General features: G+C 65.0%; 55 protein-coding genes and 1 other RNA gene (1 of these 56 only partly in view). 18 read left to right on the top strand and 38 right to left on the bottom strand.

The window, feature by feature from the left end; translation table 11 throughout:
* Positions 1 to 28: 28 nt before the first annotated feature.
* Both LOC59_RS04575 and LOC59_RS04570 read right to left on the bottom strand, forming a co-directional pair.
* Complete coding sequence (locus LOC59_RS04575) at positions 29 to 868, bottom strand: sulfurtransferase (RefSeq protein WP_229970732.1); 840 nt, start codon at positions 866 to 868, stop codon at positions 29 to 31.
* A complete protein-coding gene (locus LOC59_RS04570; RefSeq protein WP_227894613.1) occupies positions 865 to 1,524 on the bottom strand; it encodes an MBL fold metallo-hydrolase in 660 nt (219 codons plus the stop codon). Before LOC59_RS04570 ends, LOC59_RS04575 begins: the two co-directional genes overlap by 4 nt.
* Before the next feature lie 104 nt (positions 1,525 to 1,628).
* Between LOC59_RS04570 and LOC59_RS04565 the strand changes: the two genes are divergently transcribed.
* The gene (locus tag LOC59_RS04565; RefSeq protein WP_227894612.1) at positions 1,629 to 2,048 is read left to right on the top strand and encodes a Fur family transcriptional regulator; all 420 of its coding nucleotides are present in this window, start codon (positions 1,629 to 1,631) and stop codon (positions 2,046 to 2,048) included.
* A gap of 18 nt (positions 2,049 to 2,066) precedes the next feature.
* On the opposite strand, the gene LOC59_RS04560 is transcribed toward LOC59_RS04565, so the two are convergent.
* The 5 genes from LOC59_RS04560 to LOC59_RS04540 all read right to left on the bottom strand — a co-directional run bounded on the left by LOC59_RS04560 (position 2,067) and on the right by LOC59_RS04540 (position 7,256).
* Entirely contained in the window at positions 2,067 to 2,939 is an 873-nt protein-coding gene (locus LOC59_RS04560; protein ID WP_227894611.1) for a metal ABC transporter permease, read from the bottom strand.
* Complete coding sequence (locus LOC59_RS04555) at positions 2,926 to 3,705, bottom strand: metal ABC transporter ATP-binding protein (protein ID WP_227894672.1); 780 nt, start codon at positions 3,703 to 3,705, stop codon at positions 2,926 to 2,928. Before LOC59_RS04555 ends, LOC59_RS04560 begins: the two co-directional genes overlap by 14 nt.
* 32 nt (positions 3,706 to 3,737) lie before the next feature.
* Complete coding sequence (locus LOC59_RS04550; protein WP_229970730.1) at positions 3,738 to 4,718, bottom strand: metal ABC transporter solute-binding protein, Zn/Mn family; 981 nt, start codon at positions 4,716 to 4,718, stop codon at positions 3,738 to 3,740.
* Positions 4,719 to 4,818: 100 nt separating this feature from the next.
* Positions 4,819 to 5,889 carry a hemolysin family protein gene (locus LOC59_RS04545; protein WP_227894609.1) on the bottom strand — a complete coding sequence of 357 codons (1,071 nt, stop codon included), beginning with the start codon at positions 5,887 to 5,889 and terminating at the stop codon, positions 4,819 to 4,821.
* Positions 5,886 to 7,256 carry a hemolysin family protein gene (locus LOC59_RS04540; protein WP_227894608.1) on the bottom strand — a complete coding sequence of 457 codons (1,371 nt, stop codon included), beginning with the start codon at positions 7,254 to 7,256 and terminating at the stop codon, positions 5,886 to 5,888. The genes LOC59_RS04545 and LOC59_RS04540 overlap by 4 nt, the downstream gene beginning before the upstream one ends.
* A gap of 504 nt (positions 7,257 to 7,760) precedes the next feature.
* Here LOC59_RS04540 and LOC59_RS04535 point away from each other — a divergent pair.
* Positions 7,761 to 11,567, top strand: coding sequence for a multifunctional oxoglutarate decarboxylase/oxoglutarate dehydrogenase thiamine pyrophosphate-binding subunit/dihydrolipoyllysine-residue succinyltransferase subunit (locus LOC59_RS04535; protein WP_227894607.1), 3,807 nt, complete (start codon positions 7,761 to 7,763; stop codon positions 11,565 to 11,567).
* A gap of 93 nt (positions 11,568 to 11,660) precedes the next feature.
* Positions 11,661 to 12,260: a GDSL-type esterase/lipase family protein gene (locus LOC59_RS04530; RefSeq protein ID WP_227894606.1), complete on the top strand. Its 600-nt coding sequence runs from the start codon at positions 11,661 to 11,663 to the stop codon at positions 12,258 to 12,260.
* Between the two features lie 93 nt (positions 12,261 to 12,353).
* Here the strand turns inward: LOC59_RS04530 and LOC59_RS04525 are convergent, their stop codons facing one another.
* Entirely contained in the window at positions 12,354 to 13,319 is a 966-nt protein-coding gene (locus LOC59_RS04525; RefSeq protein ID WP_229970728.1) for a zinc-binding dehydrogenase, read from the bottom strand.
* A 151-nt stretch (positions 13,320 to 13,470) separates the two neighbouring features.
* Between LOC59_RS04525 and LOC59_RS16850 the strand changes: the two genes are divergently transcribed.
* Positions 13,471 to 13,545, top strand: a complete 75-nt coding sequence (locus LOC59_RS16850) for a 50S ribosomal protein bL37 (RefSeq protein ID WP_369299106.1) — start codon at positions 13,471 to 13,473, stop codon at positions 13,543 to 13,545.
* 82 nt (positions 13,546 to 13,627) lie between these two features.
* Here LOC59_RS16850 and rsrA read toward each other — a convergent pair whose 3' ends face one another.
* Both rsrA and LOC59_RS04515 read right to left on the bottom strand, forming a co-directional pair.
* A complete protein-coding gene (gene rsrA / locus LOC59_RS04520; RefSeq protein WP_227894604.1) occupies positions 13,628 to 13,888 on the bottom strand; it encodes a mycothiol system anti-sigma-R factor in 261 nt (86 codons plus the stop codon).
* Entirely contained in the window at positions 13,885 to 14,649 is a 765-nt protein-coding gene (locus tag LOC59_RS04515; RefSeq protein WP_442860563.1) for a sigma-70 family RNA polymerase sigma factor, read from the bottom strand. Before LOC59_RS04515 ends, rsrA begins: the two co-directional genes overlap by 4 nt.
* 255 nt (positions 14,650 to 14,904) lie before the next feature.
* Between LOC59_RS04515 and LOC59_RS04510 the strand changes: the two genes are divergently transcribed.
* The 7 genes from LOC59_RS04510 (at position 14,905) to LOC59_RS04480 (ending at position 22,098) form a co-directional block, all read left to right on the top strand.
* On the top strand, positions 14,905 to 15,486 hold the full coding sequence (locus LOC59_RS04510) for a DoxX family membrane protein (RefSeq protein WP_227894602.1): 582 nt from the start codon (positions 14,905 to 14,907) through the stop codon (positions 15,484 to 15,486).
* Between the two features lie 5 nt (positions 15,487 to 15,491).
* Positions 15,492 to 16,838 (top strand): 3-phosphoshikimate 1-carboxyvinyltransferase, encoded by a 1,347-nt coding sequence (gene aroA / locus LOC59_RS04505; RefSeq protein ID WP_229970724.1) that lies wholly within the window; start codon positions 15,492 to 15,494, stop codon positions 16,836 to 16,838.
* A gap of 2 nt (positions 16,839 to 16,840) precedes the next feature.
* On the top strand, positions 16,841 to 17,956 hold the full coding sequence (gene rsgA, locus LOC59_RS04500) for a ribosome small subunit-dependent GTPase A (RefSeq protein ID WP_229970721.1): 1,116 nt from the start codon (positions 16,841 to 16,843) through the stop codon (positions 17,954 to 17,956).
* Positions 17,957 to 18,034: 78 nt separating this feature from the next.
* The gene (gene hisN, locus LOC59_RS04495) at positions 18,035 to 18,844 is read left to right on the top strand and encodes a histidinol-phosphatase (RefSeq protein ID WP_229970719.1); all 810 of its coding nucleotides are present in this window, start codon (positions 18,035 to 18,037) and stop codon (positions 18,842 to 18,844) included.
* Between the two features lie 10 nt (positions 18,845 to 18,854).
* Positions 18,855 to 19,637 carry a class I SAM-dependent methyltransferase gene (locus LOC59_RS04490; protein WP_227894598.1) on the top strand — a complete coding sequence of 261 codons (783 nt, stop codon included), beginning with the start codon at positions 18,855 to 18,857 and terminating at the stop codon, positions 19,635 to 19,637.
* Between the two features lie 153 nt (positions 19,638 to 19,790).
* Positions 19,791 to 20,864 carry a carboxylate-amine ligase gene (locus tag LOC59_RS04485; RefSeq protein WP_229970717.1) on the top strand — a complete coding sequence of 358 codons (1,074 nt, stop codon included), beginning with the start codon at positions 19,791 to 19,793 and terminating at the stop codon, positions 20,862 to 20,864.
* Between the two features lie 121 nt (positions 20,865 to 20,985).
* Positions 20,986 to 22,098, top strand: a complete 1,113-nt coding sequence (locus tag LOC59_RS04480) for a carboxylate-amine ligase (protein WP_227894596.1) — start codon at positions 20,986 to 20,988, stop codon at positions 22,096 to 22,098.
* Here LOC59_RS04480 and LOC59_RS04475 read toward each other — a convergent pair.
* Positions 22,082 to 23,785, bottom strand: a complete 1,704-nt coding sequence (locus LOC59_RS04475) for an alpha-glucosidase (RefSeq protein WP_227894595.1) — start codon at positions 23,783 to 23,785, stop codon at positions 22,082 to 22,084. The two genes, LOC59_RS04480 and LOC59_RS04475, sit on opposite strands and share 17 nt — an antisense overlap.
* 244 nt (positions 23,786 to 24,029) lie before the next feature.
* Between LOC59_RS04475 and LOC59_RS04470 the strand changes: the two genes are divergently transcribed.
* Together LOC59_RS04470 and LOC59_RS04465 are read left to right on the top strand one after the other, a co-directional pair.
* Positions 24,030 to 24,527, top strand: a complete 498-nt coding sequence (locus tag LOC59_RS04470; protein WP_227894594.1) for a DUF1269 domain-containing protein — start codon at positions 24,030 to 24,032, stop codon at positions 24,525 to 24,527.
* A 71-nt stretch (positions 24,528 to 24,598) separates the two neighbouring features.
* A complete protein-coding gene (locus LOC59_RS04465; protein ID WP_229970715.1) occupies positions 24,599 to 24,973 on the top strand; it encodes a hypothetical protein in 375 nt (124 codons plus the stop codon).
* A 13-nt stretch (positions 24,974 to 24,986) separates the two neighbouring features.
* On the opposite strand, the gene LOC59_RS04460 is transcribed toward LOC59_RS04465, so the two are convergent.
* From LOC59_RS04460 to LOC59_RS04385, 16 genes are all read right to left on the bottom strand, one after another.
* Complete coding sequence (locus tag LOC59_RS04460; protein ID WP_227915386.1) at positions 24,987 to 25,670, bottom strand: uracil-DNA glycosylase; 684 nt, start codon at positions 25,668 to 25,670, stop codon at positions 24,987 to 24,989.
* A 673-nt stretch (positions 25,671 to 26,343) separates the two neighbouring features.
* Positions 26,344 to 26,713, bottom strand: a transfer-messenger RNA (tmRNA) gene (gene ssrA / locus LOC59_RS04455).
* Between the two features lie 67 nt (positions 26,714 to 26,780).
* Positions 26,781 to 27,149 (bottom strand): hypothetical protein, encoded by a 369-nt coding sequence (locus LOC59_RS04450; RefSeq protein WP_227915387.1) that lies wholly within the window; start codon positions 27,147 to 27,149, stop codon positions 26,781 to 26,783.
* On the bottom strand, positions 27,149 to 27,622 hold the full coding sequence (gene smpB / locus LOC59_RS04445) for an SsrA-binding protein SmpB (RefSeq protein WP_227894542.1): 474 nt from the start codon (positions 27,620 to 27,622) through the stop codon (positions 27,149 to 27,151). The genes LOC59_RS04450 and smpB overlap by 1 nt, the downstream gene beginning before the upstream one ends.
* Before the next feature lie 42 nt (positions 27,623 to 27,664).
* Positions 27,665 to 29,095, bottom strand: coding sequence for a M23 family metallopeptidase (locus LOC59_RS04440; protein ID WP_227894541.1), 1,431 nt, complete (start codon positions 29,093 to 29,095; stop codon positions 27,665 to 27,667).
* A gap of 52 nt (positions 29,096 to 29,147) precedes the next feature.
* A complete protein-coding gene (gene ftsX / locus LOC59_RS04435) occupies positions 29,148 to 30,059 on the bottom strand; it encodes a permease-like cell division protein FtsX (protein ID WP_227894540.1) in 912 nt (303 codons plus the stop codon).
* Positions 30,056 to 30,859 carry a cell division ATP-binding protein FtsE gene (ftsE, locus tag LOC59_RS04430; RefSeq protein WP_227915388.1) on the bottom strand — a complete coding sequence of 268 codons (804 nt, stop codon included), beginning with the start codon at positions 30,857 to 30,859 and terminating at the stop codon, positions 30,056 to 30,058. Before ftsE ends, ftsX begins: the two co-directional genes overlap by 4 nt.
* Positions 30,860 to 31,075: 216 nt before the next feature.
* On the bottom strand, positions 31,076 to 31,990 hold the full coding sequence (locus tag LOC59_RS04425) for an alpha/beta hydrolase (RefSeq protein WP_229970714.1): 915 nt from the start codon (positions 31,988 to 31,990) through the stop codon (positions 31,076 to 31,078).
* An 8-nt stretch (positions 31,991 to 31,998) separates the two neighbouring features.
* Positions 31,999 to 32,766, bottom strand: coding sequence for a 3-hydroxybutyrate dehydrogenase (locus tag LOC59_RS04420; protein WP_227894537.1), 768 nt, complete (start codon positions 32,764 to 32,766; stop codon positions 31,999 to 32,001).
* Complete coding sequence (locus LOC59_RS04415) at positions 32,763 to 33,401, bottom strand: TetR/AcrR family transcriptional regulator (protein ID WP_229970712.1); 639 nt, start codon at positions 33,399 to 33,401, stop codon at positions 32,763 to 32,765. The genes LOC59_RS04420 and LOC59_RS04415 overlap by 4 nt, the downstream gene beginning before the upstream one ends.
* Positions 33,398 to 34,990, bottom strand: a complete 1,593-nt coding sequence (locus LOC59_RS04410) for a class I adenylate-forming enzyme family protein (RefSeq protein ID WP_229970710.1) — start codon at positions 34,988 to 34,990, stop codon at positions 33,398 to 33,400. The genes LOC59_RS04415 and LOC59_RS04410 overlap by 4 nt, the downstream gene beginning before the upstream one ends.
* On the bottom strand, positions 34,987 to 36,117 hold the full coding sequence (locus tag LOC59_RS04405; RefSeq protein ID WP_227894534.1) for a branched-chain amino acid ABC transporter permease: 1,131 nt from the start codon (positions 36,115 to 36,117) through the stop codon (positions 34,987 to 34,989). Before LOC59_RS04405 ends, LOC59_RS04410 begins: the two co-directional genes overlap by 4 nt.
* Positions 36,114 to 36,992 carry a branched-chain amino acid ABC transporter permease gene (locus LOC59_RS04400; protein WP_227894533.1) on the bottom strand — a complete coding sequence of 293 codons (879 nt, stop codon included), beginning with the start codon at positions 36,990 to 36,992 and terminating at the stop codon, positions 36,114 to 36,116. Before LOC59_RS04400 ends, LOC59_RS04405 begins: the two co-directional genes overlap by 4 nt.
* Complete coding sequence (locus LOC59_RS04395; protein ID WP_227915393.1) at positions 36,989 to 37,798, bottom strand: ABC transporter ATP-binding protein; 810 nt, start codon at positions 37,796 to 37,798, stop codon at positions 36,989 to 36,991. Before LOC59_RS04395 ends, LOC59_RS04400 begins: the two co-directional genes overlap by 4 nt.
* Positions 37,798 to 38,556 (bottom strand): ABC transporter ATP-binding protein, encoded by a 759-nt coding sequence (locus LOC59_RS04390; protein ID WP_227894531.1) that lies wholly within the window; start codon positions 38,554 to 38,556, stop codon positions 37,798 to 37,800. Before LOC59_RS04390 ends, LOC59_RS04395 begins: the two co-directional genes overlap by 1 nt.
* A 10-nt stretch (positions 38,557 to 38,566) precedes the next feature.
* Positions 38,567 to 39,769: a substrate-binding domain-containing protein gene (locus LOC59_RS04385; protein WP_227894530.1), complete on the bottom strand. Its 1,203-nt coding sequence runs from the start codon at positions 39,767 to 39,769 to the stop codon at positions 38,567 to 38,569.
* A gap of 202 nt (positions 39,770 to 39,971) precedes the next feature.
* On the opposite strand from LOC59_RS04385, the gene LOC59_RS04380 reads away from it, so the two are divergent.
* Positions 39,972 to 42,065: an acyltransferase family protein gene (locus tag LOC59_RS04380; protein WP_231713622.1), complete on the top strand. Its 2,094-nt coding sequence runs from the start codon at positions 39,972 to 39,974 to the stop codon at positions 42,063 to 42,065.
* A gap of 21 nt (positions 42,066 to 42,086) precedes the next feature.
* Here the strand turns inward: LOC59_RS04380 and prfB are convergent, their stop codons facing one another.
* Positions 42,087 to 43,205 (bottom strand): peptide chain release factor 2, encoded by a 1,119-nt coding sequence (gene prfB / locus LOC59_RS04375; RefSeq protein WP_227894529.1) that lies wholly within the window; start codon positions 43,203 to 43,205, stop codon positions 42,087 to 42,089.
* A gap of 134 nt (positions 43,206 to 43,339) precedes the next feature.
* Between prfB and LOC59_RS04370 the strand changes: the two genes are divergently transcribed.
* Positions 43,340 to 43,675, top strand: a complete 336-nt coding sequence (locus LOC59_RS04370; RefSeq protein WP_229970708.1) for a hypothetical protein — start codon at positions 43,340 to 43,342, stop codon at positions 43,673 to 43,675.
* On the opposite strand, the gene LOC59_RS04365 is transcribed toward LOC59_RS04370, so the two are convergent.
* The 8 genes from LOC59_RS04365 to LOC59_RS04330 form a co-directional block, all read right to left on the bottom strand.
* Positions 43,670 to 45,178 carry a DUF2142 domain-containing protein gene (locus LOC59_RS04365; protein ID WP_227915396.1) on the bottom strand — a complete coding sequence of 503 codons (1,509 nt, stop codon included), beginning with the start codon at positions 45,176 to 45,178 and terminating at the stop codon, positions 43,670 to 43,672. The genes LOC59_RS04370 and LOC59_RS04365 overlap by 6 nt on opposite strands.
* A gap of 263 nt (positions 45,179 to 45,441) precedes the next feature.
* Complete coding sequence (locus LOC59_RS04360; protein WP_227915397.1) at positions 45,442 to 45,900, bottom strand: pilus assembly protein TadG-related protein; 459 nt, start codon at positions 45,898 to 45,900, stop codon at positions 45,442 to 45,444.
* Positions 45,897 to 46,358 carry a hypothetical protein gene (locus LOC59_RS04355; RefSeq protein WP_227894526.1) on the bottom strand — a complete coding sequence of 154 codons (462 nt, stop codon included), beginning with the start codon at positions 46,356 to 46,358 and terminating at the stop codon, positions 45,897 to 45,899. The genes LOC59_RS04360 and LOC59_RS04355 overlap by 4 nt, the downstream gene beginning before the upstream one ends.
* The gene (locus LOC59_RS04350) at positions 46,330 to 46,761 is read right to left on the bottom strand and encodes a TadE family protein (protein WP_269440039.1); all 432 of its coding nucleotides are present in this window, start codon (positions 46,759 to 46,761) and stop codon (positions 46,330 to 46,332) included. The genes LOC59_RS04355 and LOC59_RS04350 overlap by 29 nt, the downstream gene beginning before the upstream one ends.
* Positions 46,762 to 46,774: 13 nt before the next feature.
* Complete coding sequence (locus LOC59_RS04345; RefSeq protein ID WP_227894524.1) at positions 46,775 to 47,005, bottom strand: hypothetical protein; 231 nt, start codon at positions 47,003 to 47,005, stop codon at positions 46,775 to 46,777.
* A 77-nt stretch (positions 47,006 to 47,082) separates the two neighbouring features.
* Positions 47,083 to 48,018 (bottom strand): type II secretion system F family protein, encoded by a 936-nt coding sequence (locus LOC59_RS04340; RefSeq protein ID WP_227915399.1) that lies wholly within the window; start codon positions 48,016 to 48,018, stop codon positions 47,083 to 47,085.
* Complete coding sequence (locus tag LOC59_RS04335; protein WP_227915400.1) at positions 48,015 to 48,869, bottom strand: type II secretion system F family protein; 855 nt, start codon at positions 48,867 to 48,869, stop codon at positions 48,015 to 48,017. Before LOC59_RS04335 ends, LOC59_RS04340 begins: the two co-directional genes overlap by 4 nt.
* Positions 48,866 to 50,092 carry a CpaF family protein gene (locus tag LOC59_RS04330; protein ID WP_227915401.1) on the bottom strand — a complete coding sequence of 409 codons (1,227 nt, stop codon included), beginning with the start codon at positions 50,090 to 50,092 and terminating at the stop codon, positions 48,866 to 48,868. The genes LOC59_RS04335 and LOC59_RS04330 overlap by 4 nt, the downstream gene beginning before the upstream one ends.
* A 674-nt stretch (positions 50,093 to 50,766) precedes the next feature.
* Here LOC59_RS04330 and LOC59_RS04325 point away from each other — a divergent pair.
* Positions 50,767 to 53,304 (top strand): GH25 family lysozyme, encoded by a 2,538-nt coding sequence (locus tag LOC59_RS04325; RefSeq protein ID WP_229970706.1) that lies wholly within the window; start codon positions 50,767 to 50,769, stop codon positions 53,302 to 53,304.
* On the opposite strand, the gene LOC59_RS04320 is transcribed toward LOC59_RS04325, so the two are convergent.
* A complete protein-coding gene (locus tag LOC59_RS04320) occupies positions 53,301 to 53,780 on the bottom strand; it encodes a GtrA family protein (RefSeq protein ID WP_227915403.1) in 480 nt (159 codons plus the stop codon). The genes LOC59_RS04325 and LOC59_RS04320 overlap by 4 nt on opposite strands.
* A gap of 204 nt (positions 53,781 to 53,984) precedes the next feature.
* Here LOC59_RS04320 and LOC59_RS04315 point away from each other — a divergent pair, with 204 nt between their 5' ends.
* Positions 53,985 to 54,719 carry a glycosyltransferase family 2 protein gene (locus LOC59_RS04315; protein WP_227915404.1) on the top strand — a complete coding sequence of 245 codons (735 nt, stop codon included), beginning with the start codon at positions 53,985 to 53,987 and terminating at the stop codon, positions 54,717 to 54,719.
* A gap of 3 nt (positions 54,720 to 54,722) precedes the next feature.
* Positions 54,723 to 55,139 (top strand): DUF2304 domain-containing protein, encoded by a 417-nt coding sequence (locus LOC59_RS04310; RefSeq protein WP_227915405.1) that lies wholly within the window; start codon positions 54,723 to 54,725, stop codon positions 55,137 to 55,139.
* 63 nt (positions 55,140 to 55,202) lie between these two features.
* Here the strand turns inward: LOC59_RS04310 and rfbA are convergent, their stop codons facing one another.
* Positions 55,203 to 55,742, bottom strand: the 3' portion of a protein-coding gene (gene rfbA / locus LOC59_RS04305; protein ID WP_227915406.1) for a glucose-1-phosphate thymidylyltransferase RfbA. 333 nt of this gene lie beyond the right edge of the window; only the last 540 of its 873 coding nucleotides appear in the window; its start codon lies beyond the right edge, outside the window — the gene reads right to left on this strand; the stop codon is at positions 55,203 to 55,205.

Raw genomic sequence — 55,742 nt, 5'->3', positions numbered from 1 at the left:
GGGACGGCCGGTAAACATGGCTCTGACGCTACCCGTCCTCAGCCCCGGTCGCCACCGGCCGGCCGGGCGTGGACGACCATTCAGACCACGAGCCGGGATACAGGGCTGCCTCGAATCCTGCCACGGCAAGCGCGGCTACCTCTGCGGCAGCGAAGACCCCGGAGCCGCAGTAGGCTGCCACGGGTTTGGTGCCGTCCACCCCGGCAGCTTCAAAACGCCCGCGCAGGACGGAAGGATCCGCGAACCGGCCCCGCGGGTCCAGGTTGCCGGCCGCCGGGACGTTGACGGCACCGGGGATGTGCCCTGCCCGGGGATCGATCGGCTCGGTTTCGCCGCGGTAGCGTTCCGGGGCGCGGGCATCGATCAGCACCCCAACGGAGGCAAGTTCACCGGCCCGTTCCATGTCCGCTGTGGGCATGTGGTCCCAGGAAAGGGTAACGTTCCCCGGCTCCGGCGTCACGGGACCCTTCGCCAGCTCTCCCCCGGCATCCACCCAGGCCTGCAGGCCTCCGTTCAGCAGCCTTACCTGCGAATAGCCGGCATGGCGCAGCAGCCACCAGGCGCGGGCGGCCGAGCTGCCTCCGGAGGCGTCGTACGCCACCACGAGGTCGCCGTCGTTGATTCCCCACCACTTGGCCATCGCGGCAAAGACCGACGGCGAAGGCAGCGGGTGCCGGCCGCCGGGTCCGGGCGGCGAGGAGAGTTCAGTGTCCAGGTCAACGTAGACGGCACCGGGGAGATGTCCGGCCGCATAGCGCAGGTAGCCGTCCGTGCGGCCAAGCTCCCACCGCACGTCCAGGAGCCGAACCGGTGTGCCGCTTTCGACCTCATCCGACAGTTCTTCCGCACTGATCAGCACCCCCGTCATACCTCCACCGACTCTCCGGCGGCGAGGCTGACGTACTGCGTGCCGTACATGGGGCCGAAACGTTCCAGGTGCTTCTCCACAACGCCGCGTCCGTTCCCGTTCAGCAGCGCGTCATGGATGGGGTACGCGGTTTCCGCACCGCAGGCAATGACGAAGTCGATCACCTCGCCGACTTTGGACCAGGGGGCGTGGATCGGAACCAGCAGGGTGCGGGCCTTCAGCCCGTGCGGGACGGTAAAGGAATCCCCCGGATGGTAAATGCCGTCCTCAATCAGGTACGCCAGGTTCTCCACCACCGGAACCAGCGGATGGATCAGGGCATGCTGGAATCCGAACGAACGGACGGCTATCCCGCGGATGTCGAAGGCTGTGCCGGGCTCGACGTCGTGGATGCGGGTCCGGACGTCCTCAGCGACGTCGCCCCGCAGGGACCCGGCAAGCACCGGCGGCGCATAGAGGTGGAGGTTCGGGGCCGCAGCGAGGATAGGCAGCACCCGCTCCCGGTCGATGTGGTCCGCATGTTCATGCGTCACCAGGATGGCATCAGCACTCTCCAGGGCTTGATCCACCTCGGAAAAGTTGCCGGGATCCAGCACCAGCACGGCCCCTTCTTTTTCGAAACGGACACAGGAATGGGAGTACTTGGTCATTTTCATAGGGTCACGATACTCCGCCGGGTTCCGGGAGCGGCCGGAGCGAACCGGCAGCGGCGCTGATAATCTGGGGAAGGTCCGAATTACCCACCAGAGCAGGAGATCCCATGCCAGCGCAGCCCTCCCCGCCGCGGCGGACGGCCGAGCCCCGGGTTACCCGGCAGCGCCTTGCCGTGGGACGGACGCTGGACTCCCTGGACGACTTCGTCAGCACACAGGAACTGCACCGCCTCCTGCAGGACCGCGGCGAGCAGGTGTCACTGGCCACCACCTACCGGATCCTGCAGTCTCTGGCGGACGAAGAACAGGTTGATGTGCTCCGCGGTGCCGACGGAGAGGCCCTGTACCGGCGGTGCGAGGCGGCCCATCACCACCATCACCTGGTGTGCCGCAGGTGCGGGAAGGCAGTGGAAGTGGAGGCTCCGGCTGTGGAGAACTGGGCAGCACGCCTCGGCAAGGAACACGGCTTCACCGACGTTGCCCATACCGTTGAAGTTTTTGGGCTCTGTCCCGACTGCTCCCGCTAAGGGGAACAGGTTCCTCCGCTACGCGGCAGTGCCGGTTTGCAGGCGCCTGCTGCGGCCGCGGACCTGCATGATCACCCGGCAGACCAGGTAGATCGCGAAGGAAATCGTGGTGACGTAGGGGCTGATCGGAATCCGGCCACCGAGGGCCAGCAGGATCCCGCCCACCGCGGAGACCAGTGCAAAGATGACACTGAGTGCCACCACCAGGCGCGGCGACGACGTCACCAGCAGGGCTGCGGCGGCCGGGGTGATCAGCAGCGAGAGCACAAGCAGGGCGCCGACCACCTGGATCGACAGGGCCACGGACAGGCCCAGCAGGAACATAAACACGATCGAGAGCGCGCCCACCGGGACACCGCGGGCTTCTGCAAGTTCCGGATCGGCACTGGCGAACGTCAGCGGACGCCACACCACCAGGAGCCCAACAATGACGACGGCGGCGCAAATCGCCAGCAGGTTCAGCTGGACGCTGTCCACGGCGACGATCTGTCCGGTCAGCAGGCCGAACTTGTTGGCTGAACGGCCTTCGTACAGGGCCAGGAACAGGATGCCCAGGCCCAGCCCAAAGGGCATGATGACGCCCGTGATGGAGTTCCGGTCCCGGGCCCGCAGGCCCAGCAGCGCCAGCAGCAGGGCTGCGGCAATAGAGCCGACCAGTGATCCAAGGACAACGTTGACACCCAGCAGCAGTGCCAGCGCTGCACCGGCAAAGGACAGCTCGGCGATGCCGTGGACGGCGAACGCCAGGTCCCGCATCATCACGAAGACGCCGATCATCCCGCCGACCAGGCCCAGGATGGCGGCAGCCCACAGCGAGTTGGATACCAGCGGCAGCAGCTGCCCGTAGTCACGGAAGTCGAAAACGGTGGAGAAAAAGTCAGAAAGGTCCATGGTCGCCTTCGGGGTCGCCGTGGTGGTGCGTGGTGGCGTCAGGGACGCCCAGCACCACGATCCGGCCGTGGCTGCGCAGCACCTCCACATGGGAACCGTACATGTCCGAGAGCACGTCCGAGCGCAGGACTTCATCCGGCGTTCCGGTGCGGAAGGAACCGCCCGCCAGGTACAGGACCCGGTCCACGTAGTCGATGATCGGGTTGATTTCGTGCGTCACGAAGACGACGGCGGAGTCGTGGACGTGGCAGCGTGCATCGATGAGGGCGCTGATCGCCTGCTGGTGGTGGAGGTCAAGGGAGAGCAGCGGCTCGTCGCAGAGCAGCAGGTCGGGGTCCGTAGCCAGCGCCTGTGCCGCGCGCAGCCGCTGCAGTTCCCCGCCCGACAGCATGCCCACGGGCTGGTCGGCATAACCGGCGGCACCCACCTGGGCCAGGAGTTCATCCACCCGCCGGCGCACCGGGGCGCGGCGCAGGCGCACGCCCCACTTGTCGCCGTCGACCCCCATTCCCACCAGGTCCCGGCCGCGCAGCGGCGTGCCCGCGGCAAAGGATTTCTGCTGCGGGATGTAGCCGATGTCCTTGCTTCCCCGTTCGACCTTCCGGCCGTTGATCCTGACGGTTCCCGCACTGAGCGGCTGCAGCCCGAGGAGCACCTTCAGCAACGTGGTCTTGCCGGTGCCGTTGGGGCCAAGAACGGCCAGGAACTCTCCGGCGTTGATGTCCAGGTCCAGGCCCTCCCAGAGCGTGCGGCTGCCGAAGGCCATGGAGGCACCCCGCAGCTGCACGACGGCGCGGGTCACTTCAGGACGCCCTCAAGCGCATCGACGTTCGAGTTCATCCAGCCAAGGTAGTCCTGCCCCTCAGGCAGGGTCTCGGAGAAGTTGAGAACGGGCACACCGGCGTCTTCTGCTGCCGAGCGGACGGCTTCGGTCTGGGACGTGGACGTCTGGTCGTTGTAGGCCAGGAACGCGATGTCCCCGGAGGCCACGAGGTCCTGCATTTGTTTCAGGACTGCCGGGGGCAGATCCGAGCCTTCTTCCACGGCTTCGGTGAAATCCGCGGGTGTGACATTGTGCAGTCCGGCGTCTTCGAGCAGGTAGTCAGGAACCGGTTCGGTCATGGCAACGTCCCGGTCCCCGCCCGAGGCACGGAGCGCGTCCAGGCGTGTTTCCAGTTCCGCGATGCCGTCGCTGAACGCCGCTGCGTTGTCGCGGAAAGCCGCTTCGTTCGCCGGGTCGAGTTCGGCGAGCCGCTGGGCGGCCGCCTCTGCCAGCAGGGCCATTGCCGACGGGTCGTACCAGACATGCTCGTTGAATCCGCCGTGGGAGTGGCCGTCATGCGCGTCCGCTGACCCGGAGCCGGATTCGGCGTCCTCCGAGCCGTGTGTGTGATCTGATCCGTCTTCCAGGCCGGAAATCTCGACGGCGTTCAGGACGTCCTCGGACGGCTCGCCCTCGTCCTCGACGAGGACTTCCATGAAGCTGTCATATCCGCCGCCGTTCAGGACAACCAGACCTGCCCCCGAAACAGCGAGCTTGTCCCGCGCCGTCGCCTCATAGGAGTGGGGGTCCTGGGACGGGCGGTTGATGATCGATTCAACGCTGACGTAGTCCCCGCCCACAGACTCCAGGATGTTCCCGTAGACATTGGTGGACGCGACGACCCGGATAGTTCCTTCGTCGGCGTTCTGGTCCCCTCCATCACCGGATGAGCAGGCTGACAGCGCAAGGGCTGCGGCGATGAGGGTTCCGGCCACACGGAAGGGCAGGCGGCGCATAGTGTCAGTATCCCCGTTTCAGGTAATGGTGCAGCCTCCGGGAATACCGGAGGCTGCCAGCATAACGCAAACGCGAATCATTCGCATCTGAGCCTTCGGGTCAGCCGCTGAAGCTCTCACCTGTTCGGCGGGAGCCCTGCGCCTGCGTGGCGTCACGGATCTCCCCGACCAGCTGCTCGATGATGTCCTCCAGGAAGAGGACGCCCTTCGTCTGTCCGTCCGGCCCCAGGACCCGGGCCACGTGCGACCCGGTGCGCTGCATGACGGCAAGCGCATCCTCGATCCCGTCGTCCAGGCGGAGGTTCGCCAGGGTCCGCACTTTGTTCTCGGTGATCGGGTGGTCGTAGTCCTCCTCGGGGATGGCCATGACGTCCTTCAGGTGCATGTACCCCGTGAAGTTCCCGGCGTCGTCCATCAGCACGAACCGGGAGAAGCCGGTCCGCCCCACGGCCTTTTCAAACTCGGCCGGAGTGCAGTCCGTGCGCAGGGTGACCAGTCCGTCCAGCGGAACCATCACTTCACCGGCGGTCTGGCCGGAGAATTCCAGGGCACCCGAGATCACGCCGGAATCATCGGCCACGAGCCCGTGGCGGGTGGATTCCTGCACGATCGACTGCACTTCCTGCAGCGTGAAGGATGACGTCACCTCGTCCTTGGGGGTGACGCCCACCAGGCGCAGCGCGTGGTTGGCAACCCAGTTCAGGCTGGCAGTCACCGGACGCACCACCCGCGAGACCATCACCAGCGGCGGAGCCAGCGCCAGTGCGGCGCGGTCTGCCACCGAGACTGAGATGTTCTTCGGAACCATCTCGCCAATAGTCACGTGCAGGAATGTCACGAACAGCAGCGCCACCAGGAAGCCGGCCAGGTCGGCCACTTCCACCGGAACTCCCACAGCCTCCAGCGGCGCCGCCATCAGGTGGTGGATTGCAGGTTCGGCGACATAGAGGATCAGCAGGGAGCAGACCGTGATGCCCAGCTGGGCGCATGCGAGCATCAGGGACACGTGCTCCATGGCCCACAGCGTGGTCTTGGCGCGCTTTGATCCGGCTTCGGCCAGCGGTTCAATCTGGCTGCGGCGGGCCGACATGACTGCAAACTCGGCACCGACGAAGAACGCGTTGCCCAGCAGCAGGATGACCAGCCAGAAAATGCCTGCGAGGTCGTTCATCGGGAACCTTCCCTGCGTGCCGAAACTGCCGTCGCGCCGTGGCCCGGGCGGCCCTCATGTTCCTCGTCTTCGTCCGGCGAAGGAATGAAGCAGACACGGTCGATGCGCCGCCCGTCCATCCTCTCCACTTCCAGGACCCCGCCCGGAACGGGAACGGTGTCGCCTGCTTCGGCAATCCGTCCCAGGCCGGCCATGATGTAGCCGCCGACCGTCTCGTACCCGGCCTCGTCAGGAACATCCAGCGAAGGAATGAGCTCGGAAACCTCATCAGGGCGCATCATTCCGGGGAAGTACCAGTAACCGGAGGCGCTCTGCAGCACGCCGGGCTTCAGCTTGTCATGTTCGTCGGAGACCTCTCCGACGATTTCCTCGACCAGGTCCTCCAGCGTCGCCACGCCCGCGGTTCCGCCGTATTCGTCAAGCACGACGGCGAGCTGCAGGTTGGCACTGCGCAGTTCGGAGAGCAGCGAATCCAGGTGCACCGTCTCGGGTACCCGCAGGACCTCGCTCATCAGGGCTGCGGCGGGGAGTTCCGAGCGCTTGTGTCTGGGAACTGCCACCGCTTTCTTCACGTGGACCACGCCCCGGATGTCATCAGGTGAATCCCCCAGAATGGGAAAGCGGGAGTATCCGGTGCGGCGCGCCGCTTCGATGACATCGGCAACAGGCTGCTCTGAATCGATGGTTTCCAGGCGGATGCGCGGAGTCATCACGTCGGCAGCTGTACGTTCGGAGAAGGACAGCGTGCGGGCCAGGAAGTTGGCCGTCCCCTGGTCCAGGGTTCCCATTTCAGCCGAACGCCGGACCATCGAGGAGAGCTCCGCTGGCGTCCGCGCCCCCGAGACCTCTTCCTTGGCTTCGAGTCCGAACAGGTTCAGGACCTTGTTGGAGAAGCCGTTGAGCACCAGGATTGCCGGCTTAAAGATAAAGGTAAAAGCAAGCTGCGGCCGTGCCAGCACCCGGCCCACCTTGAACGGAAGTGCAATGGACATGTTCTTGGGGATCAGTTCACCCAGCAGCATCGACAGCAGCGTGGCCAGCACCATTGCGGCAATCACCGAAACAGACAGTGCGGCCGCCGGCGGAAGGCCCAGTGCAGCCAGCGGCCCCTGGAGAAGCCGCCCCACGGACGGTTCCATTACGTAACCGGTGAGCAGCGTCGTCAGGGTGATGCCAAGCTGGCAGCTGGAGAGCTGGGTGGAAAGTGTCGTCAGGCAGCGCAGCAGCGGCTCCGCACGGGTGTCGCCGTCGGCCACGGCCCGCCTGACGGTGGGCTGGTCCAGGGCCACGAGGGAAAACTCGACGGCAACGAAAAAGCCGGTGCCGCAGATCAGCAGCAGGCCGGCAAGGAGGAACAACCACTCCATTTAGGAAGCCACCCCCGCTTTGCAGCTTGGGCCAAGGGCTTCCGCGGAGCACTGTGGCGGATAACCGCCGGACGGAGGATGGTCGGCTGATGCCGTACTGGAAGGCTCCGATGAGGCGGCCGGAGCTTGGGGTGATCGGGTGCGGTCGTTGCCGGCTCTGTGCGTCCGCGCTGCGGTAACCGCAGCTGTGGAAGCAGGCCGGCGCCTAGAGTTGCTGTCCATAGAATTTCCAGTTTACAGCTTTCGATCCCGGGCACCAGATGTCTTTTCCGCGGCACCGGGAGCCTCCGGGGCGTGCGGCACTTCGGCTGCACCACACCTGGATGTGTCGCATCACACATCCACACACTGCGGAGATTGGCCACTTCCGTCGATCTGTAACTAGACTTGCTACCAAGTCTCGGTCACTGCGCACCGGGCCGCACCAGCAAGTCTTGAGGCGGAAACGCTCAGATCATGGTGCCATCAGGGCAAACGGCAACTCATGGAAGAGGCGTATAACTAGTGCCAGACCAACCCAACCACCGCCTGCCGGAGGAATTCGGCGGGAACGAATGGCTTGTCGACGAATTGTACGAGCAGTTCCTCAAGGACAAGAACTCGGTCGACAAGAAGTGGTGGAGCATTTTCGACTCCTTCAAGGCGGAGGACGCGAAGCAGGCTGAGCGCGGATCTGCCTCAGGCAACGGCTCGACCCCGCCCAGCGAACTCGGTGCGAACCCGGCAACACGCCAGCTTCCCGTCGTCCAGACTGAGGCGCAGGCCCCCAAGGCCTCCGGCGAATCCCCGGCAGCCACGCAGCAGTCCGGCAAGCCGCCCGTAGCCAAGGAAGCCTCGGCTCCCCAGGACGAGCCCAAGTCTGCCGAAGCAGCCGCCAAGCCCGCTCCCATCCCGGCACAGCTCCCCAAGACGAAGCCCAGCACCCAGACCGAAGAGGACACTGTCACTGTCCTGCGCGGCCCGGCCAAGGCCATCGCCACGAACATGGACCTCAGCCTGAGCGTCCCCACAGCCACCACCGTGCGTGCAGTGCCGGCCAAGCTGCTGATAGACAACCGCATTGTCATCAACAGCCATCTGGAACGTGCCCGCGGCGGCAAGGTCTCCTTCACTCACCTGCTCGGTTACGCCATCATCCGTGCTGCGGCCCAGTTCCCGTCCCAGAATGTGTACTACGACGAGGTGGACGGCAAGCCCGTTGCTGTCCAGCCCGCGCACATCAACTTCGGCCTCGCCGTCGACATGCCCAAGCCGGACGGCAGCCGCCTGCTCGTGGTCCCGAACATCAAGAAGGCCGAGACCATGAACTTCTCGGAGTTCTGGCACGCCTACGAAGACCTGGTCAAGCGCACCCGCGCCGGCAAGCTCACTGCCGACGATTACAAGGGCACGACCATCTCCCTGACGAACCCGGGCGGCATCGGAACGGTTCATTCTGTTCCCCGCCTCTCCAAGGGACAGGCCTGCATCATCGGTGCCGGTGCCCTTGAGTACCCGGCGGAGTTCCAGGGCTCCAATGAGAAGATCCTTGCCCGCAACGCCATTTCGAAGGTCATCACGCTGACCTCCACCTATGACCACCGCGTCATCCAGGGTGCCGGCAGCGGCGAGTTCCTGCGCATTGTCCACCAGCTGCTGCTGGGTGAGCAGAACTTCTACGACGACGTCTTCGAGTCCCTGCGCATTCCGTACGAGCCGGTCCGCTGGAGCCCCGACATCCAGGTCAACCCGGATGAGCAGGTCAACAAGGTTGCCCGCATCCAGCAGCTGATCCACTCCTACCGGGTGCGCGGCCACCTGATGGCGGACACCAACCCGCTCGAGTACGTCCAGCGCCGCCACGCGGACCTGGACATCCTCAACCACGGCCTGACCCTCTGGGACCTGGACCGCGAATGGCCCACCGGCGGATTCGGCGGCAAGCCGATGCTGAAGCTGCGCAAGATCCTCGGCGTCCTCCGGGATGCCTACTGCCGCACAGCGGGCATCGAATACATGCACATCCAGGATCCGGAAGAGCGCAACTGGTTCCAGGACCGTCTCGAGGCTCCCTACAGCAAGCCTTCCCGCGAAGAGCAGCTGCGCATCCTCAGCAAGCTCAATGCTGCCGAGGCCTTTGAGACGTTCCTGCAGACCAAGTTCGTCGGCCAGAAGCGCTTCTCCCTCGAAGGCGGCGAATCGCTGATTCCGCTGCTGGACGCGATCATTTCCGGTGCCGCGGACGAAGGCATGGAAGAAGTCGGAATCGGCATGGCCCACCGAGGCCGCCTGAACGTGCTGACAAACATCGCCGGCAAGACCTATGCCCAGGTCTTCCGCGAATTTGAGGGCACCCAGGATCCGCGCTCGGTCCAGGGCTCGGGCGACGTGAAGTACCACCTCGGCACCGAGGGAACCTTCACGTCGGACAACGGCAACCAGACGAAGGTTTACCTGGCCGCCAACCCGTCGCACCTCGAGGCCGGCGACTCGGTCCTCGAAGGAATCGTCCGCGCCAAGCAGGACCGGCTGGACCGCGGGGATGAATTCCCCGTCCTGCCGATCCTCATCCACGGTGATGCTGCCTTCGCCGGACAGGGCGTGGTGGCGGAAACGCTCAACCTCTCCCAGCTGCGCGGCTACCGCACGGGCGGCACCATCCACGTGATCGTGAACAACCAGGTTGGCTTCACCACCGCCCCGACGTCCTCGCGCTCCTCTGTTTACGCCACGGACGTTGCCAAGATGGTCCAGGCACCGATCTTCCACGTGAACGGTGACGATCCGGAGCAGGTTGTCCGCATGGCCCAGCTGGCCTTCGACTACCGCCAGCGGTTCAACAAGGACGTCGTCATCGACATGGTCTGCTACCGCCGCCGCGGGCACAACGAGGGCGACGATCCCTCGATGACGCAGCCGATGATGTATTCGCTGATCGAAGCGAAGCGTTCCGTGCGCAAGCTTTACACCGAGTCCCTGATCGGACGCGGCGACATCAGCCAGGAAGAAGCGGAGCAGGCGCTGCGCGACTACCAGAGCCGCCTGGAGCGTGTCTTCGCCGAGACGCACGCCGCCCAGACCTCGCCGATCCCGGTCATCACCAAGGATTCCGAGGCTGTCTCCGACCTGGAACGTCCTGCCGCCCAGCAGGAAGGCTCCACCGTCGTCGCGCCGTCCAGCACTGCCATCTCCGCGGATACCCTCGCGCACATTGGCAAGGCCCACGTCGCGGTCCCTGAGGGCTTCACCGTGCATCCGAAGCTGAAGTCGCTCCTGGAGAAGCGTGAGCAGATGTCCCGTGAGGGCAACATCGACTGGGGCTTCGCAGAAATTGCGGCCTTCGGTTCGCTGCTTATGGAAGGTGTTCCCGTCCGCCTGGCCGGCCAGGACTCCCGGCGCGGCACGTTCACCCAGCGCCACGCCGTCTTCCATGACCGGGCAACCGGTGCCGAGTGGATGCCGCTTGGAGAACTGGATCCGAACCAGGCCAAGCTGTGGATCTATGACTCCCTGCTCTCCGAATTCGCAGCCCTCGGCTTCGAATACGGCTACTCGGTGGAACGCCCCGATGCCCTCGTCCTGTGGGAAGCGCAGTTCGGTGACTTCGTCAACGGCGCGCAGACCATCATTGACGAGTTCATTTCCTCGGCCGAGCAGAAGTGGGGCCAGCGCTCCTCGCTCGTCATGATGCTTCCGCACGGCTACGAGGGCCAGGGCCCGGACCACTCTTCGGCCCGGATCGAACGGTTCCTGCAGCTGTGTGCTGAGGACAACATGATCGTGGCGAACCCGACCACCGGCGCTTCGCACTTCCACCTGCTGCGCCGGCAGGCGTACAGCCGGCCGCGCAAGCCGCTGGTGATCTTCACTCCGAAGCAGCTGCTGCGCCTGAAGGCCGCCGCTACCTCGGTGGAGGAATTCACCCAGGGTTCGTTCCAGCCGGTCATCGGCGAGCATGCCGAACTGGATGCGAACGCCGTCGACAAGGTCCTCCTGGTCTCCGGCCGTCTCTACTACGATCTGCTGGCCAACCGCCAGAAGACCAATGATGAGAAGACGGCGATCATCCGCGTCGAGCAGCTGTACCCGCTGCCGGTCAACGAGATCAAGGAAGCCGTGGCGAAGTACCCGAACGCCGAGATTGTGTGGGCGCAGGATGAGCCCGCCAACCAGGGTCCGTGGCCGTTCATCGGCCTGAACCTGCCGCAGGAACTGGACCGGCCGCTGCGGCTGGCTTCCCGTCCGGCGTCGGCGTCGACAGCAACCGGCTCGGCCAAGCGTCACGCTGTTGAGCAGGACATCCTGGTCAAGAAGGCCTTCGAACGCCGATAGTAGGCTAGGTTTGGGTGGGGCACCGGTGGTGCCCCACCCGGCTTTTAACGCAATCCATTCTCTGGATATCCCGTCAAATGGAAAAGGCAACTCGTGGAACAACGCAGAATCAGGCTCGCTGCGGTCGGTGACGAACTGCTCGCCGGACACGGTGACCCCCGCGCGCTGGGCTGGCTGGGCCGTGTGCTCGCCCGTACGACGCCGGAGACCGCACAACTCGAGGCATACAGCCTTGCTGCTCCCGGCGAAGGCACCGAAGCCCTGGCGAACCGCTGGCTGATGGAAGCCGGCCGCAGGTTCGATGAGAGCTGCGAGAACCGCCTCGTCATCGGCCTTTCGGACCGCGACCTTGATCTGGAACTGTCGACGGCGCGCAGCCGGTTGAACCTGGCCAATATCCTGGACGGCGCTGCCCAGATGAGCATCAAGGTCCTGGTCGTAGGTCCTCCCCCGGGCCTGGATGCGGAGCGCAACCGGAAGCTGGCGGATCTTTCCGCTGCTTTTGGGGACGTCACGACGCGCCGCAAGCACGTCTACGTCGACACCCTGACGCCGCTGCTGAACCATGAGCAGTGGCGCACCGACCTCGCTGCCAACGGCGGCACCCCCGGCCAGGCAGGCTACGGGCTGATTGCGTGGCTGGTCCTGCACCGGGGCTGGTTCCGCTGGCTGGACCTGCCGGACATGAACTGACACTTCCGGCTCAGCAATGCAAGAAGGCGCCCGCAGTTTCCGCGGGCGCCTTCTTGCATTACTTGTTGCGTCAACTGCTCACTGCCAAAGGGCTCAGTGACGGAAGACGATCTTCCCGGTGGCTTCGCCGTCGTGAAGCCGGCGGAATCCTTTGGCCGCTTCTTCCAGCGGGAGGACCGAATCGATCTCCGGCCGGACCCCGGTGGCGAGAAGGAAACCGATGAGCCTCTGCAGTTCCGCCTTGGTGCCCATGGTGCTGCCCAGAACCTTCAGCTGCAGGAAAAAGATGCGGTTCAGGTCCGCAGGCGGATTCGGCCCGCTCGTCGCCCCGCAGGTCACCAGGGCTCCGCCCGGCTTCAGCGCCTTCAGGGAATGGCTCCACGTCGCCTCGCCGACGGAATCGAACACGGCGTCTACGCGCTCCGGGAGCCTGGCACCGGCCTCGAACACGGCTTCGGCGCCGAGCCGGCGTGCGTGCTCCAGCTTGTCCGGGTTCCGTCCGGCCACCCACACCCGGTACCCCGCAGTCGAGGCCAGGGAAATCAGCGCCGTCGCGACCCCGCCCGCGGCCCCCTGCACCAGGACCGTGGACCCGGGAGCGGCGGGTGAGACCGTGAACAGCATGCGGTAGGCCGTCAGCCACGCCGTGGGCAGGCAAGCCGCCTCTTCGAAACTCAGCTGCGAGGGTTTCGGAACCAGGTTGCGTTCGGGCACCCAGACTTCGCTGGCCATGGTGCCGGGGTACCGTTCCGAGAGCAGCGTCCGGCGCGGATCCAGGGTCTCATCGCCTTCCCAGCCGGGAGAGGAAATCACCGAGTGGATAATGACGTCGTTGCCCTCGTCGTCCACACCGGCGCCGTCACAGCCCAAGATCATCGGGAGCCGGTCGGCGGGCAGTCCCACGCCGCGCAGCGACCACAGATCGTGCCGGTTCAGCGCGGAGGCGACGACGCGGACGCGGCGGAATCCCGGTTCCGGCTGGCTGGCGGGGAGCTCACCGACGACGAGTCCGCTGAGCGGATCCCCGTCGGACTGGGACTGGGCGTACACGGCTCGCATGGATAAGCTCCTTAGGTCGCTGGTTGCTCCATCCTAGGGGACAGCCGGGCCGTCCTGGACAGCTGCATGTCCGGGGCCCGCATTTACGCCATCGGTACAGTGTGTGGGAGACTGAAGGGCAGAACTTGAACGCGAATCGAAGGAGGCAGCCATGAGCAAGCGAGCACGCAAGCGTCGTGACCGTAAGCGCGGCGGCGCAAACCACGGCAAGCGTCCCAACACCTAAGTCACGGGACGTTTGCGCGGTCTGACGCGCACAACAGAAAACCCCCGCAGCCTCACGGCGCGGGGGTTTTCTGTTTGCCGGGTTAGTGGTCCACGGACTGGATCTGGCTGATGCGCGCCAGGATGCTTGCTTTGAGTGTCTCGGGGGCAGCTTCGGTGCACGAGCGCTTCACCACCGACCGGATGACACACTCCAAGTCATGCTCCTCGGCGCATTCCGGGCAGCCTTCCAGGTGTTCCTTGATCTCCACGAGGTCATCATGCGAGAGCGCGCCGTCGAGGTACTCGTACAGCCTTTCGATGCGTGCATCATCGCAATCGCCCAGGCTCTGGCAATCACTCATAGTGTGTTCCCCTGTTTCTTGTTACCGGCGGCTGCCGGACGTACCTTCGCTTTGATGCCGCGCTCGTGGGCGTACTCCGCGAGGATCTCGCGGAGCAACTTCCGTCCGCGGTGAAGGCGGGACATCACGGTGCCGATCGGCGTGTTCATGATTTCGGAAATCTCCTTGTACGCGAAGCCCTCCACGTCGGAGAAATAGACGGCCAGGCGGAACTCCTCCGGAATGGCCTGCAGAGCGCTCTTGACGTCCGAATCCGGCAGGTGGTCCAGGGCTTCAGCTTCCGCTGAGCGGAGACCCGAGGAGCTGTGTTCAGCGGCGCGGGCCAGCTGCCAGTCCTCCACTCCCTCGGAGTTGGACTGCAGCGGTTCACGCTGGCGCTTGCGGTACAGGTTGATATAGGTGTTCGTCAGGATGCGGTAGAGCCAGGCTTTGAGGTTGGTTCCCGGCTTGTACTGGTGAAACGCGGAGAAGGCTTTGGTGTAGGCCTCCTGCACCAGGTCTTCGGCGTCAGCAGGATTGCGGGCCATGCGCATGGCAGCCGAGTAGAGCTGATCCACATACTGCATGGCGTCACGCTCAAACCTCAGCTTGCGGGCCTGCTCAGACTCAGCAGCGACATCCAAGCCCGGATCTTCCACTTGTGGGCTGCCTTCCGGCACATCAGTTCTCATTACGTCCAAGTGTAAGGGGCGTGTGCCGGCCAGCAAGGCGGAGGGCCCGGCCGCCAAGACGGCAGAGTCATCCAGCACTGCGTTCACCATCCGTGCCTGCTCCTTCTTTATTGCCGTCTTTATTGCCGTCTGTTGCGGTCCGGGTTTCTTCCCTGACTCCAGCCATAACCGGCGCCGCCCGGGGGTTATTCCTTCCCCGCCGCTCTTGAAGCTCGGGCTGCCGAGATGTAGAAGGGTTTTAAAGGTGCCAGACTAGGGGTTATCCGTTTGCGTACGGCACGCCTGGCTGCGCCGCCGTATCATCCCGTTCAGCACGCCGGACCCCGGCGCAACAAGGAGGCACGCATGACGATTGTCCGTTCCCTAGCCCGCCCGCTCCTCGCAGCAGGATTCGTCGCGGCCGGCGTAGAGCGCCTGCGCAACGCCGAGACGACCGGTGAGCAGCTCGCCCCGACCCTGCGGCGCCTCGGCAAGAGCATGCCGTCAGCGGCCGGACTGGCGGACAATCCCGCCGCCGTCGCCCGTGTCCTCGGCGCGACCCAGCTTGGGGCCGCCGGCCTGCTCGGCCTCGGCAAGCTCTCCAGGCTGGCAGGCGTGGTGCTGGCAGCCACTACAGGCATCAACACCTTCGTGGAATACCGCAACGCTGACGCCACCACGGCTGAAGGCCGCAGGGACAGGCGCACCCAGCTGCTCAAGAACCTCTCCCTGATCGGCGGCGTCCTGCTGGCAGCAGTGGATACCAACGGGCGCCCCGGGCTGGCCTGGCGCGCCGAGCACCTGGTGTCCGACACCGGGCGCAGTGTCCGCGCCATCGGCAAAGACGCCGGCCGGCGTTCCCGGCAGGTCACCAAGCAAACCAAGAAGCAGCTCGCCAAGGCGGACCGCGCCGTCCGCAGCGCAGCCTCAGATATAGCAGGTTCCTAAGCACCATGGTTTCCCCCTCCGCGCTCCAGCCCGTTACAGAGGGCTGGCCGGCCCCCACCCCCAAGGACCCCGTCGATGCAGTGGTCCGCGTTCCCGGTTCCAAGTCGCTCACCAACAGATATCTGGTCCTGGCGGCCCTGGCAGACGGACCGTCCTGTTTGCGTGCCCCGCTGCATTCGCGTGACTCGGCCCTGATGGTCCAGGCGCTGCAGGCCCTGGGGGCGGGAATTGCACAGGTGCCGGGGTCGGGACCGTTTGGTCCGGACCTCCTGGTGGAGCCGCTCAGCCCCGGTGCCGCGGGGGACGCGGATGTTGACTGCGGACTGGCGGGAACCGTGATGCGGTTCGTGCCGCCGCTGGCCGCGCTGCGGAACGGAACAGTGTCCTTTGACGGGGATCCGCACGCCCGGCAACGTCCGATGGGCGTAACCATCGAGGCGCTGCGCGCCCTGGGAATCGAAGTCGACGACGGCGGGCAGGGTGCCCTGCCCTTCTCCGTCGCCGGCCGCGGTGAGGTGGCCGGAGGCCGGTTGGAGATCGATGCCGGTGCCTCGTCCCAGTTTGTCTCGGCCCTTCTCCTGGCAGGGGCACGGTTCACCAACGGCCTGCATCTGGTCCACAGCGGCGCGAACCTGCCGAGCCTGGACCACATCGCCATGACGGTCCAGGTCCTCCGCGAATGCGGCGTCGAGGTCGACGATTCAGTTCCGAACCAGTGGCAGGTCTCCCCCGGCACCATCCGGGCCTTCGACGTCGCCATTGAGCCGGATCTCTCCAACGCCGGCCCCTTCCTCGCAGCAGCATTGGTCACCGGCGGCACCGTCCGGATCCCGGGCTGGCCGGAAACCACCACCCAGGTAGGCGACCAGTGGCGCCGGATCCTGCCGCAGATGGGAGCCGAGGCTGAACTGTCCGACGGCGTCCTGACGGTCCGCTCTGACGGAAAGATCCGCGGAGGGGTTTTCGCCGACACCAGCGAACTGGCTCCCACGGTGGCCGCGCTCTGTGCACTTGCCGACTCGCCGTCGGTCCTCACGGGCATCGCGCACCTGCGCGGCCATGAAACAGACCGCCTCGCTGCGCTGAAGACTGAGATCAACCGGCTGGGCGGCTCGGTCACGGAAACTGACGACGGCCTGCGGATCCAGCCGGCACCGCTGCACGGCGGCACCTTCGGCACGTATGCGGACCACAGGATGGCCACCGCCGGAGCGATCATCGGGCTGGCCGTTCCAGGGGTGGTCGTGGAAGACATCTCCGCCACCTCCAAGACCATGCCGGAGTTCGCGGATCTGTGGACCGAATTGGCAGCCGGGCCTTCGGGCACCGCCGGAACTGCGCAGGAAGGCTAGCGGTGGCACGAGGTACCGGCGGGTGGGACGAATCCGACGTCCGGGTCCGCCCGAACAAAAAGGGCTCGCGGCCGCGCACCAAGGACCGCCCTGCGCACGAGGACGCGGTGACCGGACGGATCATTACCGTGGACCGCGGGCGCTACACCGCGATCGTGGACGAAGACACTCCCCAGGAGCGGATCGTCACCGCTGCCCGGGCGCGTGAACTCCGCCGCACGCCCGTCGTCGCGGGCGACCTGGTAGCGCTGGTGGGTGACGTCTCCGGCGCCCCGGACAGCCTGGCCCGCCTGGTCCGGGTCAATGAGCGGGCCACCCTCCTGCGGCGTTCCGCTGATGACACTGATCCGGTGGAGCGCGTGGTAGTTGCCAATGCTGACCAGCTGGTCATCGTGGTGGCGGCCGCGAATCCCGAGCCGCGCACCGGCTTCATTGACCGGGCACTGGTTGCCGCCTATGACGCCGGAATTTCACCGCTGCTGTGCATCACCAAGGCTGATCTCAAGGACCCTGCTGAACTGCTGGCCAACTATGAGCACCTCGACCTGGAGGTCATCATCAGCCGGACGGCGCAGGCAGAAGACACCGGCGTGGACTCCGAATCGGATGACGGCCTCTCCGCCCGGCTGGCAGGCAACGCTGTCGAGGCACTCCACGAACACCTGCTGGGCCGCGTCAGCGTGCTGGTGGGACATTCCGGCGTCGGCAAATCCACCCTGGTGAACGCCCTGACCGGTTCCCGCCGCGCCACGGGCGGGGTCAACGCCGTCACGGGCCGCGGCCGGCACACCTCCTCCTCGGCCCTGGCACTGAAAGTCAACGACTCCCCCTCCGGAAGCTGGATTATCGATACCCCCGGCATCCGCTCCTTCGGCCTGGCCCACGTGGACCCGGACCGCATCCTCAACGCCTTCCCGGACCTCGAGCCCGGTACCGAGGCCTGTGAACGCGGTTGCCGCCATGACAATGAATCCGTGAACTGCGGGCTCGACGCCTGGGTGGAATCCGGCCAGGCAGGTGCTGCCGGACCGGCCCGGCTCGCGTCGCTGCGGCGGTTGCTGGGCTCCGGGATGCGGACCGAAAACAGGGCCCATGCCAAGGAGCTGGGAAGCCAGTAGGCGCAGTTGCGCAGCGGGCACACGCCGGGCACCTGCGTAAACGTGGGCACAGCGGTGTTAATAGCGATAAGTTGAAGTATGCCGTTCGCTCAGAACTACAACGATGATCTGCGTCTCGCCCATGTCATGGCCGACTCCGTGGACGACCAGACCATGTCCCGTTTCAAGGCCCAGGACCTGAGGGTGGAGACCAAGCCGGACCTCACGCCCGTCACCGATGCAGACAAGGCCGCCGAAGACGCCATCCGCGGACAGCTCTCGCGTGCGAGGCCCCGCGATGCCGTCCTCGGCGAGGAATTCGGTTCCACCGGTTCCGGTCCGCGGCGGTGGATCATTGATCCGATCGACGGCACCAAGAACTTCGTCCGCGGCGTCCCTGTCTGGGCCACCCTGATTGCGCTGGTCGACGACGGCGTTCCCGTCGTGGGACTCGTCAGCGCACCGGCACTGGGCAAGCGCTGGTGGGCAGCCACCGGAACCGGCGCATACATGGGCCGCTCCCTCGCCTCCGCCACCCGGCTGCGTGTATCCGACGTCTCCAAGCTTGACGACGCTTCGCTCTCCTACTCCAGCCTCACGGGGTGGAAGCAGCGCGGAAACCTGGAGGAGTTCATGGGCCTCACGGAGTCCGTCTGGCGGACCCGCGCCTACGGCGACTTCTGGTCCTACTGCATGGTGGCCGAGGGCGCCGTCGACATAGCCTGCGAACCCGAACTCAATCTTTACGACATGGCAGCCCTGGTGCCCATCATCACCGAGGCCGGAGGGCGTTTCACATCGCTTGAGGGCGAGGACGGTCCCTTCGGCGGAAATGCCCTGGCCACCAACGGGGTGCTGCACAACGAGGTCCTCCGGCGCCTGAACCCGGACCTTGACGACCTTTTCTAGGGGCGTACCGATGGCGGCGAGAGGACCACGCCTGGACAGTCTGCGGCGGCGTGAGCTCGCCCGCAGCTACCGCAGCGGAGGGGAGCACTACGACCGGATCCGTCCCGGCTACCCGGACGAGGCTGTCCGCTGGCTTTTTGACGTTCCCGGAGTGCGTTCACGGACACCGTCCAACGTGACCGTGGCGGATGTCGGTGCAGGGACCGGAAAGTACACGCGGGCCCTGGCCGCAGCCGGCTTCGACGTCCATGCCGTGGACCCGTCGGAGGACATGCTGGGCCAGCTGCACAAATCCCTGCCGCAGGTTCCCGTGAGCGTCGGAACGGCAGAAGCCACCAGCCTCCCGGCCGGGTCCTTCGATGCCGTAACCGTTGCCCAGGCCTGGCACTGGTGCGATCCGGAGGCGTCGGCGGAGGAATTCGCCCGGATACTTGTTCCAGGCGGATTCGCGGGCCTGGTCTGGAACCAGCTCGACGTGGGCGTCCCCTGGGTCCACCGGTTCGCTCGCATCATCCATGCCGGTGATGTGCTCCGCCCCGGCTTCCGCCCGCCGATGGGCCCTGCGCTCCGCCTGCAGGAAGCACACACCACGGCCTGGACCCAGCTGATGACACCCGCGGACCTCAAGGAGCTGGCCAAGTCCCGGTCCTACTATCTTTCAGCGAACGAGGACGTCCGCGCCAAGGTGCTGGCCAACCTGGACTGGTACCTGCATGAGCACCTCGGACATGCTGACGGGGAGAGCCTGGAGCTGCCGTACCTCACCCTGTCCTGGCGGGCAACGAGGGCTTGAGCGGCTCCCCTGGCCCTGTTCCGCTGGGATGGCTTGCTCTGGGCTGATCCAGTTCCAATACCATCCAGCGCCCGCCCTGCCCTGGGCTGGCCCCCTGCCCTACACTGGACCGACCGGTGATGCGCACGCCGTCGGCTGCGGAAGGGGTTGTGCATGGTCACGTTCGGCGTTGAGGAGGAGTTCCTGCTCGTCGATCCGGAGAGCGGCATGCCCTCGGCCCGCGCGGCGGAACTCGCGGAGAGCCTGGCGCTGGTCCCGGGGTTTTCCGGTGCGACAGAACTGCTCGCGTGCCAGCTCGAGACCTCCACAGAGATCTGCGAGAGCCTGGAGCAGGCTTCGGACGCCCTCGCCCGGGCTCGGAAGGCGCTGTCAGACGCTGCCTCTGCGGCTGGCCTGGGCGTCATGATGACCGGCGCTGCACCGCGCATCCCTGACACACCGGCCCAAATCAGCGACACCGCGAGATACCTCCTCATGGGCGAAACCACGGGTGCCGTAGCGGGCGAGCATTACCTCAACGGGATGCATATCCACGTTGCCGTCCCGGACCGCGAAAAGGGGGTGGCAGCCCTGAACTATCTGCGCCCCTGGCTGGCCGTCGTCGCGGCCCTGGCGTCCAACTCCCCTTTCTGGCGCGGCCAGGACACCGGCTTCGCCAGCTGGCGACTGATCCATTACCGGCGCTGGTCCGTGCAGGGCTGCCCCCCGCATTTCGCCGGTGCTGCGGACTATGACAGGAGGCTGGAGCAGCTGCTGGCCACCGACGTCGTACTGGACGCCGGGCATGTGGGCTGGGCAGCGCGGCTTTCGCACCACTTTCCCACCGTGGAGGTACGGATTAGTGACGCCCAGCTGGAGGTTCGGGATACGGTTCTGCTGGCGGCACTGATCCGCGGCCTGGTGACAACCGCATTGGCCCGGGAGGCTCTTCCCGTCCAGTCCCCTGAACTGCTCGACGCCGGGATTTGGCAGGCTGCACGGTACGGCTTGGGCGGTCAGCTGCTTGACGTCCAGGGCGGATCTGCCTCTGCACAGGACCAGGTGGATGCGCTCCTTGCCCTGATCCGGCCAGCGCTCGAAGAAGCCGGGGACCTGGCGTTTGTCACCGCCGGGGTGCGGCGGCTGGCCATTGAGGGGACGGGCGCCGCCCGGCAGCGGGCCGCAGCGGCCGACGGCGGGTGGAACGGCCTGGCCGACATCTTCAGGCGCTCCCTCACCGCCGTCTAACCCTGCGAGAAGAACCTCAGCCTGCTTCTCATTTGGATTCTGTGCACCACTTGGCCCTAGTCTTCTCAACAGGCACTGCCGGCAGGCGGCGGCGTGCCCCGAACAGATTCTGGAGGGTTGAATGGCGACACTGGGCATCGAGGAAGAGTACCTGCTGCTGGATCCGGAGACCGGACTCCCGTCGCACCAGGCGGAGGAGGTAGCGGGCTACCTGCACCGTTCACCACGAGTCAGCGACACCGAGATCCAGCGTGAACTGCTCAGCTGCCAGATCGAGACGGCCACGCCCGTTTCCTCGACGCTGACGGAAGCGGAAGAGTACCTGCTCAATTTCCGGTCACAGCTGGAAACCGCAGCCCGAAAAGCCTCCGTGGTTGCCGCCGGTACCGCGTCTGCTCCCCTGATCGCGGACCATTACCCCGAGCTCACGGACAAGGAACGCTACCGGCAGCTGAAGGACAGCGCACCAGGAATCGTCGGTGACCAGTTTGTGAACGGCCTGCATGTCCACGTTTCCATCCCGGACCGGGAGTCCGGTGTCCAGGCCCTTAACCGGATCCGGGAGTGGCTCCCTGCCATCGTGGCCCTGAGCTGCAACTCCCCTTACTGGCTGGGCCGGGACAGCGGTTTCGGCAGCTGGCGGGTGGTGCACTACCGCCGTTGGCCGGTCCAGGGCTGCCCTCCGACCTTCAAGGACGCAGACGACTACGAGCGCCGGATCCAGCAGCTGGTGGCCACCGGCGCCATCATCGACCGCGGTGTCCTGACCTGGATGGCCCGCCTTTCCGATTCCTACCCCACACTGGAGGTCCGTGCCGGCGATGCCCAGCTCAGGGCGCGGGACTCAGTCCTTGTGGCTGCACTGGTCCGCGGCCTCGTTTCCACTGCGGTCGGAGAAGCCGAGCGGGACGTGCTGCGGCCGAATCCGGAGCCGGAGCTCCTGGACGCGGCAATGTGGCAGGCAGCCCGGGAAGGGATGGCCGGCATGCTGGTGGATCCCGTCAGTGCAGACCTGGTACCTGCCCGGACACGCGTCCGGGACATGCTGGAGTTCATCGGGCAGGCGTTGGATGCCGAAGGCGACACCGAATGGGTGCAGGCCGGCCTCGCGGAAGTCCGGGACTCCGGGACGGGGTCCGATCGGCAGCGCCGAGCCATGGAGAGCAAGGGCATGCAGGGGCTGCTGGAGCTCTACCGGGGAACCTTGTCGGAGAACGCTAACCTGTCGCGCTGATGTCCGTCACCCGTGCCTCCCAGGGGGCAAGGACTGCCGGATCCGCTTCCCCGCCGTAGTTGCCCAGCAGGACCTTTCCCGTCCGAAGGTCCGGCGGGACAGGGAGCTCCTGGTATGAGGGATTGGCCAGGATGCTCAGGCTGACCTCCCCGAGCGTCCGGCGAAACGCGAACAGCGCCGGGTGGTTGGCGTACAACAGGTTGAACGTGCCCAGCGCGACGACCGGAAGCTCGTGCCGCATGCGGATCAGCTCCTGGTAGTACCGGAAAATCGACTTCACCGAGGCCTTGTCGGTTTCGACATTGATTTCCCGGTGGCGGGGACCGAGGCCGATCCACGGTATGCCGCCGCTGAACCCGGCGCGGGGACCGGCATCCCACTGCATGGGCGTGCGTGCGTTATCCCTGGAGACGTGCCGCAGCAGTTCCAGCACGGCCTGCGGTGACCGCCCCCGGGCTGTGGCCTCCGCATAGAAGTTCAGGGACTCCACGTCCCGGTACTGGTCGATCGAGGAGAAATCGGCATTGACCATGCCGATCTCCTCGCCCTGGTAGATGAAGGGTGTGCCCCGCTGCATATGCAGAAGCGTGGCCCAGAGCGTCGCAGACTCGTAGCGAAAGTCCCCGTCATTCCCAAAGCGTGAAACGTGCCTGGGCTGGTCGTGATTGCTCAGATAGAGGCTGTTCCAGCCGCGGCCCTCGAGCCCCCGCTGCCAGCGGTTCCAGCTGGTCTTGAGGTCCCGGAGCTGAACCGGACGCCGGTCCCATTTCCCGCCGGGACCGTGGTCCAGATTGACGTGCTCGAACTGAAAGAGCATGTCCAGTTCCCCGCGCTCCGGGATGGTGAACAGGAGCGCCTCTTCAACCGTTGCCCCGGTGGTTTCCCCCACGACCAGGTAGTCAGTGTCCCGGTCGGCAAATACCTTGCGCATCATTTCGTGGACGAACTCGTGGACGCGCGGGCCGGAGGTATAGAACGGCGCCCCGTCCCCCCACACCCCGCCGAACTGGATCATGCTGTCCGGAAACCGCTGGTCCTTGGAAATGTAGTTGATGGCATCCATGCGGAACCCGTCGATGCCGCGGTCCATCCACCAGTTCATCATTTCGAAGACCCGGGTCCGCACCCGGGTGCTGGCCCAGTTCAGGTCGGGCTGGTGGGCGGAAAAGATGTGCAGGTAGTACTGCTGGGTTAGTTCATGCCAGCTCCAGGCCGATCCGCCGAAAAGGGAGCCCCAGTTGTTCGGCTCGGCCCCTGGCTCCCCGCCTTTGAACGAACCGCGCGGATCTCGCCAGTGATATGAGTCCCGCGAGATATTCTCCCGCGACGACGCCGAGACCTTGAACGCCTCATGTTCCGTGGACGTGTGGTTGACGACCAGGTCCATGATCATCTTCATGCCCCGTGCGTGCACTTCGGCGAGCAGGTAATCGAATTCATCCTCCGTACCGAAGACGGCATCGATCCTGCGGTAATTGCTGATGTCATAGCCGTTATCGTGCTGAGGGGACTCATGGATCGGGGACAGCCAGATGACGTCTACCCCCAGCTCGGAAAGATGGTCCAGGCGCTGGACGATTCCCGTGAGGTCCCCGATGCCGTCATCGGTGGTGTCCTGGAAGCTGCGGGGGTAGATCTGGTAGACAACGGCGTTGGTCCACCAAGCTGGCCGGGAACTGTCCCTCATTGACGCTCCTGACAGTGAGCGGTGTCCCGGAGGCGGTGTTCCGGGCAGTGCGTGGGGCCAAGCTTACGGCTGCCTGCACACGTTAGACAGGTGCTAATGCCAGTCCGGGGCCGTCTTGTCCCGGGTCCGGCAAATTCCTTGATTACCGGGCGGTCAACTGGCTAACGTGACGCCTACTCTGGTCGCGCGTGTGCCCCGTACACGGCGGTCAGTGCATGGACCCCAACTGTTTGGAGTATCTGCCATGGCAACACTTACCGTATGGAAATTCCCCGACGCGGACGCCGCAGAACGGGCAACACAAACACTCGCCAGCCTGCAGTCCCAGAACCTGATCACGGTGCAGGACGAGGCCATCGTTACCTGGCCGCGCGACAAGAAAAAGCCGCGGACCATCCAGGAACACAACACGGTCGGAGCGGGCGCCCTCGGCGGCGGCTTCTGGGGGCTGCTCTTTGGGCTCATCTTCTTCATTCCGCTGATCGGAGCTGCGGTGGGAGCGGCGATTGGCGCCCTCTCCGGTTCCATGGTGGACGTGGGGATTGATGACAACTTCATCAAGCAGATCCGGCAGGAAGTCACCCCGGGAACCTCGGCCCTGTTTATCCTGTCCTCAGACGCCGTCGAGGACCGCGTCCTTGATGCCTTCAAGGACAGCTTCCCCGGCGCAACGCTGATCGCCACCAACCTCTCCAAGGACCAGGAGGCCAACCTCCGGAAGGCCTTCGCCGAGGCTGACTAGGGAGCACCAGGGTAAACGGCAGGGCACGACGGCGGCGCACCGCCGTCGTGCCCTGCCGTATCGTTAAAGCGATGATTACTCGACGCCAGGCCGCACAGTTCCTTGATATCCCGCTCGAAATGGCCGCCAAGCACGGCATACCGCCGCGGCTGGAGCAGGCCGACCTCGACGCGCTGGATGCGAATCCCCCGGCCTGGCTGGCGCAGTCGCGGGCTAACCGGACCGGCAAGCGTCCCGTCTGGGTGCACCTTGAATGCGAAGTCTGCGGATTCCGCGAAACTGCACGGCCCAAGAAGTGGTGGCCGGACTTCACCTTTGTGGCCTGTGAAGACCACAGCGCCCGCGAGCTCCCCGCAGTTCCTGAAGGCAGCGTCCGCAGCGAATATGAAGGTGTGGGCTCCCGCTTCACCGGAATCGTCGATGTTCCGGTGAGCGGGGCAAACTAGTTCTCCGGCTTTTCTAGCGGCCTGTAGCGGCCAGCCCGGTGCGGGCCATCGCGTCCTTGTAGACGATCCGCATTTCGGCCAGTGATTCCTGCTGGCGTTCCTCAGTCGCACCAAACGAACGGCCCTCGGCCGAACGCGCTTTGTAGACCTTGAAGCTGCGCCGGTAGATCATCCGGTTCTCCGTCTTCAGGAAGGCCGCAGCCAGGCGCTGGGCTTCCGTGCCGTGTGCCACGATCACCGAGGCGCGCGGCACGAGGGCCAGGAAACGCAGCAGCGGCCTCAGGCCCTCCTGGACTTCTTCCTTGGTGAGCTTGGTGTGCGGCTCGCCGGGGGTGTACCAGGGGTGCACGTTCCACGGCATGACGTACTTGGGCTGCAGGCCCACCTGCCAGTGAACGCCGAGGAGGCGGGTGACGGCCTCGTCACTGCCTGCGGTGATGAACCCCGACGGGTGGGCAGGGCCGTTGTTGGAGAACAAGCTCACGATCCGGGCTTCGTCCACGTCATGCTGCGGATCGATGTAGGGAACTTCACTGCCGGGCTTGAGCTCGGAGAGGGTATCGCACAGCTGGTTGACTTCGGCGACGTTGGGTTCGTAACGGCGGTCGAAGAGGGAAACTTCGGCGGTTTCTGCGGGCGATTCTTCGTGGGTTTCTGCGGGCGATTCTACGGACGATTCAGCGGGGGCGGACTGCATGGGGGTGGCGCTTCTCCTACGGTATTGCGTGTCTTCCCGCCGCGGGCGTGGGGCACCGTGCAGCTGCTCCGGCTTGGCGGCACGTGCGAAGGGCACAGCGCGCAGAGAGCAGCAGGTCAGTGGTGGGTGCGGTGGAAAGGGGCGCCTCCGCACCGGAAGCCGGACACTGCTGTGGGCAGCGCGGCGGGCGAAGGGCTTCTTCCAAGCTTACCAAGGGCTGGCCGTGGCCGGTGCCAACTGCCTGTCCTCCAGGACGCTGCCATCGTGGATATCGCTGCAGACGGCCGAGCTCTGCTGGACGCCGGCAGGGATGCCGGGAAGAGCGCTGACCAGCTCGCCGGAAGTTTTTGGCTCCGCCGAGGCGGTAGCCGTGGCGCCATGATGTGAATGTCACTGCCGTCCATCGGGACAGCGGGCGTCCGCGGGCCGCACGATACCGGGAAGCCTGGCCTCCTGATGGAACTGGGAACCCTCACCACGTCCTCAAGGCCGGAGGACCTGGGGAAAGGCGGCTTTAATAATCGCTGCGAGCCCTGCGAGCAGGGATTTTCGTTGCCGCCGTCCCGGGTTCTCCAGCCGTGCTGGCCGGATCAAGCCAAACCGAACCGCACCGCACCGCACCGCAAGCAAAGCAACACAAAAAGCACCCCGGCCCGAAGGCCGAGGTGCTTCAAAGTGGAGATGGGGGGAATTGAACCCCCGTCCGATGTCGTGTTGTCAGGGCTTCTCCGGGCGCAGTTCACGTCGGAGTTTCTCGGCCCCAGCCATCATGTGAACAAGTGGCTGATCCGGGCCCAGCCGTCTAAAAGTCCCGAGCACTCCAACGGCGAAAGTGCTCAGCAGTGGCCCTCTAAATGACGCCAGGATCCGGGACGAGAGCATTCCCGGTCTGACGGACTATGCCCGCTGCTTAGGCAGCGAGAGCGAAGTCAGTGCGCTTAGAATCGGCACTTATTGGTTTGCAAGGAGCGTTTACGAGATAACCCTGCATCCTCGGCCCGCTTCACCTGTCGCGACTAACATCGTCGAAACCTGTCATCCCCGTATTCAGTTACCAAACTGATTTGTCCGCCCGCAACCGGCCGGACCGTTAACTATAACGCATAGACGCTAGAACGTCATTCCGAACACCGTGAACGGGGCACCCCACAGGATGACCAGCAGGACAGACAGCAGAACGAACAGGACGGACAGGATAGCCAGGCCGGTCATGCCGGCGTACTTGCGCCGGAACGCCCAAACGAAAAGGACGGCATTCGCCCCGAGCAGGACCGGACTGGCCCAGACCAGGACCTGGGCAAGATAGACGTAGAACACGGCAAAGAACGGCACTGCCACCAGAATGACGACCGGGGCCGCGGCTGCGACAACCAGCAGGTCCAGGGCGGTCACGGCCCAGGCCCAGAGCGGTTTCCGGGGCTGGCCTTCGCGGGATTCTTCGTCTTCCTGGAGCTGCGTTTCCCAGAACGTGCCGCTCATCAGGCTCCGCGGTTCTTGGAACGCATTTCGCGCAGAGCCTCGCGGTTGTCCTGCTTTTCACGCAGCGTCTGGCGCTTGTCATAGTCCCGCTTGCCGCGGGCAACGGCGATTTCCACCTTGGCGCGGCCGTCCAGGAAGTACAGCTGGAGCGGAACGATCGTGAACCCCGATTCCCGGGTCTTCTGCGCAATCTTGTCGAGCTGCTCGCGGTGCAGCAGCAGCTTGCGGCGGCGCCGTGCCGAGTGGTTGGTCCAGCTTCCGTTCAGGTACTCCGGAATGTAGACCCCTTCCAGCCACAACTCGTCGTTGTAGAACGTGGCGAATCCGTCGACCAGGGAGGCCCGCCCCTCCCGGAGGGACTTCACCTCGGTTCCCATCAGCACCATGCCTGCTTCATAGGTGTCGAGGACTTCGTAGTTGTGCCGGGCCTTGCGGTTGGTGGCCACCACTTTACGGCCACTTTCTTTGGGCACGGTTCAACTCCTTCGTTAGATGCGAAAACACCTATTCTATGCCTACAGCAAACCCATCGGGTTAACCAGCTGGCCGTTGAGCATGGTCTCGAAGTGCAGGTGGCATCCCGAGGAATTACCGGTCTGTCCGACGTAACCGATCAGCTGTCCGGCGTTCACCCACTGTCCGGCGTTCACCAGCCGGCTGCTCAGGTGGTAGTAGTTCGTGGCCAGGGCACTGGTGCCGATGACCCCGTGGTTGAGTACGATCCGGTTTCCTGTGCCGATCATTTCCCCGCCGCCGGTGTCCGAACGCCAGACCTCTCCGGCAGCCGCAGCGTAGATCGGAGTGCCACAGCGGGCCCCGAAGTCGAGCCCGGAGTGCAGATACCCGCCGCTGCCGTTGAAATCGATGGTGCCGACCGGCGTCGCACGCCAGCCAAAGCCCGAACTCAGCGGAGCGCTGACAGGGTAACGCAGTCCGAATGCGGACGGGTTGGTGGGCTGCACTGTCTGGGGAGGTGGCGGGGGCTGGTTGTTTTGAGCCGCTTCTTCAGCAGCGCGGCGGTTGGCCTCGGCGATCCGGGCTTCCTCGGCGCGCCGTGCTTCTTCGAGCAGGATCCGCTGCCGTTCGGCGATCTCCGCCTGGACGGCTGCCTGCTCGGACTGGATCGAAGCCAACTTGGCCTGGATGACCGGTTTCTTCGCCTCCAGTTCATTGTTCAGCGACTCGGCGCTGGCAATGAGGCTGTCCACCTTGGACTTCTCTTCAGCGGCCTCGTCGCGGGCCGCCTGCTCGGACTCCAGTGCTTCCTGTGCCTGCGCCTTGAGCGAGGAAATCTCCTCCTCCACGGCTGCGAGGCGGGCCTCCGAGTTCACATTGGTGGCAGCTTGCTGGGTGAGGCGCTCGACGGCGGCGTTCTGGCCGCGCAGGGCCTGGCCGGCCATGCCCATCGAATCAGTCAGGCTCTCCGCTCCCTCGGCACCCAAAAGAAGCGTGAGGCTGGAGGGCACTCCCCCGCTCTTGTAGGCCTGGCTGGCGATCTGCCCGATGACCTTCTGCGTTTCATCGAGGGCCTGCCGGTCCTCTTCGATCTGGGCGGCAATCGTGTTGCGGCTCTCCTGCGCCAGGGCCACGCGGTCCGTGAGCGCGCCAACCTTCGCTGAGGCCGTGCTGACCCGGCCCTCCGCCTCCGTCAGGACGGCCTGCGCTGCGGGCAGTTCCTGGTTCTGGTAGATGTTCAGCTGCGCCACCGTCTTGGCAATGTCCTGGTCAAGGTACTCGTACTGTTCCTGGACCTTTTGCTGCTCAGCTTCAAGTGCGGCCTTGCGGTCACTGAGTTCATCTGCGGCAGCCGGCGCGTTGACCGCACCGAGGGCAAGGGCAAGGGAAAGCAGCACCGCTGCTCCTGCAGCGGCGGCACGTTTGGCAGCGCCCGCCGAGGCGGCGGCTGCGGCGGCAACGGTGCCCTGCCGCTCCCGGCGCCTAGTCATTGGCAAAGCAATTCATATGGTTTTTCATCTTTCCTGTCCCAGTGCCCACACTCTAAACCTTGATGTACCGTCTGAGCGTCAGCAGCGAGGAAACACCCGCGAGCAAAGCACCAAGAATCAACAGGGCCGGACTAAGCATGAGCACTTCCCGTGCGGAAATGAAGGCGGTTGCGGGATACTGGCGGGCCAGCATGCCGATGAAGAAGTGCGCCACGGCCCACAGGGTTCCCGACGCAAGGACGGCCCCGATGAGCGCCGCAATCACGCCCTCCAGCACAAACGGTAGCTGGATCACCGCCTTCGAGGCGCCCACCAGCCGCATGATCCCCGTTTCACGGCGCCTGCTGAACGCAGAAAGCCGGATGGTCGTGGCGATGAGGAGGATGGCGCAGACCAGCATCAGCACAGCGATGAGCAGCGCCACCAGGGAGGCGATGTTCATGAAGGAGAACACCTTTTCCAGCAGTTCCCGCTGGTCGCTGACGGACTCGACGCCGGGCATGGAGGAGAACGCCTCGTTGATGACCTCGTACTTCTCCGGGTCGACGAGGGAAACGCGGAAAGTCTCCGGCAGCTGGTCGGCCGTCACGCTGTCAACGATCGGAGAGTTTGCGAACTGCTCACGGAAGTGGCCCAGGGCAGTTTCCTGGTCTTCGAACTGGACCGTGTCGATATATTGCTTGAACTCGGGCGAATTCAGCTTGGCTTCGATCGCACTGCGCTGCTGGTCTGTCACCGCGCCTGAGGCACATGACGGCGAGACGTCGTTGCCCACGCACAGGAACACCGCAACCTGCACCCGGTCGTACCAGTAACCCTTCATCTGGTTGATCTGCAGCTGGAGCAGGCCGGCAGCGCCGACGAAGGTCAGTGACACGAACGTCACCAGGATGACCGAGACAACCATCGACAGGTTGCGCCGGATTCCGGATCCAATTTCACCCAGGACAAAAGCCATCCTCATTCGGGGGCCTCCGAACCGGAGAGACCGCCGGCTTGGGCGGGGGTGCGATCTTCTTTCCCGGCCGGGCCGGCGGCGGCGTCGGGCTCGCCCGACGCAGGAACGATGGGCTGCATCGCCGTCGCCAGGTAGATTCCCTCCCGCTCATCGCGGATGACCTTGCCGTGGCGCAGTTCGATCACGCGCTTGCGCATGGCATTGACGATGTCGTGGTCGTGGGTGGCCATGACCACCGTGGTTCCGTTCTGGTTAATCCGGTCCAGGACCTTCATGATGCCCAGCGAGGTGGTGGGATCGAGGTTGCCGGTCGGTTCGTCGGCAAGAAGGATGCCCGGTTTGTTCACGATCGCCCGGGCAATGGCCACGCGCTGCTGCTCGCCGCCGGAGAGCTCATGCGGCATCCGGTTGTCCTTGCCTTCCAGGCCCACCGTCTTGAGGACCTCGGGAACGGTCTCGCGGATCACGGCGCGGCTGCGGCCGATGACCTGCATGGCGAACGCGACGTTGGCGAAGACGGTTTTGTTGGGCAGCAGGCGGAAGTCCTGGAACACGACGCCGATGCCGCGGCGCAGGCGCGGAACGCGCCAGCTGGGAATCTTCGCGACGTTGGAACCGGCAACGTACACCGTGCCGCGGGTGGCGTGCTCTTCCTTCATCACAAGGCGGATCAGCGTGGATTTGCCTGAACCGGATGCTCCCACCAGGAAGACGAACTCACCGCGGTCCACGTCAAAGCTGACCGAGTTCAACGCCGGCCTGGAGTTGCGGTCATAGACCTTGGTGACGTTGTCGAATGTGATCATTAGCGTTTCATGCCCTTGTCTAACTACCGGATCGAAAAGGGCCTTGGGTTGGGGAGCAGGGAACCGGCCTTTCGACTATAGCCAGCGGATCGACCTGCCGGGGAGAGCGCCGGCGGTGTGTCGCGATCGTCCTGCCTCCGGCGCCCGGCCGGGCCGGAAGGGCAGGCCGGAAGGGCGGGCCGGAAGGGCGGGCCGGATACCGGCCCCTGCTGCAGGTTAGGCCACCCCGTCCGGGACTCCTGGCTCAGCGCCGGCCGGGAAGCGGGAGTGCTCCCGCAGGACTCCGGCAACCGAACCTGCGCCCGGCTCATCCATGACGATCGTGTAGTGGTTGGTGTCCGGGACGTCCGTGACCACCAGGGACGGCAGGCGCTGCTGCCATTGCTGAACGTAGCCGGGTGCGTACAGGCCTGGCTCTTCGTTGAAGAGACCCCGCGGCGCGCGGAGCAGCTGCACAGGATGAGCCAGCTCTTCGAGGGCACGAAGCAGTGCGGCGCCCCGGTGAAGTTCAGCAGTATCCTCGGCCAGGGCTGCGTAACTGGTTGCAGCGCGGAAACCGCCGTCGGGATGCGGCTGGAGGTCGTACGCCAGATAGTCCAGCAGCAGCGGGTTCCAATGTCCGGCGAACGCGGGATGGGGGCGCCAGAAACCGAGGTACTCCTCGTGGGAGGCAAACGGCTGCCCGAGCCGCTCTGCGGCGGAGCCCAGGACGGCCTGCACTACCTGTTCGTCGCTGAGTCCCGCTGGAACATCCAGCGGCAGTCCGCCGTCGATCAGCACCAGCGACTGCACCAGTCCGGGATGCAGGTTCGCCAGCACCAAGGCGGCAAAGGCACCCATGGAGTGGCCGGCGACGACGGCGCGCGGCACCTTCAGCGCGTCCAGGACGGCTGCCAGGTCCTCGGCATGGACCGGCATTCCGTAGGGCCCGGGCAACGTGTTGCTCCTTCCGCGGCCGCGCAAATCCGGTGCGATGAATCGGAACTCGGGCAAGGCCTCGGCCACCATCGCCCAGGTGCGGTGGGAGGCGGTGACACCGTGGATGGCCAGGACCGTGGGAGCACCGGGGTCATCCGGCCCCCAGACACCGGTGCGCAGCAGTCCGCCGCGTACCGGGACATCGATGCTCATGTAGGCAGTCATCGCGCACTCCACCCCCCGTCCATCGTGTAGGAGGCACCGGTGACCATTCCGGCGCCCGGTCCGGCAAGCCAAGCCGCGAGGGATGCGACTTCCTCCGGCTCCACCAGGCGTTTGACCGCTGATTCCGTGAGCATGATGGAGGCCACCACCTCCTCTTCCGGAATCGAATGGATCCGGGCCTGGTCCGCGATCTGGGTTTCGACCAGCGGGGTTCGCACATAGGCCGGGTTGATGCAGTTGGACGTCACGCCGTGTGGCCCGCCTTCCAGCGCGGTGACTTTGGACAGCCCCTCCAACGCGTGCTTGGCGCTGACGTACGCACTCTTGAAGGCGGAAGCGCGCAGTCCGTGGACGGACGAAATGTTGATGACGCGCCCGAAGCCGCGTTCATACATACCCGGCAGGACGGCACGGATCAGCAGGAACGGAGATTCGACCATCAGCCGGTGCACCAGGCGGAACGTGTCCGGATCGTATTCGTGGATGGGGTTGATCCGCTGGATGCCGGCATTGTTGACCAGGATGTCAGCTTCCAGGGACAGGTCTTCGAGGGCGTGCGTATCGCTGAGGTCGACTTCCCAGGCCGTTCCTCCCGTTTCGGCCGCCACCCGGGCGGCCGCCTCCTTGTTGATGTCGGCCACGGTCACTTTGGCACCGAGAGCGGCGAAGGTGCGTGCGCACGCTTCGCCGATGCCGGACCCTGCTCCCGTGATGAGTGCCGTCCGCCCGTCCAGCGACGGCCCGCTGAGTGCATCCGTTGTCATTCTCCAGCTCCTTTACCGGGCGCAACCGGCGCCATTCCGCGTTCGATGAAGCGCATCATTTCTTCAAACTCCGCTTCCGGAATCTCGGCGACGGCACCTGCCTCGGTGTCGGCGTCCTTATTCCAGAGCACCCACCGCATCCCGAGCATCTCCCCGATGCCCATCAGCGCCCACGCCACGGTGTCCACGTCCATCTCCCGGATGTCACCGGCCTCGCGGGCGGCTTTCAGGCCTTCCACGTAGCCGTTGACGATCCGCGTGTAATGCATGCGCAGCGCACCGGGTGAGACAAACTCTGCCTGCCGGATGATCCTGTACAGCGCCGGGTGTTCGGCAGTGAACCGGAAGAAGGCACGGAAACCGGCACGCTCGGCGTCGATCCGGTTTCCTGCTGCCCTGGCGGCCTCGGTCATGGCATGCCGGACGCGGCGGTTCAGGTCCTCGACCACCTCGTCGAAGATCGCTTGCTTGCCCTCGAAGTAGAGGTAGAAGGTCCCAAGCCCTACACCTGCCTCTTCGGTGATCTTCACGATCGACGCATCGTGGTAGCCCAGCGACCCGAAGACCTCTTCAGCTGCGGCGACCAGCCGTGCCCTGGTGCGGGTGCCCCGGGCGGTTCGCGGTGTTGTGCTCATGCGTTGTCCTGACGGTGGGAGACGGGTCCTGCGGGTTGGTCGTGGAGGGAGGTGGCCGGGACCCCGGGTTCCGGTTTCCCCAGCCGTGACCTGGCGATCTTGTGCAGCGAGGTGCGGGGCAGCCCGTCCACGAAGGAGATTCGGGAGGGGACCTTGAAGCGCGCCAGCCGGGCAGAGCAGTGTTCGAGCAGCTCGAGGGCATCGGCTGCGGTACCCGGGCGGCGGACCACATAGGCGATCCCCGTTTCACCCCACTGGGGATCGGGCACCGAGGTCACTGCCGCCTCCGCCACCGCGGGGTGCTCGCGCAGGACAGCTTCGACTTCGGCGGGAGCAACGTTCTCGCCGCCCGAAATGTAGATGTCCTTTAACCGGTCGATGACGCGCAGATAACCGTCCGCATCGCGCTCCACCAGGTCTCCGGTGTGCAGCCACCCGCCCGCGAGCGCCGCGGCGGTCGCTTCGGGGTTCCGGAAGTAGCCCTGGAAAACCCCGGGGCCGGCGACGAGGAGTTCCCCCGTGCAGGGGCCCGCCTGCAGTTCTCCGGTCACCGGGTCCGCAACTGCGACATCGACGTGCGGATACGGTTTGCCTGCCATGCCGATCCGGGCTTCGGCTTCTTCCTCCGGCAGGCACAGCACGTTGGGGCCCGCTTCGCTCAGTCCATACCCCTGTGCCAGTGCGACGCCCCGGGAGTGCCAGGTGCGCAGCAGCGGAGCGGGCATGGGCGCCCCGCCCACGACGGCGCGGCCCAGGCTGGAAAGGTCCGCGGACGCGAAGCGCGGGTGGGAGGCCAGCATCAGGTAGTTCGCGGGGACACCCATCATGGTGGTGACGCGCCGGTCTTCGATCAGCTGCAGGATCCGTCCGGCGTCGAACGTCCTTTCCAGAACCACTGTGGCTCCTGTCCACCAGGCCAGCAGCGGCTGGATGTTCCAGCCTCCTGCATGGAACTGCGGCAGCACGGCCAGCACGACGTCGTGGCTGCCGATCTCTGCAGTCCGGGAGAGGGAGAGATTGGTCCAGAAACAATTGGCGTGGCTGAGCACCACGGCTTTAGGGTCCGCCTGCGTGCCCGAGGTGAACACCATCAGCAGCGGATCGTCGTCGTCTGTCGTTCCGCCCGCAGGCCGTTCGCCGGGCGGAAGCAGGTGCAGCGGCGGAGGCGGGCCCGCTTCGACGCCGGTGCGTCCCAGCGGAGCAGCCGGCGGCGGCACCGGCAGACGGGAAGCGGCCGCCGCCGCGACGGAGGAGAACTCGTCCTCCACCAGCAGCAGGGCGGGGTCCGCCAGCTGCAGCTGCGCGGCAAGCTCCCGGGCGGACAGGCGCCATGACAGAGGGACCAGGACCAGCCCCGCTTTGGCGCAGGCGAAGAACAGGACCACGTGGTCGGCGCTGTTCCCGGTTACTGTCGCGATCCGGTCCCCGTGCCGGTAGCCGGCGTCCTGGAACGCACTGGCCAGTGCCGCGGCACGGGTGTCCAGTTCCCGGTAGCTGAGCCGGACACCGCGGTCATCGATCGCGGTGCGGTCAGGTGTGGCCAGCGCACGGTCCGCCGTCCAGCGGCCAAGGGTATGCAGCCCGCTCATCCGGCTTCCTCCAGGATCTCCCGGGGCCGGGCAGCGTCTTTTTTGCGTCCCTTCAGCCGTGCGGCCGCTCCGGCCAGGCCGCCGGGCAGGAACAGGACCACCAGGATGAACAGCGTGCCGAGCAGGAACAGCGGCTCGCTGAGCGGGATGTGCAGGATCGGCGGGAGACCGGCAATTGCCTCCGAGTTTGCGAGCGCCGTCAGCCGCTGGTCCAGCATCGTATAGACGACGCCGCCCAGCACGGCACCCCACCGCGAACCCACACCGCCCAGGACCACCATGACCAGGAGCGTAATGGTGAAGTCCGAGGAGACGGCCCGCGGCACGGCACCGGATTGCAGGAGCAGGTAGGTCATGCCGACCACACCGGCCAGGGTCCCCGCCACGACGAAGATCAGCAGCTTGGCGAGGTACGGCTGCAGGCCCAGCACCCGTACCCGCATCTCGTTCTCCCGCACGGCGGCGGCGACGTGTCCTGCCCGGCTGCGCTGGATCCAGGCCGTCACGAGGAAAACGGTGACCAGTGCGGCCAGGGCCAGCCAATACAGGTTGCGTGTGTTGGCGACGCCCACCAGGAAATCCGGGACGTGCTCGGTGGCCAGGCTTAGCCCTTCCTCTCCCCCGGTGGCGCCGTCGGGATTCCTGCGGACCATTACCGAACCGGCCTGCGCGAAGGCGAGGGTGACCATGGCGAACGGGATGCCGGTGACCCGCAGGGCGACGGCGCCGGTGAGGTTCGCCAGCACAATGACCGCCACGAGCGTCAGCGCCATGGCCGGCAGCAGCGGCAGGCCGGTCCGGTCCAGGATGATGGCAAGACCGTAGACTCCTGCCCCGAAGTACAGCGCGTGGCCGAAGGAGAGCATGCCCGCCACTCCGAGGAGCAGGTGGTAGGTCAATGCGGCTGCGGCCATCAGCATGCACAGCGCCATCAGCTGGAGCGACCCCGGCGTATAGGTCGGGCCGGGCAGCAGGCCCGGGACGGAAAGGTTGAACAGCGGCAGGACAGCCAGGACCACGACGCCGGCCGCACCGGCAGCCCAGGCCAGCGGACGCCGTCGGCCCTTCTGCGGTTCCGGCTTCGGCCGGTGTGCCCTGGTGTCCTCCCGGACCTGGGTTGCGCTCATGCGGTTACCGCCTTTCCCATCAGTCCGGAGGGTCTTGCCAGTAGTACGGCGGCGAGGAGGAGGACCACCACGAAGTCCCCCACTCCCCAGTAGAAGTTTGCGAACTGCTGCAGGATGCCCACCGCCACGGAGGCCAGCGCTGCTCCGGTGAGGGACCCGAGCCCGCCGATCACCGTCACGATGAAGGCGAAGATCAGCAGTGAACCGCCCAGCAACGGCGACACGTAGCCGAAGTAGTGGCTGGCGAGCACGCCTCCCATGCCTGCCGCGGCTCCGCCGATGGTGAAGACAAGCGTGAACGCGCGTCGGACATCGATGCCCAGTGCGGTCACCATGGACCGGTTTTCCACTCCCGCCCGGATGATCATGCCGTACCGGGTCTTCTTCAGGAACAGCAGGAGCCCGGCCAGGACCAGTCCGGCAGCGACAATGGCGACGAACCTGTCATTCGGAATCCGCGCACCGAGGAGCTCCGTGGTCTCTTTGAGCCAGGGCGGCCCGGTGATGAAGGACGGATCCGTTCCCCAGATTCCTTCGAACAGGGCTACGGAGGCGAGCGAGAGACCCACGGTGACCAGGACCTGTTCAATGTGCCGCTGGTACAGGGGACGGATCAGGATCCGTTCGGTGAGCGCGGCGAAGACGGCTCCGGTCACGGCTCCGACAGCCAGGCTGATGAGGAACACTCCCCAGCCGCCTGCGCCCAGCGCCTGCGCAGCCTGCCAGCCGAGGAAGGCACCGAGGGTGAGGAAGGACCCGTGGGCGAAGTTGAGCACTCCCATCAGCCCGTAGATCAGGGAAAGTCCCGAGGCGACGAGGAAGTACAGCGCGCCCAGGCCGAGGCCGGTGACGATGAGCAGGACAATGGTGCTCACGCTTCACGCACCTTTCCGGCCTCCGGGGCCTGTGCCGTGAGTTGGCCGGCCGTGCCGGAGGATCCTGCCGCGTCCCTGGCAGGTTCCGGAGCGCCGCCGGTGTGGACCCCCAGCAGCCGGTGGAAGAGCTCCGTGTCATCGAGGAACTCGCCTGCGTCCATGCCGGTCAGGGCGACTTTGCCGCCGCTGAGCACCGTGACGGTCGAGGCCAGCTGGCGTACGACGGTCAGGTTCTGTTCCACGAGCAGGATCGGAACGCTCCGGGCAGCCTCAGCCAATGCCTCGCTCACTTCCTGCACGATCTTCGGCGCGAGTCCCTTGGTCGGTTCGTCCACGAGGAGCACCTTGTTGGTGTTCAGCAGCGCGCGGGCCAGGGACACCATCTGCTGCTGCCCGCCCGACAGGGTTCCGGCCATCTGGGCCGACCGTTTGACGAGGTCCGGGAAGAGGTCCTCCACGAGCTGCCGCTGCGGATGCCCGTCCCGTTCTGCCAGCTTCAAGTTTTCCGCGACCGTCAGGCGGGAAAACACCTCGCGGTCTTCCGGAACGTAACCCACTCCCCGCTGGATGATGCGGTGGGTGTGTTCGCCGTCGATCCGGGCGCCGTCGAGCTCCACCGTCCCGGTACGGGAAAGCAGGCCGATGATGGCCTTGATGGTACTGGTCTTGCCGACTCCGTTGCGCCCCAGCAGGGCCGTGACGCCGGCCGCCGGCACTTCGAAGCTGACGTCCTCCACGACCTGCTGGCCGCCGATCGAAGCGGACAGGTTCGCCACCCGCAGGATGGGCACGGGAATGTGGTTCATCAGACGGGTTCTCCCAGGTAGGCGCTTTGGACCAGCGGATTCGCCATGACGGCTTCGGGGGTGTCGATGGCCAGGAGGCTGCCGTGATGCATGACCGCCACCCGGTCCACCAGGCCCAGGACCACCTCCATGTGGTGCTCGACCATCAGCACCGTCCGGCCGGAGTCGCGGTGCATCCTGCGGATCACCTCGGACAAGGCCGGAACGTCTCCGGACCCGACGCCGGCCATCGGCTCGTCGAGCAGGATCACTTCGGGATCAGCGGCCAGCAGCATAGCGATTTCAACCTTGCGTTTGTCCCCGTGGGACAGCCCTCCCGCGGCGGTGCCCGCTTTGCCGGCGATTCCCGCCTCTTCGAGGTGCCTTTCAGCGATCCGGGTCGCCCCGTCACCCCGATGCGGGAAACGCAGCAGCGACAGGCTCCCGCCGAGACGTGCCTGCGCAGCCAGCCGGACGTTCTCCAGCACGCTCAGCTGCGGGAACAGGCTGGACGTCTGGAAAGTGCGGCCCAGCCCGGCTGCGGCACGGCGGTGCACGGCCAGCCGCCCGACGTCGTTGCCTGAGACTGCCACGGTGCCCTCGGTGGGTCGCAGCAGCCCGGAGATGACGTTGAAGAGGGTGGTTTTCCCGGCTCCGTTGGGGCCGATCACGCCTACCATCTCCCCTTGCGGAACGGTAAAGCTGATGTCTTCCAGGATCCGTGCGCCGCCGATCATCAGGCCGACGCCGGAAAGCTCGAGCGCGTTGGGGCTGTCCATACGGGCGGGCCTACTTCGCGGCTTCCGGCGGTGCCACCGCATCGGCAGCAACCGTGTCGACCAAGGTGGGAACCCAGGTTCCGCCCTCGTCCGCCAGCGTGACCTGGTACATGTCCTGCAGCAGTGCGTGGTCGGAGGCGCGGACTGTCGTTGTGCCCTTGGGCCCTTCGAAGGAGTAGCCCTCCAGCGCCGCGACCATGGCGTCGACGTCGTTTCCGCCCTCGCGGACTGCCTGGACGATCATCTGCCCGGCCACGAAACCGTCCGGGGTGAAGAGGTCGGCTTTCTTGCCGGCCGCCTCGACTGATTCGATCATGGCCTTCTCGACGTCGTTGCCGCCGGCACCCGGGAAGTAGTGGTTCAGGAAGGAGATCTTGGTTCCGGCTGCTCCATAGGCACCGAAGGTCGCGGCGTCGCCGAGTCCGGTCACGATGGGCGCGGCTTCGAAGGCACCCTGCTGGTCCAGGGCCTGCCACATGGAACCGGAGGTCGCGCCGGCCCAGGCGACGAACGCCATGTCGGGGGCAGCATCGATGAGCTGGCGGGCAAAGGGCGTGAATTCGGTGGCGTCCTCGGGGACCAGCACGCTGCTCACTTCCGCTCCCTGTGCGCCCAGGACGGCTTCCACTGCTGCCAGGTTGCCCTGTCCGAAGGCGTTGTCCTGCGCGAAGACCACGACCTTCTTGCCTTCGAGGTCCGGCACGAAGGAACCTGCCGTCGCGACGTCCTGCAGGGACTGCCGGCCGGAGCGGAAGGTGTATTTGTTGATGCCCTGAATGGCGTCGGTGGCGGCCGGACCCGAGATGTACAGGACCTGGTTCTGTTCGGCCTGTTCGGCGAGTTTCAGGGCAATGCCGGAAACCACGGTGCCGGCAAGGATCTTGTAGTCCTGGCCGATCAGGTCTTTGGCGACCGTGACCGCCTTGTCCGGGTCGCCGCCGTCGTCGTGGTACGTAATGTTCAGTTCGGTGTCCCCGACCTTACCGGTGCCGTCTGTGGCGTAGTCGATGCCGGCCTGCAGGCCTTCGTAGTAGGCCTCGCCGTAGGCGGCGAGCGGCCCTGTCTTCGAATAGACGATCCCGACGTCAACGCTCGACGGCGCTTCGCCGCCCTCGGCGGGTGCGGTGCCGGAATCTGCGGCAGGGGCGCAGGCCGAGAGCGTCAGCCCTGCGGTGACGGCCGCTGCGAGGAGGAACTTCTTTGTTGCCTTCACGGTGGTGCCTTTCGGTGCGGTGACTGGCGTTGCCCGGCCCGTTGCGGGCCCTGCAAACCTGAAAGGCGATTCAGGTTACGGAAAATGTAGAACATGAATCACACTGCGTCAATGGCCACCCGCCGACATGCCTTATCCCGGCGAAGGCGGAATTGGCTGGCTCAGAAGCCGAATATAATTGCCGACTGTGCCCCCACTCTCTTTGAGCGCCCCAGCGTTCGGCCCTGCACGGGGCAGCCGTCCAACGAGGTTTCCCGCCGACACGCTTCCTGCGCGCCACCGGCCGGATATCCAAGGTCTGCGCGCCCTGGCCGTCGGAATTGTGGTCTGGTATCACATCTGGCCGCAGACCCTGCCGGGCGGGTTTGTGGGAGTCGACGTATTCTTTGTCATTTCCGGATACCTGATTGTGGGGTCCCTTGCACGGGAGGCCATGTCCACCGGGTCACTGAAACTCGCCAAGTTTTACAGCAGGCGTATAAAGCGCCTGCTGCCGGCTGCTGCAACCGTGCTTTTGGCGACCCTCGCAGCTACTGTGCTGATTTTCCCACAGGGACGCTGGCAGAGCGTCGCCCGGGATGTAGCCGCCTCGGGCCTGAACATCCAGAACTGGAACCAGGCCTTCTCAACAACCAGCTACGAGGGTGCAACAGCTTCAGTATCCCCGCTGCAGCACTTCTGGTCACTGGCCGTAGAAGAGCAGTTCTATTTGGTCGTACCGCTGCTCATCCTTATCTGTGCCGCTGCTTCCGGGGGCCGCAGGCCCAGGCGGTCGCTGCTGATTTCCGCGCTCACCGCCGTTGCACTGGCCTCCTTTGCCCACTCGGTGATCTTCTCCGCCTCGAATCCGGACCTGGCATATTTCTTCACCACAACACGAATTTGGGAACTGGCCCTCGGCGGCATGCTGGCAGTGGCCTTTCCGCAGCTGCGTTCCAGGCCCCACCTGTCGCTGCTGCTGGGATGGCTGGGGCTTGCCATGGTCCTGGCTTCCGCTGTGCTGTTCTCCACTGCCATGGACTTCCCCGGTTATGCCGCGCTGCTGCCGGTACTGGGAACAATGGCCCTGCTCCTGGCCGGCAGCACGATTCAGGAGCCTGGTTTTGGGTCGGCGGCCCGCTGGCAGGCCCTGCGGCCGGTTACGTATCTGGGCGATATCTCCTATTCGCTGTACCTCTGGCACTGGCCTGTGATTGTCTTTTCGGTCTACGTCCTGGGGCCGAATCCGGGCTGGCTCCACGGCGGCGCAGTCGTAGTGCTCAGCGTGGCGCTGGCAGCACTGTCCACCCGTTTCGTCGAGGAGCCGTTCCGCAAGCTTGAACCAAAGCCGCGCCGCGGCGGACGGCGCCGGGCTGCGGCACCCGCGTACCGCCCGGTTTTCACCCTGGGTGCGCTCCTGACTTTGGTCCCCATAGCCGCCGCCACGGCACCCTATCTGGTCGTAGAACAGAAAACGCGTGCCCTGAGCCAGGAACTTGACCTCGCAGCCTACCCGGGCGCCGGTGCCGTGCACGCCACCGCACCCGTACCGGACATGCCGGTACGGCCTGACCCGGCGGTCGCGGGTTCGGACCAGCCCGACGGCGTTGAAGCCTGCCTGACTGCCTGGGACCCCAGGACGATGGAGCTGGAAGACTGCGTTGCCGGTGACACTGGCAGTTCCCGGAGCATAGTGCTGGTGGGCGATTCGCATGCTGCGCAGTACATGGGATCCGTCGACCTCCTCGCGCGGGAAAGCGGCTACCGGCTGTATGTGCTGGCTCGAAACGGCTGCCCTTTCAGCTTGGAACCACTTCATTCGGGCACAGTAATCCACCGGACCTGCGCGGGAATCAATACCCAGACCGTCCAGGAGATCATTGATCTGGACCCGTCGTTTGTGCTGACCGCTTCGCTCTCGCCCGCCGGATATGAGGATGCCTTGGACTGGGGTTGGGACAGTCAGGAACAGGCGAAGCTGGGGTATGCGAATGCCCTGGCACCGCTGCGGGATGCCGGGCTTTCAGTTGCGGTCCTCAGCGACGTGCCCTATCCGCCGTTCAACGTGCCCGAGTGCGTCTCCGGCAGCGCGGACCCCGCTGACTGCAGCTTCCCCGCCTCCGGGGAAGCGCCACCGCTGACCCTGGCGGCGCAGGAACTCGACGGTGTGACGCTGGTCGACTTCCGCGGATACTTCTGCCCGGACGGGCAGTGTCAGGCCGTGCTGGGAAACGTGCTGGTGTACCGGGACAATCACATCACCGATTCGTTCGCCAAGACCCTTGCGCTGCCACTGCGGGACAGCTTGGGGATCTGACGCGGGCCGGCTCGGGGTTGCCTAGTTGCGCGCTGAAACGCTCCCATTGGCGCGCCAGCGGATACCGGCGTCGATGAAGTCGTCAATCTCCCCGTCGAACACTGCGGAGGTGTTGCCGACTTCGTGTTCGGTGCGCAGATCCTTGACCATTTGGTACGGATTCAGCACGTAGGAACGCATCTGGTCGCCCCAGGATGCCTTCACATCGCCGGCGAAAGCCTTCTTTTCGGCGTCTTCCTGTTCCTTCTTCAGCAGCAGCAGGCGCGATTGGAGCACCCGCATGGCAGCGGCGCGGTTCTGCAGCTGCGATTTCTCATTCTGCATCGACACCACGGTCCCGGTCGGGATGTGGGTCAGGCGCACGGCCGAATCTGTGGTGTTCACCGACTGGCCGCCCGGGCCCGAGGAACGGAACACGTCCACGCGGATCTCATTGTCCGGAATATCGATGTGGTCCGTCGCCTCGATAAGCGGGATGACCTCGACGGCGGCAAAGGACGTTTGGCGCCGTCCCTGGTTGTCGAAGGGGCTGATGCGGACCAGCCGGTGGGTACCGGCTTCCACCACGAGCGTGCCGAAGGCGTAGGGAGCCTTGACTTCGAAGGTCGCCGATTTGAGGCCGGCCTCTTCGGCGTAGGAGGTGTCGAGCACCTGGGTCGGGTAGCCATGGCGCTCGGCCCAGCGCAGGTACATCCGCAGCAGCATGTCAGCGAAGTCTGCCGCGTCCACCCCGCCGGCGCCGGCCCGGATGGTCACTACCGCTTCGCGTTCGTCGTATTCGCCGGAAAGCAGTGTCACCACTTCGAGCTCTGAGAGGGCCTTGCGCAGCGATTCCAGTTCCAGGACCGCCTCGGCCTTGCTGTCGGCGTCGGCTTCATCCTGGGCAAGCTCCACGAGGACCTCAAGGTCATCGATCCGGGCTTCAAGCCGCTGCAGCCTTTCCAGCGCGCTCTGGCGGTGCGAGAGTTTCGACGTGATCTTTTGAGCGGCGTCGGGGTCGTCCCAGAGGTTCGGCTCGCCGGCCATTTCGCTGAGCTCGGCGATATCTTCCTTCATCGCTGCGACGTCTGACACGTCCTCGATGGAAGCGAACGTGGAGCGGAGCGCGCGGATTTCTGCGGGAAAATCGATTTCTGCCATGGTGTTTACAGACTACGCCATGGGCCGGGCGCAGGTCCGTGTGCTGCCTCCAGCGAAGCCGTGCCGCGTGCCGTATGACGGCGCGACGCACCGGGTTACAACGCGGTCTCTGTCAGGCGCCCGGTAGTACATTGGTGCTGTCACGACCGGAAAGGAGCATCGCCATTTCCACGAACCGACTCCCAGGAGCCCCCGCCCGCCATCCCGAGTCCGGACGCAGGTATGACCGCGCTGAGCTCGAGGAGCTGGCGGCCCAGGGCGATCCGTGGGCCCACGCCAAGCTCGATGACTGGGACCTTTACGAGGCCACTGACTACGTTGGCTCCCTCCGTGACCGCTGCCCCGACGCAAGCTGTGAGCTTTACGGCGAGCGCGTCACCTTCTGTTATGCCGACGACGGCACCCTGCTCGAGGTGGATCACGGCGGCTGGAGCCATTACGCCCCTCAGGAGCAAGCCAAGGCTTCATAGGTCAGCGGGCCATTTTCTCCGCTTATGGCTTGTAAGCGTGCGTTCGGATATGTGTCCCGCAGCGGCAATAAGATACCGGTACACGAGCAATCCCCCGACCGAAACGACACAAACGTAGCCTAGGGTCAGCACTGTCCACGGCAGTGGGGGCTGCCATTCGGGTGACAACAGGAAGCGCCCCCAGTTCGGCGTTGCAGTCACGCCGACGGCGTACCTGCGTAGTACGAACACAAAGCTGGCCATGTGGGCCACCGCAGTCAGGCAAATGAGCAGCCGCAGTACATTTTTGGTCCTCGACGCGATCGGCAACTGCAGGGACTGACTGACCGTTCCGCAGCAGAGCAGGACCACTACCACCAGTGCCAGCACGTACCGGCCCTGCCAGATCCAGCCGAGTTCATTGATGACCTGAGCCTGCATAATTGGCGGGACCGCCACTAACGAGGCAATCAACAGGAACACGGCGAACCGGCTACCCCGCCTCTCTACAGTCAGGCCCAGCACGGTCAACAAAGCCATCAGGCTGTACCAGAGGATGTAAACGGCCATCGGGAGAGGCGTGTCCAGCCAGCCCATGTATCCCACGTAACCCGTCGCATAGTCGAAAGTTCTTTCCAGCATGATGATCGCGGCGTCCGCCTTCGTAAGGTCCACACCTGTACCTGTAAGACTGTCGAAACTATTTGCGACCGCGAACCAAGCGAGGCTTAGGCCGCAGCCCACACCCACCAGTGCCGTCATCTCCAACCCCAGGCCATCCCGAAAAACCCGCATCAGTGGTCGCCAGCCGTAGATACATAGCGCCGCAGCGGCAGCCAGCGCCATCCAAAGCAGTGACAGTGGGCGGGTGTTTGCGAGAACAAACCCGGAAATCCCCACAAAGACAATGTTTGGCCTGACGCTCCTGAGCGTTTCGGAGCCCAGCACGACGCAAAGATTTAGGAAGAATGCGGCGGCAGCGGAAATCTCTAGCGCGTTGGGGTTGATGGAGCCCGTCAGATACAAAACCATAGGGGTGATCGAAACGATGGCCCCAATGAAGGGCCACAGCGGGCGTTTAAACTTCGAGGCAGCGGCGAACGTCATCGCGAAGAACACGGCGCAGAAGACGGCACTTGCAATCCGCATGGCGTAGATGGCGGGAGCTCCGCTGAGGAACAGCGAAGGAAAACCCGTCACGAAGTAGTAGAGCGGGTTGTAGTTTCCTGCGGTAGTGGTGGCTGGAACGAGTTCTGTGTCATTTCCTACGGGATCCGCGCAGGAAGCGGGAGTATCCGCGTCAAAGGCAAAACATTTGAGGGGCTCCATCGACGCAATAAACGAAGGCACAGTTACAGCCGAAGCGTCGCCCTGCTCATCTCCCGGGGTACCGAGCAGTTCCCCCCGCGCCACGGCCGCAGCCTTGACGGTATGCGAATTCTCGTCCGGCACCGACATCAGCGGTGAGGCTAGCGACCACAGCGTGCCCAGCGCACATAACAGCAAAAAGGACAGAACGAACATCTGTCTCCCTGAAGTTCTGCCGTCCCCGGCCGGGCTGACAGTTCCGCACCCCTGGGTGCCCACCTTGTGGATGGGTGTGCTTGACGTCAACTAATTCTCGTTTCTTCGAACCGGGTTGGAAGTTCCCGAGTACCCAGTCATTGGGTGGCCCAATCTGATTGGCTGGTGAAGGCCACGGTCTCTAGACCGTCTGGGACTTTATCCACGATAGATTCTAGGTCTTTCCGGCCAGGACCGTACCCCTCGTACTCCTCCGGTCGCTGTCACCGCGTCAGCTGTGCGCGGGCGTCGCTTTCAGCGCTGATCCTAATACCGTCTGGCACCAGGAGGTTCACTATCGGTGGATGTACAACGGCGGTGAGGACCACCTGGGCCGTACGGCCATCCGGTGTGCCGGTCTCGGGGGAAATTTGAAGAGCGGTAATCCGCTCCCCTGCCCTGCTGTCCGCCAGATACTGCTGAACCGCGGCCGTGACCGCTCCGGATTCGAGCTGTGCAGCCGGGGCTGTGCCGGGCTCCGTGCCCTGGACCTGCGACAGCGAAAAGGTGTCTGCTGCCGCGAGCGCCGCCCCGTCAGCGGCCGACAGAAGCTTCTTGTGCCCCAGATAGACCGATGAGGCCCCTGCAACGACGGTGATGACAAGCAGCGCGAGCAGCACGTACCCAATAATCAGGACACCTACCTGGCCGGATTCACCGTCTCCTGTGTGCTGTTCACTCATGATCCGAAACGCTCCACTGTCTGCATTGATGTCGAGTCGACCCGAACGGGTGCAAGATCCAGTCCCGGGATCGAGGCGAAGAGTGGAAGCGGGACGTCAAAGGCCACTGTGACTGTCACTGTCGATCCCGGGGCCAGGCACGCAGCGGAGCACGTCACATCCATCTCCATGCCCGAGGCATCGAAGCCGAAATCGGAGAAGGCCAATCCCGCTGCGTCACGGGCGGCCGCTTCCGGCGTACCGGCAGGATCTGCTGCCGCATAAACCTTGGCAGCGTGGTCTGCCGCGCCCGTAACTGCGTAGGAAGCGCCCTGCACCTGCCCCAAGGCCACGATGAAGTAGACCAGCGGAACCAGGAGCAATACTCCCAGGAAGATGAACTCGACGACGGCGTTTCCGTCATCACCGGCACCCTCCTTGAAGGCCGTCCTAATCCGTCGCCGCAGGCCAGTGGGCATGGCCGCTCACCTCGATTCCTCCCTGCGGTCCCAAAAAGCCGATCACTGGAAGCGGAGCGCTCACACGCACCTGCAGCATTCCTGCACCGCCGCCGGTCCGTGAGTAGGTAACGTCCTCTGCAAATACCGGTGACAGGGACTGTGAGATGAGGTCACGGGTCCGTTCCACTCCGTCTTCCGGCGTGCGGTCTGCCAGGGTGCCGTAGCGCGCTCCGGAGGAAGCCGCATCGATGAGGGTGTTGCGAACGTGGAGGATCAGCGCCAGCTGAATGACGGCGACGGCGATGAGGGTCAGCAAGGCCCCCACCAGGACAAAGTCGACGACGGCGGACCCGTCCTCCGCAGCAAGCTCTTTTGCGGCTCGTTCCCCGGTGCCGGGCACTCCGGCTGCCGCCCTCTCCAATTGCCGGATGGGTCTACCTCCGGACCTGTGCAATGGCGGATTCGAACAGGTCCAGGAGCGCTTCCTGGGCTACGACAAGGATGGCGGCCACGAGAACAGCCGACATCAACGTGATCATCACCCATCCCGGCACGTCCCCCCGCTCATGGTCGTCGTCCGAAGGTGCGGCGGCTGCCCGCAGCCGTGTGAGCAGGGCGAAGGCCAGCAGCCCTGGCAGGGAACGGAGCCTTGTTCGCGTAGTCATATGTGACCTTTCGTCGTTGATCTTCGATATCTGGTTGGTGGGCGCCGCTCTCTGTGACGCATCCTGGACGGAGGTATTCACAAGCCGATCCTCAGGAGGGACAGTCCCGGATAAATCGCAAAGAGCACGGTGAGCGGCAGGACGCCGAAGACCAGGGGAACCATCATGGCGATTTCCTTTTTTCCGGCCGCTTCCATGAGTTCGCGTTTGGCGAGGTCCCTGACGTCCTGCGCCTGGGCGCGCATGACGTCCGCCAGGGGCGTGCCGCGCTCAATAGCCACCGAGATTCCGTCGATGAACCGGGCCAGCGGGGCCAGCTGCGTCCGTTGGGAAAGGTCGGCCAGCGCCGTCAGCAAGGGCACTCCGGAGCGGGTTTGCGCGAGGACCCGGCCGAATTCCCCGGCCAGCTCCCCGTTCGCGGTCCGGGAAACCCGTTCCAGTGCACCTCCGGCACTCTCGCCGGCGCTGACGGCGAGGGCCATCATCTCTGCCAAGCTGGGAAACTCCGCAAGCATTGATGCTTCTCGGCGGCTGATCGCCTTGGTCAGCAGGTAGTCCCTCAGAAGATAGCCAAGGATTCCTCCGGCGGCTGCCAGCAAGACGACACCCGGAACGGAGATCCTCCCGTTGAAGACCAGCCAGACTCCTGCGGCTGCTCCGGCGGCCAGTCCGGTGGCGGCGTAGAGAACCTGTTCGGACCGGAACTCCACTACCGTGGTTTGCCGCCCTGTGCGTTCCAGCCGCTTATAAAGGGCCGGGGCCGCAGGGTTTAGCCGCTCCAGCCTGGCGACCGCACTGTGGAGGACTGGTCGGAAGACTCTCTCCAACGGGCCGAACGGTGTGATGTCTGCACTGGTCAGCAGGCGTGAGCCCGGGGCTCCTGAACGCAGCTGCGGAGCGATCCGCTCCGTGAAGGTGCGCGGCCGGAGAAACGGCAGCCGGACAACGGTCAGCCACAGTCCGATCCCCAGGCCCGCTCCAGCCAGCCACGCAGCCGGAAGTGCCCCAGTCACTGCAGAACCCGCCGGTCGGCCGGAAGGGCTCCAATACGCAGCATCAGCTGGTAGCAGACAACGGAAACCACCATTCCGGCAATAAGCACCATGGCCCCCGCCGGCGTGTTGTATGCCGCGACCGCCGCCGGGTTGGTCGCCATCAGCAGCAATACGATCCACGGCGCTGCGACCGCGAGACGTGCGGCGTTGACCGTCCACGACTGCCGCGCAAGCAACTCGCTCCTGGTGCGGGCGTTCTCCCGCAGGAATTCAGCGAGCGTACCGAGCAACCGTCCAAGATCTGATCCTCCGACCTGCCGGGTGATCCTCAGGGCCTCGACGATCCTGTCCCCTACGGGATCCGCCAGCCGTTCCTTCAGGCCCTCGAGCGCAGTATCGAATGAACCACCCGAACGGTACGCCATCCCAAACTCACGGAATGGTTCACGGAGTTCCGCCGGTCCGTTCTCTCCCAGCTGGATGAGCGCTTCGGGCAAGGACAGGCCAGCGCGGATGGCCGAGCGCAGATGATCAACGGCATCGGGCCAGAGTTCCATGAGGGAAGCTGACCTTTTGCCTGCCTGCCACCGGACAACGCTCACGGGTAGTGCGCAGGCGAAGGCACCGAAACAGCCTCCGATGGGAAGGGAACCGGTGAGTACCCACGTCATGAGAAACGCGAAGAGCCCGAGGACGACGCTGCTGACGACCAGGCCGCTGGGCGTCACCGACCGGATACCAGACGCCGTGAGCAGTTCCGCCAGCCTGCCGGGACGGGACCGTTTCGCTGGTTTCTCCGGCAACACCCAGCACGACCACCAGATGAGGAACAGGCCAAGGCCAAGTGCCAGTCCCGCCAGGCCCGTCATGCCGCCGGCTCCAGCAACTCGGTGAGGTTCATTCCGGCACGCAGGAATTTTTCCGGGGACGGCAGCGACGAGGGGCTGGGTACAAGGCGGCCTTCCTCACGCTGAAAGACCAGGGAGGATTCGATGATTCCGTTTTCCACCCGGCGTCCGAGGGCCAGGATCTCGGAGACCTCCCGCCGTCCGGAAGGAGTCCGAACGCAGTGGATCACCAGGTCGATGCAGGACGCAACCGTCGGTACCACGAAGGCACTGGAAATGTTGGCTCCTGCCAGGAGAGGCAGCGTGGAAATCTTGGTGACGGCGTCGTGCGCACTGTTGGCGTGCACGGTGCACATCCCCGGCAGGCCGGAGTTCAAAGCGATGAGCATGTCCAGGCTCTCAGCCTCCCGGACTTCACCGACGATGAGCCGGTCGGGGCGCATCCGGAGGGCTTCCTTAACCAGCCTGCGCAGCGGAATCTCTCCGTTTCCCTCCAGGTTGGCCTGCCGGCACTGCAGTCCCACCACATCGCGCAGCGGCAGCTGCAGTTCAAAGATCTCTTCCACAGTGACCACGCGTTCCCTGGCCCCGATCGATGCCGCCAGACAATTGAGCATGGTGGTCTTTCCAGCTTGCGTGGCGCCCGAGACCAGGATGTTCAGGCCACCTGCCACGGCTGCAGAGAGGAACCGGGATGCCTGAGGCGTCAGCGTTCCGAGCTCTACAAGGTGTTCAAGCCGGCTGGCCCTGACAATGAATTTGCGAATGTTTACCGCCCAGTGACGCCGGGTCACATCCGGGATCACCACATGCAGCCGGGACCCGTCCGGGAGGGCGGCGTCAACGAACGGGGACGAAAGGTCCAGGCGCCGGCCGGAGGACTTCAGCATCCTCTCGACCAGGTCCCTGACCTGGTCCTGGGTCAGGGAAAGGGCCGTCAGCTCTGAGCGTCCGCCGCGGGCAACGTAGATCTCACGCGGCGAATTGATCCAGATCTCTTCCACTGTCGGATCGTCCAGCAGGGGTTGCAGCGCACCAAAGCCGGCGACGGCGTCGAACACGCGTTTGCGTGCCTGGTCCAGTTGTCCAAGGGCCGGCAGCGAACCCAGCATGGAGCGCTCGTCGTAGTCCTGCACGGCCGCCTCAACCAAGCGGCGCACCTCGGGAACCTGACTCGCGGGGTCGAGCCCGCGCACGCGGATGAGCTCCCTGACCTCATCCTCGACAATACGCACAGCATCCATGGCGCTCCCCCGGGCTACTCAGCATCCCCCTCCGGGCAATGCGGCAACGAGACAAAACCTGCAGGCCATCTCGGCCATGCGGCAGAGGATAAGTTATTTCGCCTGTGCTGGCGAGAGTGGCGGTTCTGGGGTGTGGAAAAGGTCTGGGCTGTTCGGCGCGCAAAACAACCCGGCACGCTTCCGCACTGATGTCCTCGCGCGTAGCTTCCTACGGACCTAAAACCGAGCACGCAGAGGTTGTCCATATATCCGGACCACGAAGATCCCTTTTTCATCATATGCAACAACAATCACACGGGCACCGGTAATGTTCACCATGATCCGCTCTCGCCCCTTCTGGAGACCCAGTGCAACAATCCCACCTCGCGCCCATCCTCGCAGGCATCCTCAGCCTCACTCTGGTTGCCTCTGCGGCGCCGGCTTACGCCACCGTCGATGTGCCAAACCCGGTGGCCTCTGAAATTCCATCAAACCCGGAGACTTCAGATTTGCCGGAGGTGGCACAAAGCCTGCCCGGCGCCGACCCCGCTGCGACAGACCTACCCGGCGCCGCCCCCGCTGCGACGGATCCGTCGTCGTTGCCCGGTGGCGACGGATTGGACAGCACACCTCAGACGCCCACCGCGCCGGTGCCTGCACCAGAACCAGAATCGTCGCACGAAGAAGCGGCCCCCTTGCAGCAGGAAGCCGCCGAGGAGGAACTCAAGGAAGTAATCGGTATCCTCGGCGCCAAAATGGGTCAGGGCCTGGAACGGCTTCAGGAAACAAGCAACGCCCAGGTCCCGAGCGCAGCAGAGACTGAGGAGCGCATCGAAGCAGAGCAGGTGTTGATCGGCCAAGGTCTTGCCGATCCGCACCTCGCTACTGACCCTGAACAGGCGGCATCCGCCTCCGCGGCTACTGGTTCCTCTTCAGCGGGACCGGTTTCCGCGAACTCCGCTCTCTTCTGGTCCCAGGCTCCCGCTGTATCGCTTGCAGCGACATGGAAGCCCGCAGGTATTCAGGGGATGGACGTCAGCAGCCACCAGACGGCGGTGAACTGGAGCCGGGCGTGGAACCAGGGCGCACGGTTCGCCTACGTCAAAGCTACGGAACACACCACATACAAGAATCCACGTTTCACCAGCCAGTACACCGGGGCCGGTTCGGTGGGCATGTACCGTGGCGCCTACCACTTCGCAATTCCAAAGAAGGATTCCAGCGGCGCAGCCCAGGCCAATTATTTTGTGAACAACGGCGGAAGCTGGTCCGCCGACGGCCGCACCTTGCCGCCCCTCCTGGATATCGAATACAACCCCTATCCGGAGCTAGGCAACACCTGTTACAACTTCTCGGCTTCCCAGATGGTGTCCTGGATTCGGGACTTCTCTAATACGGTCAAGGCCCGCACCGGCCGGCTGCCCATGATCTACACCACCGCCGACTGGTGGAACCGCTGCACCGGCAACAGCACTGCCTTCGCCAACCACCCGCTGCACATCGCCAACTACAGCACTGCAGGTCCCGGTTCGATGCCGGCCGGATGGAGAACCTACAACGTCTGGCAGTACAGCAGCACCGGCCCTTTCGACGGCGATTCAAACGTCTGGCGGGGATCGGCTGACGACCTTTCCCGCTTCGCGATGAACGGAGCGGCTCCGGACTGGACCCGCAGGGTACTCAGTCCCGGCGACTTCAACGGCGACGGCCGGCCGGACCTGCTCACGCGCCGGGCAGACGGAACGCTCTGGTTCCATGCGGGCACCGGCTCCGGAAGCTTCTCCTCACCCCGCCAGATCGGCAGTGGCTGGCAGGTCTTCAATGCACTGGTAGCTGCCGGTGACTACAACGGTGACGGCCGGGCTGACATTGTGGCCCGGCACGTGGACGGCAACCTATACTTCTACGCCGGAACCGGCTCTGTTTCAGCGGTCAGCGAGGGATACCGTCCGGGGGAGGTCATTGGACGCGGCGGGTGGGGAGAGTTCCGCCACCTCCTTGGCATCGGGGACAACAACGGCGACGGCCGGACGGACATTCTTGCCGTGCGACCAAACGGCTCCGCAGTCATCTACCGGGGCACGGGCACAGGGGCCCACGGCCAGGCTGTTTCCGTATCTGGAGACTGGTGGCGCTTCAGCGACTTCACAGGAACCGGTGACTTCAACGGTGACGGGCGAATCGACGTCGCCGCCCGAACCTCCGACGGTCGTCTCTGGTTCCTGCAGGGCTTGGCGGGCGGATCCTTCGCGCCCGGACATGTGATCGGCACTGGCTGGAACATTTTCAGCACCGTGCTGGGCGGAAACGACTTCAGCGGCGACGGGCGCACTGATCTCCTCGGCATCGGCGCTGATTCGCGGGTGTGGTTCTACCAGGGAACCGGCGCAGTCTCGGAAGGCTACAACACCGGTGTCCGGCGGGGAACAGCGGCCTGGACCAAACAGAAGCTGGCAGCCGCAACCCCTGATTTCAACTCGGACGGAGTCGCGGACTTGCTCACCGTGGCAACCGACGGGGTGCTCTGGTTCCAGCCGGGCAGAGCCAACGGTACGTTCGGCACCCGGATCAGGATCGGCTCCGGCTGGCAGATCTATTCAGAGATCACAGGCGTGGGCGACTTCAACGGCGACGGCCGCAATGATCTGCTGGCCCGCAAGCCGGACGGCACGCTGTGGTTCTACGCCGGAACCGGGCGGGTGTCCGCCTCCAGTGAAGGCTACGGACGGGCGGTGCGGATCGGCACCGGTTGGAACAACTACACCCAGGTGCTCGGTGCCGGCGACCTGACCGGGGACAGTAGGCCGGATCTACTGGCCCGCGACCGCTCCGGCAACCTCTGGCGATACAACGGAACAGGTATCGTTCGCGGAAGCAGCGAGGGTTATGCGCACGGAACGCTGATAGGGCGCGGGGGCTGGGACGGATTCACCGCCCTCGCAGCTCCCGGGGACTACGACGGCGACGGACGCAGCGACATACTGGGCTGGTCACCGGACGGCCGGCTGTCCCTCTGGCGCGGAACCGGGAGCGGCTCCCTAGGCGTACACGAGACCGTTGGAACCGGATGGAATGCCTTCAGCCGTATGTTCCAGGCCCCCTCATCTGCCACCGGAGGACGTCTTCTCGGCGCGGTCGACCGCGCAGGAGTCTACTGGACCTACCCGCTGACCGGTATGCAGCAGGAAGGCTACCGGCAGGGCGTGCGGAAGGGCGTCCTTCCGCCGGGCTAAGCTTCGCGGGCCGGGGCCGGAGACGGCGTTTCGTTCCCGAATCCGCCCCGCACTGCGAACACCCAGTACTTGTAAGCAAAAAAATTCCACACCGTCATGGCCGCAGTGGAGATGATCTTCCCGAGCATGTAGCTGCTGCCGATGGCTTCAAAGCCGGAGACAATCAGGCTGGCAGCCACCGTGTTCACTCCCACCAGGAGCATGTACTTGATGAAGCTGGTCCCCCGGGTCGGGGTCCCGGAGAAAGTGAAATACCGTTGCAGCAGGTAGTTGACCGCCAGGCTGGTCAGGAAAGCGGCGGCCGTGGCCAGCCACAGCACCACCCCGAAGACCTCGTAGAGCAGGACGAGGAGAGCAAAGTCGATGGCGAAGGACAGGACGCCCACCAGCAGGTACCGTCCCGCCGGACCAAAAACCAGATTTCGGAAGCGGGCCAGCGGCACTGTGGAACCCTTCGGATTGTCTTCGCGCGGCATGTGCGGTGCTCCTCTGGTCCTGGTGCTCGATCCAGCCCCCGGGCCTGCCGAGCGCATGCTCTCTCGCGAACGCTCCGCATGACGGGCCTTCGGGGTTCGGCTACGATGTTAGCACTGGACGCTTCGGGATTGTCCGGCACGTCGCGCAGATGTAGGCATCCGCAGCACCGGACTTCAAAACAGATAAGGAACTCGAACCCAGCTATGCCCATGCAGGACCCAAACCGCCTCCTCGTCATCATGCCCGCATGGAATGAAGGCGAAACCGTGGGAAACACAGTCCGTGAGGTCCTCGCCCAGGGAAAGGGCTACGACGTCCTTGTCGTTGACGACGGCTCCGCCGACGACACCGGCGCACTGGCAGAGGAAGCCGGTGCCACGGTCCTGCGGCTCCCCTTCAACCTCGGGGTCGGCGGTGCAATGCGGGCGGGGTTCAAATACGCCCGACGGGAAGGCTACAGGCAGGTCGTCCAAGTAGACGCCGATGGCCAGCACGATCCCCGCGACATCGACCGTGTGGTTAAGGGACTGCAGAAGGCGGATATCGCCATCGGGGCACGTTTCGCCGAGGCAGGCAATTACAAGGTTTCCGGCCCCCGCAAGTGGGCCATGTCATTTCTCGCCGCAGTCATCTCCCGGCTTTCGGGAGAAAAACTAACGGACGTCACGTCCGGTTTCCGGGCAGCGAATGTCCGGGCACTGGACCAGTACATTGACCATTATCCAGCCGAATACCTCGGCGACACCATAGACTCGCTCGTTGTCGCCGTCCGTTCAGGATGCACCGTGACCCAGATTCCGGTGCAGATGCGGGTGAGGCAGGGCGGTGTGCCGAGCCATAACCCGGCCAAATCGACTGTCTACCTCATGCGCTCCGTTTTCGCCCTGGGACTCGCAATGACGCGCCGCAAGTCCCAGGTTCCCATAGGGAAGGCATAACTCATGGCTGTCGCAGCTGCATTTATTTTCTCCCTGTTCATGGTTGTGGTCGTGCTGATCATGCTGCGGCGCAGGAAGCTCCGTGAAAAGTACGCTGTATTGTGGCTGCTGGTTGGCGGCGGGGCCCTGGTTCTCGCGGGCTGGCCGCAGTTACTGGCCCTCGTGTCCGGCTGGCTGGGAGTCGAGGTTCCCTCGAACCTGCTCTTCGCGATGAGCATCGTCCTGCTGATGGGAGTTTCGCTGCATCTGTCCTGGGAACTCTCCATGGTTGAGGACGAGACCCGTGTCCTGGCGGAGGAAGTCGCGGTCCTGGAAACGGCCGTACGGCAGCTGCGGACCCAGGTCGAGATCCTGCCGGCAGGCAAGTCCCTCCCGGCACCCGCCCCCGACGCCGACGGACACGAAGAGGTCCAGCCCTAGGAAACGCCACTAAAAAGGGGCACTCGAACGGAGTTCACTTGGTGCCCCTTTTTAATTGGCTTCTTACTGGCCGCGGGTCTCCAGCAGACCCAGCAGGTACGCGCCGTAGCCGCTCTTGACCAACGGTTCGGCGATGGCCCGCAGCTCGTCGTCGGACAGGTTCCCCAGCCGCCACGAGATCTCTTCGGGGCACCCGATGGACAGGCCCTGACGCTTCTGGACGGTGCGGATGAACTCGGAGGCTTCGTTGAGGGAATCGAACGTCCCGGTGTCGAGCCAGGCCGTTCCGCGGGGCAGGATTTCTACCTGGAGTTTGCTCTTCTCCAGGTAGACCCGGTTCACGTCGGTGATCTCCAGCTCCCCCCGCGAGGAGGGCTCAAGGTTCCGGGCGATCTCCACCACGTCATTGTCATAGAAGTAGAGGCCAGGCACCGCGTAGTGGCTCTTGGGCTGGGCGGGTTTTTCCTCCAGCGAGATCGCCTTGCCTGCGTTGTCGAATTCCACCACGCCGTAGGCACTCGGATCGGCGACCCAGTACCCGAACACGGCACCGCCGTCGATCTGCGAGAACCGGCGCAGCTGTGTTCCCATACCCGCGCCGTA

It is taken from the genome of Arthrobacter sp. zg-Y916 (genome assembly GCF_020907385.1).
GTDB lineage: Bacteria > Actinomycetota > Actinomycetes > Actinomycetales > Micrococcaceae > Arthrobacter_B > Arthrobacter_B caoxuetaonis.
The sequence above is the reverse complement of the archived record's forward strand: the minus strand, read 5'-3'. Positions and strand labels throughout refer to the sequence as shown.

Bases quoted from the DNA above. Each gene is read 5' to 3' on its own strand.
- LOC59_RS04450 (WP_227915387.1), bottom strand. From the start codon at position 27,149: ATGAGCGGCACGTTCTGGGAAACGCAGCTCCAGGAAGACGAAGAATCC.
- LOC59_RS04460 (WP_227915386.1), bottom strand. From the start codon at position 25,670: ATGCAGTCCGCCCCCGCTGAATCGTCCGTAGAATCGCCCGCAGAAACC.
- LOC59_RS04360 (WP_227915397.1), bottom strand. From the start codon at position 45,900: ATGAGTGAACAGCACACAGGAGACGGTGAATCCGGCCAGGTAGGTGTC.
- prfB (WP_227894529.1), bottom strand. From the start codon at position 43,205: ATGGCAGAAATCGATTTTCCCGCAGAAATCCGCGCGCTCCGCTCCACG.
- LOC59_RS04540 (WP_227894608.1), bottom strand. From the start codon at position 7,256: ATGGAGTGGTTGTTCCTCCTTGCCGGCCTGCTGCTGATCTGCGGCACC.
- ftsX (WP_227894540.1), bottom strand. From the start codon at position 30,059: ATGAGGATGGCTTTTGTCCTGGGTGAAATTGGATCCGGAATCCGGCGC.
- LOC59_RS04550 (WP_229970730.1), bottom strand. From the start codon at position 4,718: ATGCGCCGCCTGCCCTTCCGTGTGGCCGGAACCCTCATCGCCGCAGCC.
- LOC59_RS04440 (WP_227894541.1), bottom strand. From the start codon at position 29,095: ATGACTAGGCGCCGGGAGCGGCAGGGCACCGTTGCCGCCGCAGCCGCC.
- LOC59_RS04365 (WP_227915396.1), bottom strand. From the start codon at position 45,178: ATGTTCGTTCTGTCCTTTTTGCTGTTATGTGCGCTGGGCACGCTGTGG.
- rsrA (WP_227894604.1), bottom strand. From the start codon at position 13,888: ATGAGTGATTGCCAGAGCCTGGGCGATTGCGATGATGCACGCATCGAA.
- LOC59_RS04345 (WP_227894524.1), bottom strand. From the start codon at position 47,005: ATGACTACGCGAACAAGGCTCCGTTCCCTGCCAGGGCTGCTGGCCTTC.
- LOC59_RS04565 (WP_227894612.1), top strand. From the start codon at position 1,629: ATGCCAGCGCAGCCCTCCCCGCCGCGGCGGACGGCCGAGCCCCGGGTT.
- LOC59_RS04555 (WP_227894672.1), bottom strand. From the start codon at position 3,705: ATGGCCTTCGGCAGCCGCACGCTCTGGGAGGGCCTGGACCTGGACATC.
- LOC59_RS04410 (WP_229970710.1), bottom strand. From the start codon at position 34,990: ATGAGCGGGCTGCATACCCTTGGCCGCTGGACGGCGGACCGTGCGCTG.
- LOC59_RS04390 (WP_227894531.1), bottom strand. From the start codon at position 38,556: ATGGACAGCCCCAACGCGCTCGAGCTTTCCGGCGTCGGCCTGATGATC.
- LOC59_RS04475 (WP_227894595.1), bottom strand. From the start codon at position 23,785: ATGAGGGACAGTTCCCGGCCAGCTTGGTGGACCAACGCCGTTGTCTAC.
- LOC59_RS04515 (WP_442860563.1), bottom strand. From the start codon at position 14,649: ATGGTGAACGCAGTGCTGGATGACTCTGCCGTCTTGGCGGCCGGGCCC.
- LOC59_RS04510 (WP_227894602.1), top strand. From the start codon at position 14,905: ATGACGATTGTCCGTTCCCTAGCCCGCCCGCTCCTCGCAGCAGGATTC.
- hisN (WP_229970719.1), top strand. From the start codon at position 18,035: ATGCCGTTCGCTCAGAACTACAACGATGATCTGCGTCTCGCCCATGTC.
- LOC59_RS04545 (WP_227894609.1), bottom strand. From the start codon at position 5,889: ATGAACGACCTCGCAGGCATTTTCTGGCTGGTCATCCTGCTGCTGGGC.
- LOC59_RS04315 (WP_227915404.1), top strand. From the start codon at position 53,985: ATGCCCATGCAGGACCCAAACCGCCTCCTCGTCATCATGCCCGCATGG.
- LOC59_RS04335 (WP_227915400.1), bottom strand. From the start codon at position 48,869: ATGACGGGCCTGGCGGGACTGGCACTTGGCCTTGGCCTGTTCCTCATC.
- LOC59_RS04490 (WP_227894598.1), top strand. From the start codon at position 18,855: ATGGCGGCGAGAGGACCACGCCTGGACAGTCTGCGGCGGCGTGAGCTC.
- LOC59_RS04485 (WP_229970717.1), top strand. From the start codon at position 19,791: ATGGTCACGTTCGGCGTTGAGGAGGAGTTCCTGCTCGTCGATCCGGAG.
- LOC59_RS04320 (WP_227915403.1), bottom strand. From the start codon at position 53,780: ATGCCGCGCGAAGACAATCCGAAGGGTTCCACAGTGCCGCTGGCCCGC.
- LOC59_RS04465 (WP_229970715.1), top strand. From the start codon at position 24,599: ATGATTACTCGACGCCAGGCCGCACAGTTCCTTGATATCCCGCTCGAA.
- LOC59_RS04525 (WP_229970728.1), bottom strand. From the start codon at position 13,319: ATGCGAGCCGTGTACGCCCAGTCCCAGTCCGACGGGGATCCGCTCAGC.
- LOC59_RS04425 (WP_229970714.1), bottom strand. From the start codon at position 31,990: ATGAGCATCGATGTCCCGGTACGCGGCGGACTGCTGCGCACCGGTGTC.
- aroA (WP_229970724.1), top strand. From the start codon at position 15,492: ATGGTTTCCCCCTCCGCGCTCCAGCCCGTTACAGAGGGCTGGCCGGCC.
- ftsE (WP_227915388.1), bottom strand. From the start codon at position 30,859: ATGATCACATTCGACAACGTCACCAAGGTCTATGACCGCAACTCCAGG.
- LOC59_RS04575 (WP_229970732.1), bottom strand. From the start codon at position 868: ATGACGGGGGTGCTGATCAGTGCGGAAGAACTGTCGGATGAGGTCGAA.
- LOC59_RS04480 (WP_227894596.1), top strand. From the start codon at position 20,986: ATGGCGACACTGGGCATCGAGGAAGAGTACCTGCTGCTGGATCCGGAG.
- LOC59_RS04420 (WP_227894537.1), bottom strand. From the start codon at position 32,766: ATGACAACGGATGCACTCAGCGGGCCGTCGCTGGACGGGCGGACGGCA.
- LOC59_RS04355 (WP_227894526.1), bottom strand. From the start codon at position 46,358: ATGCCCACTGGCCTGCGGCGACGGATTAGGACGGCCTTCAAGGAGGGT.
- LOC59_RS04395 (WP_227915393.1), bottom strand. From the start codon at position 37,798: ATGAACCACATTCCCGTGCCCATCCTGCGGGTGGCGAACCTGTCCGCT.
- LOC59_RS04560 (WP_227894611.1), bottom strand. From the start codon at position 2,939: ATGGACCTTTCTGACTTTTTCTCCACCGTTTTCGACTTCCGTGACTAC.
- LOC59_RS04415 (WP_229970712.1), bottom strand. From the start codon at position 33,401: ATGAGCACAACACCGCGAACCGCCCGGGGCACCCGCACCAGGGCACGG.
- LOC59_RS04570 (WP_227894613.1), bottom strand. From the start codon at position 1,524: ATGAAAATGACCAAGTACTCCCATTCCTGTGTCCGTTTCGAAAAAGAA.
- LOC59_RS04330 (WP_227915401.1), bottom strand. From the start codon at position 50,092: ATGGATGCTGTGCGTATTGTCGAGGATGAGGTCAGGGAGCTCATCCGC.
- LOC59_RS04405 (WP_227894534.1), bottom strand. From the start codon at position 36,117: ATGAGCGCAACCCAGGTCCGGGAGGACACCAGGGCACACCGGCCGAAG.
- LOC59_RS04310 (WP_227915405.1), top strand. From the start codon at position 54,723: ATGGCTGTCGCAGCTGCATTTATTTTCTCCCTGTTCATGGTTGTGGTC.
- LOC59_RS04470 (WP_227894594.1), top strand. From the start codon at position 24,030: ATGGCAACACTTACCGTATGGAAATTCCCCGACGCGGACGCCGCAGAA.